This is a genomic window from uncultured Clostridium sp., from assembly GCF_947039605.1.
GTDB lineage: Bacteria > Bacillota > Clostridia > Clostridiales > Clostridiaceae > Sarcina.
In genome coordinates, this window is sequence record NZ_CAMQZG010000003.1 from 1 (window position 1) to 57,671 (window position 57,671).

Consider the following 57,671-nt stretch of genomic DNA (forward strand, 5'->3'; position numbering starts at 1 on the left):
CATCTTTTCTTGCAGTATATTGCTGATCATAGTTTGGTACAACATCCTCATAAAAGTCTTCTGATTTAATACCAACAGTATCAGCTTTTATTCTTTCAAATATATCTTTAGTAATAAGTATTACATCTTCACCTTTATCACTTAACCCTTTACATATTTGAATTATTCTATTATCAGCTTTATTAACATCCCATGATTTTGGTATATCAACATCATAATCTGCGCTTTCAATTCTAATTTCTCCACCAGACTCTGTTAAAACACCGTCACTTAATTTCCCATTTTCTCTTAACCCATCTAACAGTCTTGCAACATGTCTAGCATTTACACCTAGATCATTGTTACCTTTCTTCATATTATCCAATTCTTCTAACACCACATCTGGGATAACTACATAGTTATCATTAAATGAAAATAGTGCTTTAGGTGAGTGTAATAATACATTAGTATCTAGTACATAAGTTTTTTTCAAAGAAATCCACTCCTTTAGGAAACTCTTTCACTTTTACTATTATTATATGCAGTACTTTCAATAACTCTATTAAATACTTCCCCCTATCTTTTTAATTTTTATTTCTTTATAATAGAAATAAAATCCAAAATAAGGAGCTCTTATGAATATAAACTTACTAGAAAATAACATACTTGATAATAAATTTAAAAGTTCTATTATATACTATGAAACAATTGACTCTACAAATACATATTGTAAAAATAATTTTTCTGAATTAGAAGATAAATCTATAATAATTGCTAAAACTCAAACTTTAGGGCGTGGGAAAAATAATAGAACATGGTTTTCTCCAATGGGTGGCATATATCTTTCAATTTTACTAAAAGAGAATCTAACAAATATTGAATTAATGCCCTTACTAACTTCACTTTCAATTGTAAGAGCTTTTAAAAAGCTTAATATGGATATGATGATAAAATGGCCTAATGATATTATTGTTAATAATAAAAAAGCAGGTGGGATTTTAGTTGAATCTAAAATTTCAAAAGGTGCAGTTGCCTGCCTTGTAGTAGGAATAGGATTAAATGTTAGATCATTACTTCCAAGTTATGAAGTTAAAAATAAATTTATAGCTTTAAATGAAATTAACTCCACACTTCCAAGTGATGAACTTATAATATCAACTATAATTAATGAATTTACATCTTTACTTAATAAATCAAATACAGAGCTAATTGAAGAATATAGATTATATTCCATTCTACAAAATAGAAATGTAAATCTTGTATCAGATGATGAGCGTATGCTAAATGTCAAAGTACTAGATATAAATATAGATGGTTCACTTAAACTTTTAAATATACAAACCAATACTGAATTTTCTATACACTCTGGTGAATTTTCAATAACAGGCTTAAAAGACTATATATAAGAAAAAGACCGAGGCTTTAAGCCTCGGTTACTCTTTTACTTTATTCTCTTTAGAGTCCTCTTCTTTAGGACTATTAGTTTCTTTACTCTCTACTTTTTCTTTTTTCTCATCACTTGATGTCTTTTCTGCTTTTTCTATTTTCTCTGCTTCTATCTTAGAATCAGTCTTTTCATCTTTCTTGTCTTTTTCTATCTTTTCACTTGATGTTTTTTTCTCATCTTTTTTCTCAGAAACATCTTTAGAATGAGTTTTCTTATCTTCTACTTTTTTTTCTTTCTTATCAGATTTTCTATCATTTCCGCACTTATCTTCTTTAGTGTTTTTTTCTTCTTTCTCTTCACATTTATCTTTTTCTTTATATTTATCTTTGTTATACTCTTTTTTATTTACATCTATAACTTTTATAACCTTAGTATTTTCAAGTAAAATTTTATTTCCTTTAATTTCTTTAAGAGTTCCGACTACTATAACTTCATCTCCCTCTTTGCATTTTGATGCCTCAGCTTTATTAGTTATACATTTAGCTTTTTTCATTGAACTATCTTTACTCATAATATAACTTTGATCATCACTTACTTTAAGTTTACATACTTTAATTTTTAAAGTTATTTCTTTTCCCATATTAGAATCATATTTTTCTTTATCACTCTTAAATCTTAAAACATCATCAATTGAATGTTCACTAGCAGATGTTTTCTCTGCCTTCTCCTTAGTATCTTCTACTTTCTTCTCTGCTTCAACCCAGATTGTCTCATATCTCTCCTCTACAACTGGTTTTGCATAACATGTTGCACCTATAGGTAGTAATGATATTGCAAGTGTTGCACATATCGTTCTTAAATTTTTGTTCATTCTGTTTCCTCCTAAATGAAATACTACAAATAATATGCCACGTTTTCATCTTTTTTATACATTTGTATTAAATTTTTATTTATTGCAGTTTTTATGTAAAGTGTATTATTATATATATATACTTAGATTTTAAGGAGCATTAAAAATGAAATTATTATTTTTTGATACAGAAACAACAAGCATAAGACCAGGTAGCATATGCCAATTAAGTTATATACTTACTGACACAGACTGCAAACCACAAAAAACAACAGGACATAACTTCTTCTTTACAGTTGAAGAAATGGACCCTGAAGCTCAAAAAGTTCATGGATTCTCACTTGAAAAGTTATATGAACTAAGTAAAGGGCAATATTTTGAAGATCAATTTGAAACATTCATAGAGGATTTTACAAATGCTGATTTTGTAATAGGACACAATGTCCCATTTGACATAAAATTTTTAAAGCATGAACTAGAAGCACTTTATATGGATACAGAATATCAACCTAAAAACATATTCTGTACAATGAAATACTACAAAGATGTATGCAAAATCATGAAGCCATCTGGTGGATATAAAAATCCTAAACTTGCAGAAGCAGTTAATTTCCTTGGAATAACAGATGAAAAAATTGTTGAAACAGCAAATAAACTTTTTGATGGTAGTGGAAATTATCATGATGCTAGATTTGATACAGCTGCTACTTATTTAGTAGTTATAGAAGGAATCAAAAAAGGTCTTATACCTAGAAATTACTTTACCAATATACTTAGTTTTAAGTAAAATCAACTTAAAAAAAGTAGCTACGCATGTGCATAGCTACTTTTTTTAGACATTTAATATATATTTATTTAATATGATAGCTCTTATGCTCTCATATCTAAACTCTCTTGGTAGTTCCTTTTTTAATTTTGCTATATTATCTATACCAAGCTTATCACAAGCAGTCATTATTGCCTGTTCTTCACTATCTGAATAATACTTTTCAAGATTTAGCTCAAATGTATATTCATTTCCATCCATAATATATTCTGTTACGTATCCAAGGATTGTAGAGATAGAAAGTTCTAATATTTTTGAAATATCATCTAATGCTGTTTTGTTTTTTAATTCATCTATTGTAATTTCTTTTGCTGTTCTTGTTTCGCCATCAATTACAACTTTTCTTCTTTTTTTCTCAATCCACTGAGTAGAAATATTATTTTCTAAAATATAAGCATTAACTACATCTAAGAATGCACTAGCATAATTTTCTACCTTTTTAGGACCAACTCCCGAAATATCTGTAAATTCATCTGTATCTTTTGGGAATCTACCACTCATTTCTTTTAAAGAATTTAATGGCAGAATATATGATTTATACGTATTTTCTTTTTTAGCAAGAGTATCTCTAACCTCTAAAAGCTTTTCTAGTAGTTCGTTATTACTAATAACATCTAAAGGCATGCTATCTAATTCTTTTTTTACAGCAGTTTTAGTTCCAATAGTAACCTCAACTTTAATATCATTATCAGAAACATACTCTTTTATGATATCAATAAATCTCTCACCATAATTCTCATATCTTTTCTCACCAACACCCTGAACACTTATAAATTCTTCTTTAGTTCTTGGGTATCTAATAGACATTTCTTTTAAACTTGAATCTCCAAATATTGCATAAGGAGGTATTCCCTTCTCAATCGAGATTTCATATCTAATTTCTTTTAAGATAGTATATAGTTCGTTTTCTTTCTCTATATTACGTCTTATTTTAACTTCTTTAAATACTACAAGTTTATTTCCCTTTAAAATATCCATAGAAGTTTGATTAACAAATATAGTAGGATATTCACTAGGAGTCATGCTTAAATATCCATGAGAGATTAGTGTATTAATAAATTCTTTTAAATCATCCTTTGTATACTCTCTCATAAGCCCATAAGTAGATACTGTATTAAACCCAAGGTCTAATATCTTTTTAACCTTAGAACCTCTTAAAACATCCACTATAACCCCTACGCCGTAAGGTCTTTTCATTCTATAAACACAAGATAAAACTTTTTGTGCCTCAAGTGTTCTATCAATCTCTTCACCCTCAACTAAACAGTTACTACAATTATCACATTTTTCATTAGCCTCTTCACCAAAATGATTTAAAATATATGCTCTATAACAACCATTACTATAAACATAATCTAGCATTTTTTGAAGTTTTTTAAATGATTCTTCTTTTCTATCAAAATTAAGTACTGATATATCTATAAGATATTTTTGTGTTTGAACATCTGCACTTGAAAATAATAAGATAGCTTTACTTTTTTCTCCATCTCTACCTGCTCTACCTATCTCTTGATAGTAAGCCTCTATACTTTGTGGCATAGCATAATGTATAACAAATCTAACGTTAGGTTTATCTATTCCCATACCAAAGGCATTTGTTGCAACCATTATTGAAACTTTATCAAATATAAAGTCCTCTTGATTTTGTCTTCTTTCTTGATCAGACAATCCAGCATGATATTTCAATGTAGGGATATTATTTTTCATTAAAAATGCCCACATCAATTCAACTTCTTTTCTAGTTGAAGCATATATTATTCCACTCTCTGATATATTCTCTTTTATATATTCTAAAACATAAGACTTCTTGTCTACACCTTTTAAAACTTCAATCTCTATATTTTCTCTATCAAACCCTGTTACAAAAACATTTGGTTCTATAAGTCCTAATATATTTAATATATCATCCCTAACAGCACTAGAGGCTGTAGCTGTAAATGCTGTAATAACAGGACGTTCATTTAATTTATATATAAATGGAACTATATTTTTATAGCTCGTTCTAAAATCATGTCCCCATTGTGATACGCAGTGAGCTTCATCTATAGCTACTTGAGCAACTTTAATACTATTCAGTACATTTATAAGCTCCATACTATTTAATCTCTCTGGTGCTATGTATAACAGTTTTAAATCATTATTTCTAATTCTAAATAAAATTTCTTCTTGTTCTATAGCACTAAGTGTACTATTTAAAAATGCAGAATTTATTCCTATCTCATTTAAAGTATCTACCTGATCCTTCATTAAAGATATTAATGGTGAGATAACTATTGTAATTCCATCTAAAACAAGTGCTGGAATTTGATAACAAACAGATTTACCTCCACCAGTAGGCATAACCCCAAGAGTATCTCTTCTATCTAAAACAGATTTTATTATTTCTTCCTGCCCTTTTTTAAAATCTTTATACCCATAAATTTTTTCTAATAAATTTTTAGCTTTTAAAATCAATATATTTACCTCCGAAGTTCCTTTTAACTTTAATTATTAACTAATTTATAGTTTATCATACAAAAGAAAAAGATGCCTAAATTACTTTAGACATCTTTTAGAATTAGAAAGTATAAACTTCCATTTCTTCTATAGCTTTTTCAACTAACTTTTCAACATCAAGAACCTCTTCTGATTTTTTCATATCTTCAAGTCTTGGTTTTGTCTTAGGATGCTTTGGAACGAATATTGTACAACAATCTTCATATGGAAGAATTGAAGTTTCGTATGTTCCTATCTCTCTTGCAACATCCATTATTTCTTCTTTATCCATTGTGATAAGTGGTCTAAATACTGGTCTATCAGCACAGTCACTACTTACAATAAGTCCTTCCATTGTTTGAGATGCAACTTGCCCTATACTTTCTCCTGAAGCAACTGATTGTATTCCTTTTTTCTCTGCAAGAGAACAAGCAACTCTCATCATGAATCTTCTCATAAGTATTGTAAGCTCATCTTCTTTACACTTATCTATTATTTCCATTTGAATTTCTGTAAATGGAACAACATATAAATTGATTTTCTCTGTATATCCTGCAAGTATTTTTGCTAAATCTTTAACTTTATCCTTAGCACGCTCTGATGTATATGGGTGTGAGTGATAATAAACACAGTTTACTTCAACTCCTCTTTTAGCTAACTGATAACCAGCTACCGGTGAATCTATACCACCTGAAAGCATAAGCATTGTACTTCCATTCATACCATAAGGTAATCCTCTTACAGCTTTAACTATATCATGGTTAGTCCATACATAAGCATGTTCTCTAATTTCTATCTTAACTAAACATTCAGGATCTTTTATTTTAACTGAAACTTCGCCGCCCATGCCTTGAAGTACATATCCACCAACTTCTCTTGAAACTTCCATTGAGTTTTTAGGGAATCTTTTATCAGCTCTGTTAGTTTCAACTTTAAAAGTCTTTACTCCTGATTCTTTAACTTTATCTAAAGCTAAATCTTTAATTTGATCATAGTCTCTATCAATTTTAGTGACAATAACAAGTTCTGTTATTCCAAAAACTTTTCTTACTATTTGAATAACTTCTTCAAGATTTTCACTTTCAATGAACCATCTTCCTTGATCTGAGAATATTCTATGTTCTACATTTTTAAGTTTCTTTTGAATATTACTTCTAAGTTTACTTTCAAATTTACCTTTGTTAAGTCCTTTTAAAAATATCTCAGGTGCATATTTAACTAATATTAATTTTTTCATCTTTTAAATCTCCTTAAGAATAATAATGATTTCTTTAAAGCGGCAATAACATAATCGGCTTCATCTTTAGTATTCTCTCCAGAAAAACTAAATCTTATAGCACTTTCTATTTCATTTGGCTTTAATCCTATAGCATTAAGAACATGACTGCCCTTGCTTATAACTTTTTTTGATGAACAAGCTGAACCAGTTGAAATATATATATCACTATCTTCTAATAAATGAAGTAACACTTCTGCTCTTGCACCTATAAATGATACATTTAAAATATAAGGACTCATAAAATCTTCAACCTTACTATTGATTCTTATATTTTCTATTTCACTTAATCTTTCAACAAAATAAGTTTTTAATTCTTTTACAGTTTCAAAACTCTTATCTAAATTTTGCATTGTAATTTCACATGCTTTTTGCATACCAATTATAGCTGGTAAATTTTCAGTTCCTGCTCTATGTCCTGATTCTTGACCCCCACCTGTTATAAGTGATGCAAAATTCAAGTCTTTTTTCATATATAAAAATCCAATACCCTTTGGACCATGTATTTTATGAGCTGATATACTATAAAAATCTATATTTAATTTTTTAACATCAACTTTAAACTTTCCATATCCTTGCACACCATCTACATGATACTTTGCTCTTTGGCTATTTTCTTTTATTATCTTCCCAATTGCCTCAAGGTCACTTATTGAACCAATTTCATTATTAACATGCATTATAGATACTAATACAGTATCTTTAGTAATGCTATTCTTAAGCACATCTAAGTCGATTCTTCCATTTGAATCTAAACCTAAATAAGTAACTCTAACCCCTTTAGCTTCTAATTCTCTGCAAGTATCTAAAACACTTGGGTGTTCAAATGCAGTTGTAATAATATGATTTCCTGGTTTTGCAATCCCTCTAAGGATTGTATTATTACCCTCACTACCACCTGATATAAATAATATCTCTTCCTTAGTAGCATTTATAGTTTTAGCTATACCTTCTCTTGCCTCTATTAATCTTCTTTGGCATTTAAGACCTAATTTATGTAATGATGATGGATTAGCATAATATTCTCTCATAGCTAAAGACATATCAACGCAAACTTCCTCGTATGCTTTAGTAGTTGCACTATTATCAAAATACACTTCCATAACTAGCTCTCCTTTCATTTCTTTTTAAAATAACAAAATATATTTTAAAATCCTATTCTTAACTAATATATTCTAACACATATTTTTTTTAATTTCATTGTTTTTCAACAAAAGTATAGCCATAAAAGGCAGGAGATTACAATCCCCTGCCCAAAATTCTATTCCATTGCAACAAACTCTGTTTTTTCAACGCCATCAATACTACCAATTTGACTTAATATTTCATATATATCAACATCTACAGATGATATATCAATAGTTATACTTACATATGCTGAATTGTTAATAGGTATACTTTGATCTATTGTAAGGATATTAGCACCATATTCTGATAATAGATTTAATACACTTGATAAAACTCCTTTTTTGTGAGTAACAACCATATTAAATATAAACTTTTTACCATATGATGTCTCTGAAAATTCAAAAACATAATCCTTATATTTATAATATACACTTCTACTTATACCTACTTGTTTTGTAGCTTCTGTTATTTCTCTAACAGTACCTTCTTTTAAAAGTCTCTTTGCTTTTATAACTTTCTCAAAAACTTCTGGTAATACTTTTTTATCAATAACTAGCCATTGATTCTTCATATTTTAAAATCACCTTTCTTCTACTATTGCCCCTATGTTGTCTGCCTTTAATTCTGAAATTGACCATTTAGTATCTAAATTTTTAACATCACAAGTTAACTTTTCAAAAATTATCTCTTCTGATTTTATAAGTTCCTTTATTCCCATAATAGTTGGACCTGCCCCACTTAAAAAACTACAGCTTATTTTGTTATCTTTTAATATATTCTTAATATTATCATAATCTGCTATATATTTCTTCCTATATGGTTCATGGAAAGTATCTGAACATGCTACATCTAATAAGTGATATTTTTTAGTGCAAAATGCACTTGTTGCAAGTGCCGCCCTACTAATATTATATACTCCATCACTGACAGAATAACTTTTTGGAAGTGCTTCTCTTGCCTCTTGTGTTGATAACTCAAAACTTGGAATACATGCAAAAAATGACAAATTTCTATCTAAATCAATTTTATTATAATATACCATTCCATTTTCTACAATAGATACTACAAAACCACCAAGTAAAGCAGGCGCTACATTATCAGGATGTCCTTCTATTTCAGTCGCAATTTTTAATATTTCATGATTATCAAAAAGATTATTCAAGATTTTATTTCCTGCAATAAGCCCTGCTATAATGCAACTTGAACTACTTCCTAGCCCTCTTGTTACCGGAATATCTTGTTTTAAAAGTTTAATTCTAAACCCTTTAATATCATAAGATACTCGATTTAATAAATTAATCATAGAAGTATAAACTATATTGTTTTCATTAGAAAAATTTTTTTCAAAACCTTCAAACTCTAACCCCTTAGAAATTTCTTCTATTTCAAATATATTATATAAAGAAACTGCAAGACCCATAGTATCAAAACCTGCTCCGATATTAGCAGATGTTGCTGGAACTTTAATTATATAACTCATAACTATTTACACTCCATTATTTTTTTTATAATAAGTTTCATATCTTCCTTATTACAAGTTAAATTATGAAGTAATTCTTTATGATTTAAATCTTTAAGTCCATCTGGAATCTCTATACCTGTCTTTTTATTTAAAACTTTTAATAATTCAAATTCATCTGTATTTCCATCTACTTTAAGCTCTATAGCCTCTGCAATACTTTTTATAAATTTATATGGTGAAGCTGTTGATGCTATAAGAACTTCTTTTTCATCACCAGTTTTTTTTACATATTGCTTATATGCACTATATGCAACTGCTGTATGTGTATCCATAAGATAATTTTCTTCATTAAATACAGTCTTTATATCTTTATAGATATCTTCCTTATTTGCTGAATATGCATAAAAATCTTGCATATTATCTTTTATAGTATCGCTAATTTCATAATGTCCTTTAATATTCAAAGAATTCATAAGTGCTGCAACTTCTACATCATTTCTATTTGATACTTCAAATAATAGTCTTTCTAAATTTGAACTAACAAGTATATCCATAGAAGGTGAGGCTGTAAGTATTAATTCTCTATTTTTATCATAAACTTTTGTATTTATAAAATCAGTTAATACATTGTTTTCATTAGATGCACAAATAAAGTTATCTATTGGTAATCCCATTTGTTTAGAATAATATGCTGCTAATATATTCCCAAAGTTACCTGTTGGAACAACAACATTTATTTTTTCATCTACCTTAATTTTATTTTCATTTAAAAGTTTAAAGTATCCATAAAAATAATATACAATTTGAGGAACAAGCCTTGCTATATTTATAGAATTAGCTGAACTAAACAATATATTATTTTTTTTCATAGTCTCTTTAAACTCGTCGTCAGAGAAAATTGCCTTAACACCACTTTGAGCATCATCAAAGTTTCCATTTATAGATACTACATCTACATTATTTCCACTTTGTGTAAGCATCTGATATTCTTGTATTTTACTCACTCCATTTTTAGGATAGAAAACTATAACTTTAAGTCCTTCTATATTTTTAAATCCTTCTAATGCAGCTTTTCCAGTATCCCCAGATGTTGCTGTTAAAATAACAATTTCCTCTTCTACTCCAGATAAATCTTTAGCCTTTTTCATTATCTGTGGTAAAAATAATAATGCTGCATCCTTAAAAGCTGATGTTGGTCCATGATAAAGTTCTAAAAACTTATTCTCTACATGAACTTCAAACTTTCCTTTATACGCATTATCTACACACTCTTTGATAGTATCTTCCCCAAGATCACCAAAGAATTCTTTTATTATTTGAAACGCTAATTCTTCATAATTTAAATCTTTTAAACTATAAAGATTCTCTTTCAAATTCGGAAGTTTTTCAGGTACATATAGTCCCCCTGTTTCTGATAACCCCTTGATTATTGCTTCTGCTGAAGACTTTACCTCTTTTACATTTCTTGTACTTATAAAATTCATTTTAAACACCCCAAGTTTAATTAATCTTACCCTGTAAATTTATTACAATTAAAATATAACATGTTACCCATTCAAAGACAAGTGTTTTCTAAGAGAGAACACCTATTTTTAAAAAGTTACTAAATTTAATACATCTATTTTATTAATATTTTTTTTATTAGATACATTAAGCTTATTTATAGATACTAAAATATCCTTTAATCTTGTTTTATTATCAGTCCTACTTTTCATTTGCATCTCAACAAAAAACTCTATTATAAACTCTATTAACTTTTCATTTGTTAGTTCAGAACTTAAATTAATTTCACTCACAACACATTTTACTAATTTATAATAATAGTTTAATTTAATTCCTAATATATAGTTTAACTCTAATGCGACTTCTTTTATAATCTCATCAAACTTATAATCATCAATTTCACTATTTAAAATAACTTCACTATAACTACAATTAACTAAATTAATTCCTATTTTCTCAAAAACATACTCCATATCATTACTTAATTTTGAATTAATAACCGTTGTTACTTTATCACCGGTTAAACAACTTAGTCTACTTAATGAATTTGCAATAGTATTTAAGCTACTTCCTATCTCATTTTGAATTTTTTCTAAAAATATAACTTTTTCTATTTTTTTAAAATCAAAATTAATATCAAATTTCTCAAAATAGTACATAGATGTTAAGTCATAAGATTTTTTCAATTTAGATACCGTATTATAAATTGTTTCTATTAGTTGTTTTCTATTTTTTACATCACTTTTATAAAAATCATCAATTAAAACTTTCATCTTAAAAATATCTGCAAAATAGAATATTTTCAATTCATCAATTATAGTATCATTAAAAATCTCAACTAGCTTATCTTCTTCAAGATTTATATATTTTTTATAGGTTTTAATCTTATAAAGTTCTTTTATAAAGTCTTTAACTGCAGTTCTCATGATAAATATCTTATAAATTTCAGAATTTGTAAGAGTTATTGCTATATTCTCAAAATTTAAATTACCTTCTAATATATTAATGTCAGCTATTTCATTTGAATTTATTTCTCTTAGAGTAAAGTTTTTCCCTTGTTTTAGGATTAGTTTTTCTTTTTCAAACTCTACTTCAAATGGTTGGAATTCACTTGTATATCCTATATATTTATCAGTCTTTATATGATTTTTCATAATTAAATCCAAATCTAAATCTTGTTCCTCTAAATTGATAAGCATCATATTCTCTTCTTGTCTTAAGATTATTACAGTATCATTTTTTGTATATTCAAACTCACTAAACGATACACTAATAAGTTCTTTATCTAATTCTTTATCTATAATTTTAAATTCATCCTCAATTGAAATTTCTGCATTTCTTCCTTTATACATAATTGAGTTTAAATAACCAAATAATTTTCCATATGAACTCGTATCTACTTTTTTTAACTCTATATTGTTTTTTGTAAAAAGATTTTTCGATATCTCTGCCTTAATTGTATTAACGTCAATTTTAGGTTCTATACTTACTTCTTTTTCAACTTTTAAAGTTTCAATTTCTTTTTTATAATAATGCGATATCGTTTTATCAAGCTCTGCTCTAAAGCTTCCATCAGTATCAATAATAGTTGCATCTATTGTTGGTTTATCTAATGTTTTAGTTTGTGTATAGCTCTCTATAACAACTTCTTTTGCACCTAATTGATCTAAATCTTCATAATCATCTTTAAAATAAGTTATATGTTTATTTTCATTAGCTTTTGTATTTCTAAAATCAAAAATTTTCTTTGATATTAAATCTACACTTTTATTAAATCCATATATAAGGGTATTATAAGCTTCCTTATCATTACTTATTATATGAATAGAATCTCCCTTAACCTTAAAATCAATAATATCTTTATAATTAAGATCAACCTTATAATTTAGTGTATTTACACTTATTAACTCCTCTTTTAATGTTATAATTGCACTCTCATATGCACCCTCATCTATTTTTGCCGTATACTTCTTCCATTCAACTTTAAATGGATTTTTAGTAACTTTTTTGCACACATTAACAAAATCATCCATTTTCATATTTATTATAAATCCATCATTTCTATTATCAGTAAACTCCCTTGAATTTATCGCTACTATATTCTCCTTATTTAAAACTTTAAATTTTAGATTTTTTTCTTTATGATCATATTTATTTACCTTTATAGCTTTTAACCTTCTACTTTTATCTGCTATATAAATAACACCTAAATTACTTATACAAAAAAACTTATCCCCTGTTACTAGTGTGTTTTTCTCTCCAAACTTAAAGTTTTTATCTGTTGTAAATATTATTTTTTCCTCTTCATTTAACACCTTTAAAATGCTTTCATATCCTTTATCCATATTTCCCCCTAATATATAAATTATTCTTATTTATATTCTATTGAGGTTAATGTAAAAAAATACATAATTTATTATGTAAAACAAAAAAGAGTTAGTCTTTTTAAAGACTAACTCATATTTCTTATAAAACTCTTCTTGCTCTTCCAATTAAATTCCAAGGTACATTAGCAATTCTTACTGTTTGTCCTGGTTTTGGTGACTCTATCCATTGACCATTCCCAATATACATTCCAACATGTCCTAAATTACTAAAGAATAATAAATCACCTGCTTTTGCAGTACTTGGCGAAACTTCATATCCAGCTTTAACTTGATCATATGTTGTTCTTCCAATATTTACTCCCGCTTGTCTAAATGACCATTGCATAAGACCAGAACAATCAAATGCTCTATATCCTGAATTTATATATTTAGATGCAATATTATATGACCCCTTCGCTGCATGGTCTGGGAATCTTTTCTTTAACACATTTAATGATGAAGTTGTAATCTCCTCACCACTGCCACCATAAATATATGGTGTTCCAACATGAGCTTTCATTATATTTAGTATTTGCTCATATTTATTAGTTACTTGTCCACCATTACCGCCATCAGTACTTGAATCTACTTTTTTTACGTAATCAGAATGAACATAACCAACTTTTCCCTTATGATTTATTTTAAACCAACTTCCACTTTTACCTGTTATGTCAAATACATCTCCAGAAACTAAATATCCAATAATACTTCCAGATGTGCTAGCTGTACTTCTTATTCTTAAATTAGAACTTATATTTACAACTTGACCTTTACCTGATTCTGGCTTAACATCTGGTATTTCTGGAACTACAGGTTTATCAATATCTGTGCTTCCGCCATTTACAACCTTTAAATAATCTTTATGAACAAATCCTGCTTTACCATCATGTTTAATTTTATACCAACTTCCTGATTCCCCTGTTATAGCAACCTTTTCATTTGGATATAGATGACCCACTATACTTGAACTTGTACTAGCCGATGATCTTACTCTTAAACTTGTTGATACATTCGTAACTTGTCCAGTTTTTGATTGTGGTGTAACTTCAGGTACCTCTGGAACTACAGGTTTATCTATATCTGTGCTTCCACCACTAATAACTTTTAAATAATCTTTATGTACAAATCCTATTTTTCCACCTTGTTTGATTTTATACCAACTTCCAGTTGAACTTATTATGTCAACCTTCTCATTCGGGTATAAGTAACCAACAATGCTTGAACTTGTACTAGCCGACGATCTTATTCTTAAACTTGTTGATACATTTATAACTTGCCCTTTTTTACTTGTAACTATATTATCATTATCATTGCCACCTGAAACAACTTGTAGGAAATCACTATGTGAATATCCACTCATTCCATTATATTCTATCTTATACCATGCTCCAGTTTTTCCAGTCACATTAACTACTGAGCTAGGACTTAAACTTCCAATAACTTTTGAATTTGCATCAGCTGATGCTCTTACTCGTAAATTTGTTGATACATTTACAACTTTTGCTTTTTGAGTTGATCTATTTATATTTAAATTACTTTCAGTTTGAGGTATTGCCTTTATACCTTCTAGTTCATCTGCAAAAACTTTTTCAGTTTGGGCATTTGTCATAGCTATACTAGCAGATGCTGCTAAAACTAATGCTGCTATTTTTTTCTTCATTCTTTATTCCCCCAATTAAAACATAAAACTATTAATAATTACGTTTTATACTATTTTTATATATTTTCTATCGTTTTTCATATTATAACGCTAGAATATAGATATTTTAGTATTATTGATTAAACATTTTGTAAATTAATATCAAAAGAAAAGAAAAGGCGAATATATTATCAATATATATCCACCTTTTATTATTAATTTGCCAATTCATGCATTTTATTCAAGGCAACACTAGCTTTCCTAATTAAATCATTTTCTATAAAAATTTCTTCTTTCTCCTCAAGTAAAGCAAGATATAAATCTTCAACTTTAATTTTTTTCATATTACAACAAATCATTCTATCTGTAAATGTATGATATCTATTATTGTTAGGATTATCATTCTTTAAATCTGAAATCATCCCTTCCTCAGTCACAATTAATATATCCTTATTTGTATACTTATTAGCTTCTGCTAATATTCCACTAGTACTACCTACATATGTTGAAATATCTCTTATTTCTTTTTGACACTCAGGGTGTGTTAAAACAATAGAATTAGAATACTTTTCTCTAAATTTAATTACTTCTTCTATAGCAACACTCTCATGAATTGGACAAAACCCTTGCCATAATATCATATTTTTATCTTCTATCTGCTCACCAATATATGATCCTAAGTTTCTATCAGGTGCAAATATAATGTTTTTATTTTTAATTTTAGAAACTATTTTTTGTGCATTAGATGAAGTTACTATAACATCTGATATTGCTTTAACTTCTGTAGATGAATTGATATATGTAACTATCGCTACATCATCATACTTTGATTTAAGTTCTAATAAATCAGTTGAATTTACCATATCAGCCATTATACACCCTGCATCTTTTACTGGTATAAATACTCTTTTATTCGGTGATAATATCTTTGCACTTTCTGCCATAAAATTAACTCCACAGAAAACTATAAATTCACTTAGTGACTCCTTAGCTATTTTTGAAAGATAATAAGAATCTCCAATATAATCCGCTAAAGCTTTTATTTCTTCATTTTGATAATAGTGAGCTAAAATCAAAGCCCCTTTTTCTTTTTTTAATTTTTGTATCCCTTCTATATAATCCATTTTATCCCCTTCCAAATTTTAACATTTAGTTTTATTTTAACAAAATTTTGTCAACAATTCTAATACTTTCTTTTAATTTGGAATTTATATAATTTCCATATTTAAACTCTTGCCTACTAAAATAGCAATTTGACATATCATTATTAATTTTAATAAGTCTATTATAAAGTTTTGGTGTTGTTAAAATCCCTCTACTAGAACCCCTAATACAATCATTTTCTTTCATAAAATCATAAGGAGTTATAACATCTATCTTAATCGGTTTAGTTTTATTTAATTCAGGAATAGAAATTTTAAGTTCCTCTAAAAGTTTTTCTCCTAAAACAAATTTATTCAGCCTAATTTGATTATTGTTATTTTCATAAAGTTGTTCCCAAAAATAATAATTTCCTCTAATGTAAGCTGTTAAAATAGATTTAGATTTATCCCAAATCACTTCATATTTTCTATGAAATGCACCTGTATTATCAATAAATGGTTTTTCTAAAATATATCTATTGATTCTATTATTAAAATTAATATCTTTATCTAAATAAATATTAATAATTAAATAAGAATCAAATAGTTCGCTATCTTTTAATACGCGTTGGAACTCCCTATCAAAAACAGAATCTTTAACAATAGATTTTAGAGAATATAAATTATTCGCTGTACAAATAACATATTTACTTAAATCAAAATCCTCATTTGCTTTAACTCTTAATAGTTGTTTATCATCTATGATTTCAATTTCAGAAATATTTGTATTTAGTTTAATTTCTCCACCAAGTTCTAGAAACTTAGTTTCTAATTTATTAAAAACTTCATGTACTCCACCATCAAATTTATAAATATCATAAAAACACATTATCTTTAACATATCTATAAATACAATTCCAGCTGTTTTTGCATTTGCAATACTTTTTATCATCTCTTTAATATAAACACTATCTATAGTATCAATTATATCTTCAACCCTTATTTTCTTATATTTACTAATAATTACATTTAATCGTTTCTCGTATATATACTTATTGAAACTAAAAAATAAACATTTGTTTTTATTTTCTAAGATATTTTCTATCCTACTAATTTCAGAAATATCTTCAAAAATAATTTTTATTATTTTTTTATCGTTATTCGTTTTAGTAAATTTTATAAAAACTCTTTCTAAATTTTCATATCCAACTTTAATATCTATAGTAGTTTTACATCTAAAATTCAAAGATTTATAAATATTTATTTTTTCTAAATTTAGACTTACTAATTCATCTAACAATTCCATTTCATTTTTATGTACTACAAAATTATTAAATAATTGTGAATTGGTAAGTTCTAGCCCATCAAATGAATTTAATCCGCCACCTAAGTAGCTCCTTTTTTCATATATATTAACTTTATAATTTGATTTCAATAATTTTATTCCACATAATAACCCTAGAAAACTTCCACCAATAATATTTACATTTTCCATACTCCCACCCACTTTCAAAAAAATTCTACCATTAAATATATTACAATTACCCATCAATGATGATATATAATATATTAATTGTAATAAAAGAAGTTTTTGTGTTAAAATATATGGATATTAATTGTTTTAAAAAAGGAGATTTTTATGTTAAGAACTATAGCATTTTATACTAAATTTGCAATAAGTTTAGTCACAACAATGCCATTAACAAAAAGACTTGAAAAAAAAGTTGAAGAATTTGATGCAAACAATCAAATAATTGAAAAATATAAATATATGCATGTAGAAAGTTCAAAATGGGCTGAACCATTTATAAAATTAAGTGGCGCTAAGGTAACTGTATTTGGTGCGGAAAATCTACCACCAGATATCCCAGTACTTTTTGTAAGTAATCATCAAAGTAATTTTGATATCCCTCTACTTATGTACTATATTGATAAACCAAAGGGATTCATAGCAAAAAAAGAACTAAAAAAAGTTCCTATGATTAATCGTTGGATGACTATGATGGGTTGTATTTTTATGGATAGAAGCAATCTTAGAAAATCTGCTGCTGCTATTATCGCAGGAATCAAAATGCTTAAATCAGGTCAATCGCTTGTAATTTGTCCTGAAGGAACAAGAAGTAAGGGTGGCCCTATGGCTAATTTTAAAGCAGGAAGTTTCAAACTTGCAACAAAATCTAAAGTTCCAATAGTTCCAATAACATTAAATGGGTCTTATAAAATTATGGATGGTGTAGATAATAAAGGGAAAATCAAGCCAGCTCAAGTTGAATTATATATACATAAACCTATATATACTAAAGACCTTACAAAAGAAGAAGAATTAGCATTACCAAAACTTGTACAAGATATAGTTGCTAGTAAATTAAGTGAGTAGAGAATTTATATTCTCTACTTTTTTACATTTTGTAACAAATTAACAAAAATTTAAATTGATATTTTAAGAAAATGCTTATAAAATTATAATTGTCGGTATTCTTATGAAACTGAACTTAGTATTTAAAATTTCAGATTTAACCGAATTATATCCCAAAAAGGGAATGAGAACGGAGGTATTCAAATGAACACAAAGACGAGAAGGTCATCTCGCACAAAAACAAGGAAATTAGTTGTAATAGCTATGCTATCAGCAATATCTATCTTCCTTGGAATCTCAGGACTCGGATTTATAACACTCCCCCCTGTAAAGGCTACTATAATGCATATACCAGTAATAATTGGTGCAATTATAGAAGGTCCTATCGTTGGTGCTTTAATTGGTTTAGTATTTGGATTATTTTCAATCTACCAAGCTTTTGCAGCACCTACACCTACAAGTTTTGTATTTTGGAATCCAATAATAGCAATTCTACCAAGAGTATTAATTGGTGTTGCTAGTTATTATATTTATATTGGAGTTTTAAAATCAACAAAGCGAAATATTAAAGTCACAGCTATTATAGGTGGACTTATACTTGGGATTTTAGGATTTCTCTCTGCTACTGGTATTCTAGAAATGTTAGGAGTTACTACTAAAATAGCTCATATAGCTGGAATGATACTTGGGGTTGTCCTTTTTATTGGTGTCATAGTTATTTCACTTAATGTAAAAGGTAAAAACAAACCAGAAGTTTTATCTATTGGAGTTGCTGCTATTCTAGGAACTATGGTAAATACAATTGGGGTTCTTGGGTTAATCTACATTATTTATCTAGATCAATACGCAAGAGAGCTTCATATGTCTTCTGAATTAGCTAGTGCATCAATTTTGGCAGTAGGCGTAACAAATGGAATTCCTGAGGCGTTTATATCTGCAATAATAACTATTCCAGTAGTTCTTGCGGTTAAAAAAATAAGAAAGTAATTAAATTAAAATATATATTTTAGGGGGGATTTCTTTGATAGAAATAAAAATACAAGATATTGAGGGATTCAAATTAGGACATGCATCCAATCATGAAGCTAGTACAGGTTGCACTGTTATTCTTGCTGAAAACGGTGCTAGTGCAGGGGTTGCTGTCAGAGGTGGTGCTCCAGGGACTAGAGAAACTGATTTACTAGACCCAAGTGAATTAATTCAAGAAATTCATGGATTAGTTCTTGCAGGAGGTTCTGCTTTTGGCTTAGATGCTTCATCAGGGGTAATGGAATATCTAGAAAAAAAAGATATTGGTTTTGATGTTACCGTTGCAAAAGTTCCAATAGTTTGTTCAGCTGTATTATTTGACTTAGCTTGTGGTAGTGCTAGTATTAGACCAGATAAAGAAATGGGAATACAATCTTGTATCAATTCAGAAACTTATACTGATAATATAAATGGAAATATTGGTTGTGGCACTGGTGCCACAATAGGTAAGTTTTTTGGTCCCTCATCTGCTATGAAAGGTGGATTTGGAAGTTATGCAGTTCAAGTTGGTGATTTGAAAATTGGTGCTATTGTTGGAGTTAATGCACTTGGTGATATTAAAGATCCTAGTACAGGCAAAATAATAGCTGGTGCTATAAATTTAAATAACGAATTTATAGATACAGAAAAAACTATGTTTACAATGCAATCTGAATCTCAAAATGCTTTTAAAGGTAATACCACAATTGGTGCAATTATTTGCAATGCAAAATTATCTAAAGCAGAAAATAAAAAAATAGCTTCTATGGCACATAATGCTTTTGCTAGAACTATATACCCTGCACATACTATGTTTGATGGAGATACAATATTTTCTCTCTCATCAGGTAAAAAGGAATATGATGTAAGTCTTATAGGTTCACTTGCTACACATGTTATGCAAGAAGCAGTTTTAAATGCTATAAAGAATGCTAAATCAATTTATAATTTTAAATCTTATACTGATTTAATAAAATAATATAAAAATAAAAGAGGAGCAGTTTTGCTCCTCTTTCTCTATTTAGTAACTTCTATTTCTGGTGTTTTAGATAACATTTTTCCATACATACCTTCTTGTCCAACTTCTATAGTTTTAATATTATCATCAAACCCTGTAGCAATTATTCTCTCACCATTATCATAAGTTGTTTTTATAGGCTTTCCATTAACTAAAACTACACTAGCTCGTGTTAAATTCTCCCCTTCAATTGTTAATTGATTACCTTCAATAATAGCTTTTGTTACTTTTATTGGTTCTAGACCCAACTGTATATCAGTCTTTTTATATAGATCTTTATCAAGCAGATAATTTTCTCCATATAACTGATCATATTGTATATCTTTTAAATACTCATCATACTTAGCATTACTTGAATATGCTTTATGAAATGACGGCATCATACCACCTTGTATTCCAGCAACATCAAATATATAAGTTGATAATTGATATGCTTGAATATCCTTTTCTATTGGCTTAATTCCTGTATTGCTCCAAATAAAGTATTCTGTATCATACTTTTGATCTGAAGGATAATTTGCAGGGTCATACACAACATCAAGTGCTGGTAAATGATCTCCATACATAGCTATAACTGTTGGTTCTCCTGATTTTTCAACATAATCAATAAGTGCACCAACATAATCATCTACTTCTTTAGCCTTATCAAGATACTCTTGAATTTGATTTTTTTCTATTTCACTAATATCTCCACTAACTGTATACTTCTGTGCTGCATAATCATCATCATAAGGACCATGGCTCTCCACTGCAACATTAAATATAAATTGTGGGTTATCTGATTTCATAAGATCTTCTATAGGTACTAAATTATTCATATCACTTGGATAATCATATTTCATTTGTAAATCATCCATATACTCTTTAGTTACTAATTTATCAAAACCAAAGTTTGCATATACCTCATCTCTATTATAGAAATTACCAGTATAGTTATGAATTGCAGTAACATCATATCCTTGATTTTTTAAAATATATGCCATACTCTCAACAGGTTGTTTTCTTAATATTGTATTATTAGGAATTTCCCCTGGTCCAAGATTATTAGCTGAATATCCAGTAAGAACTTCAAACTCACTTCGAACTGTACCACCACCAAAAGATGGAACTCTTATAAGTCCATTTGGACCTTTTTCTTGTATTTTTCTTATATTAGGCATTGGATCTTCTGAAAACTCAACACCTTTTAATCTATATGGATCAATAAAAGATTCTAACTGAACAACTATTATATTAGGTTTCTTTGTATTTCCAGAAACAGCCTGTATTTCTTCATCCATCTTCGTTTTAATTTCATCTACCCTAACTTCTGAATAAGTTTCAGGCTTATTTGGTATCAACTCTTTTGCAGAATCTATAAATGATACCAAATAACCATTTACTCCATACGTACTTGTTAAGTCCCATCTATATAGTTTTATATTATCTTTTTCTCTATTATACTTATACGCCACAACTGTACATAAAATAGCTGGTATTATAAGAAATACTATATTTCGTACATAGCTAAAAGTATCATTTTTCTTTTCCTTTTTGAATAAAATAATTATCCCTATGATAAACCCAATCAATATTAAAGCCATTAATATGATTTCTACTAAACCTAGATATTCTCCAGCAATAGCTAGTCCATCTTTTATAGAATATATATCAGCCGCTGTAAATGGACTTCCTCTAAATTTCATAACAACAGCACCAGCTATTCCAAATATTAATACCAGTCCTGCAATTACTGTATATACAGCTTTTGTCTTTTTAAACAAAAATGCTAATGATGTAATACTTAGTACAATCGTTATATTTAATAAAAACATAGTAAAGTGAGCTGTAACAAAAGTTGTAGCTTTTACTAATGATCCTCTTTGCATTATTTCTATTACTAAAGTTATTACTATTGATAATAGTATCAATATACCAGCACTTTTTAAAACACTAAAAATATTCTTTTTATTTAACTTATCCTTTAAATTATTCAAATTCATCATTTTGAATTAATCCTCTCCCCTCAAAATAAATACTCTCATAATTATATCATCTAAACTTTAACTAACTGTTTCAAGATATAAAAGTTAATATAAATATAATAAAAAAACGATATTTTGGAATTTAATTTCCAAAATATCGCTTTAATTTTTTAATTTCTCATAATTATATAAATTGTATAAACTATATAAACAAAAATAAGTACAAATCCTTCTTTTTTTGATATATGCTTACTTTCTTTCTTATTAAGTATAATTGAAAGAACTAAAATTAATGTTATAACTATAAGTAATATCAAGTCAAATGCTAATGCACCACCAACTGCTATTGGTGATATGACTGAAGATAAACCAAGTATTAAGACTATATTAAATATATTAGAGCCTAATACATTTCCAAGTGCAATTCCATTTTCACCTTTTCTAGCAGCCACAACGGATGTAACCAGCTCTGGCAGTGATGTTCCAATAGCTACAATTGTTAATCCTATTAATTTTTCACTCATTCCAAGCGATATTGCTATTGCAGATGCATTTTTCACTACTAAATCTCCACCAAAAACTATTAATATGACACCTAGTATAGAGAATAATACTTTTGGAACTACTTTTACATCTTTATAATTTTCTCTATCATCATTTTCATCTTCATTTGCAGTACTTTTTTTACTACTATAAATTAAGAACCCTATATAAATTACAGCTATTGCAAGAAGAATAACTCCCTCAACTCTTGATAAACTTCCTGTACCACCAAATATAAATATTAAAATATATAAAAGGACTGTAACAGCTAAACTAAGTAATAAATCAAATTTAACTAAATTCTTTTTTATTATAAGTGGACTAACTAAAGCAGTCGCACCTAAAACTATAAGTGTATTGAAAATATTTGATCCTAAAACATTACCTACAGCAAGTCCATTACTTCCATTCATTGCCGATGTTAAGCTTACTGATAATTCTGGCGCACTTGTCCCAATAGAAACTATTGTAAGCCCTACTATTACAGACGGAATTCCAACTTTTTTTGCTATAGATGATGCACCATCAACAAAAAAGTCTGCTCCTTTTATAAGTAAAATAAAACCTACCACTAAAAATATATAATTAACCAAAGGTTAACCCCCCTCTTCTTTAAGTATGTAATTACAAATAGTATAACACAAAATTTAGCCTTATTCCCAAATCTTAAAATCAAAAAGAAGAAATAGCTACCGCCATTCCTTCTTTTTGATTTACATATTATTTTTTATTAATAATGATATTTTCATCTTTAACATCTACAAGTGCAGTATCTCCTGCAATTAAATCTCCGCCTATTATTTTTTTAGCAAGGCTTGTTTCAAGAACATTTCCAATAAATCTTTTTAATGGTCTTGCTCCATAAACAGGATCATACCCTTCTCTTGATAATAATTCTTTAGCTGCATCTGTAAGTTCAAGTTTAATATCTCTCTCCATAAGTCTTTTAGCTGTTGAACCAACAAATATATCAACTATTTTTTTTATTCCTTCATTGCTTAAAGGTTTAAACATTATAATATCATCAACTCTATTTAAGAACTCTGGCTTAAATCTAAGTTTCATTTCATTCATTACAGAGTTTCTTATTCCCTCTTCAATATCTTCTGATTTATTTTCTAGTAAATATTGACTCCCTATATTGGATGTCATTATTATTATTGTATTTTTAAAATCTACAGTCTTACCTTTATTATCAGTAAGTCTTCCATCATCTAATATCTGTAGAAACATATTAAATACATCTGGGTGAGCTTTTTCAATTTCATCAAATAATATAACTGAATATGGATTTCTTCTTACAGCTTCAGTTAATTGTCCACCTTCCTCATATCCAACATAGCCTGGAGGTGGTCCTACAAGTCTAGAAACTGCTTGTTTTTCCATATACTCTGACATATCAACTCTAATAATATTGTCTTCACTATCAAATAAATTTCTAGCAAGAGTTTTAGCAAGTTCAGTTTTACCGACTCCTGTTGGTCCAAGGAATATAAATGAACCTATTGGCTTATTCTCATCTTTAAGCCCTGCTCTCGCTCTAATAACTGCATTTGCAACAGCAGTAGTAGCCTCATCTTGACCAATTACTCTTTCTCTTAATTCATCTTCTAATCTAAGTAGTTTTTCTTTTTCACCCTCAACAAGCTTTGTAACTGGAATACCTGTCCATTTTGAGATTATTTCTGAAATTTCGTTCTCAGTTACTTCCTCTTTAAGAAGTGCCTCTCCATTTCCTTTGTCCATATTTTCTTCTTTTTCTTTAATTGCTTTTGAAAGTTCTGGGATTTTCCCATATTTAAGTTCTGCAACTTTATTTAAATCATACTCTCTCTCTGCTGTTTCTATATCAGCTCTAACATTTTCAAGTTCTTTTTTTAATTCCCTTACTTCTGTTATATGTGATTTTTCTTTTTCGTACTTAGCAGTTAAAGCATCATTTTTCTCTTTAAGATTTGCAAGTTCCTTTTCTAAATCTATTAATCTTTTAACTGATGCATCATCATCTTCTTTAGAAAGTGCTTCCCTTTCTGTTTCAAGCATAAACAATTTTCTTCTTATAATATCTAAGTCAGTAGGAAGAGAATCTATTTCAGTTCTTATCATAGCGCCTGCTTCATCAATTAAATCTATAGCCTTATCAGGCATATATCTATCTTTTATATATCTATCTGAAAGTTTAGCTGCTGCTACAATCGCTGAATCATGAATTCTAATTCCATGATGTATTTCAAACTTTTCTTTAAGCCCTCTTAAAATAGAAATTGTTTCTTCAACATTTGGTTCCTCTACTCTAATAGGTTGGAATCTTCTCTCAAGTGCCTTATCTTTTTCAATATACATTCTGTATTCATCAAAAGTTGTTGCACCAATACAATGAAGTTCTCCTCTAGCAAGCATAGGTTTAATTAAATTCCCAGCATCCATTGAACCTTCTGTTTTACCAGCACCAACAATAGTATGAATCTCATCTATAAATAAGATAACTTTTCCATCAGCTTGTTCAACTTCTTTTAAAACAGCTTTAAGTCTTTCTTCAAATTCACCTCTATATTTTGCCCCCGCAATAAGTGCTCCCATATCAAGTGAAATAATAGTCTTATCTTTTAATCCCTCAGGAATATCACCTCTTACAATTCTTTCAGCAAGACCTTCTACAATCGCAGTTTTACCAACACCTGGCTCACCTATTAAAATAGGATTGTTTTTAGTTCTTCTTGATAGAATTCTAACAGCTCTTCTAATTTCGTCATCTCTACCTATAATTGGATCTAACTTATTTTTTTTAGCAAGATCAATTAAATTTGTACCATATTTAGCTAAGGCCTCATATGTTCCTTCTGGATTGTTAGTATCAACTCTTTGATTTCCCCTAACACCTTGTAACACGCTTAAAAATTCATCTTTTGAGATATTATTTTTTTCTAGTACTCTACCAACAGCACCAACTTTATCAATTTCCATCATAGCAAGCATAACATGCTCTACACTTATATAAGAATCACCAAATTCTTTAGATAACTCTTCAGCTCTAATTAAAACTTCATTAATTCTTCTACTAGCTACAACTCCACCTGATTTAGCAGCTTCACCTAAGATTTTAGGCATCTTATCAAGCTCTATATGAACATCATTTTTCATTATACCTATATTCGTTCCCATTTTTTCGATTATATTAGGAATAAGGCCATCTTCTTGATTTACTAAAGCTGAAAAAAGATGAATAATATCTACTTGCTGATGATTATATTTTACAGCTGTATTATATGCTTCATTTAAACTTTCTTGTACTCTTAATGTCATTTTCTCTGCATTCATTTTTAAATCACCTCTTATATTTTATATTATATTTTTATAGTAATACTAATTTTTTTGAAAGTCAAAATGATTGAAATATCTTTTCATACTACCTTTTGTCAATTTCTTATCATTTTTATACAAATAAAACAGACCTGATGTTGTTATTAATAGCATTAGTTGATATTATAATAATGTATATTAATTTTAAAAAGGGGTGTTTTTATTGCAATTAACAGTATTTGATTTTACGCAAGAAAGTATTTCATTGCTACAAGAATTAAAAGCTGATTTAAATTCAGCTTCAGACATATTAGATGATTTTTTCTTCGCACTTCTTGAAAATAACTGCGATGGTTTTTTTAATATTTCAACAAGAGTTAAATCTAGACTTAGTTTGAAAGAAAAAATTATAAGAAATAACTATTACTTATCTTATACTACTCCAGAAGAGTTGTTTTCAAATCTTTCTGATTTAATAGGTGTGAGAATAGAATGTAGATTTATAGAAGATGAAGGAACTATATTTAAATATCTAAAATCTTCATTCACACATACCAGCAAAGATGGATATAGTTATTCTCCTCTAGCGCCTAACATAAGATTAGACCTTAGAGAAGAACAACCACTTCGTCAAAAAAATGGTTTTGTATTATATCGAATTGATGCTTATATAAAAACAGAAGAACATACATTCAATTTTGAACTTCAAATCAAATCAATGGTTAACTTATTTTGGAGTGAGATAGAACATAAAGTTATATATAAAAATTATAATATGGTACTTGGAGATAAATTCTATAAGAGTATACTAAATTCCATTAAAAGTAACCTTTCAATGATAGATAACCAACTATTAACAATATATAATCATATGAATGAGTTTAATAATTCTGATCATGTACTAAAAAAAGAACGTTTAGAAGATTTACTATCTAAAATGATTTTTGATTTATATGCATCAAAAGTCAAAGAAGACCTTGGGATTTCAGTAGATTTTAGAAATGCTTGTGATATAATGGTCGATTACATATTTACAAAAAATAATTGTAGTACAGCACACGATCAGTATAATACATTTATAAAAACTTCTGTTCGATTAAATGAAATTTTTAAAAATGATATTTGTTTTAGGAGTTCTCTAATAATAGATAGACCAGTTGAATTTACTTCTGATTTTTCTTATGCTGTAGGAAATAAACTTTTAATTTCAATGAACAAAGATTTCCATTGGAATTTATTCTTTAAAATCTTATTTGATATAGAACCTGGTGACCATGTAGAAGATTTTGAAACATTTATGAAATACCTAGAAACTATATTATCAAATAGAGATAGTTACCTTAATTTCTATTTAAAATTTACAAATGAACAAGTTACTACATTTAAACATGAATTTATTACAGCACTTTGCAATGCATTTCTTGCTGTAGATTCAATTGAATTTATCTATCGAGATAAATTATTAGAAATTTTTGAAACACTTGATGACCATTGTAAATTCATATGTGATGAAGTATCCTCATTTGAGCATTATTCACTTTACCGAGAGATATATAATGAATATTTATATCTTAAAATACTTTCTATTTTCAACTGTTCAATAAGTGTACCAAATGCATTTGACTTTGCAGAAGAACTTAGAAAAAGCCAAAGTAAAATACGAATAACAACTAAAGGATTAAATTATATAAATTCTCTTGATAAAGAAAAAGCTGTTATAAGTACTAAGTTTTTAAAGTATATGTACATTAGATAATTAGGGCTTAGAGAAAGGAAAGATAAGAAAGCATATTTCTTATCTTTTTTTGCATATTTTTTGAATTTAAATTTGATAGTTAGATTTTCAATTGTTTTATGATTTAAATAATCATTTACGAGTATTTTATTTAGAAGTAAAATACTCGTAAATTTTATAAAATAAGCTTTAAAATAGCTAAAATTAAAAATTTACAAATAAAAAAAGGACCTAGAAAATCTAGATCCTTTCCTGAATAATACCAAAATAATATTGATATTACATTTTTGCATTCTATACTATTTTGAGTAGAACTCAACGATTAATTGTTCATTAATTGTTATTGGGAACTCTTCTCTAGTTGCAAATCTTACATAAACACCTTTGTATTCTTCAACGTTTTTCTCAACGTATGTTACTGTGCTTAAGTTGTTAGCAAAGTTTTCAGCAAACATTTCTGTTTTTCTTGACTTCTCTCTTAATACAACTTCGTCTCCTGGTTGTAATCTGTATGAAGGGATATCAATTTTTGATCCATTCACTAAGAAGTGTCCGTGGTTAACCATTTGTCTTGCTTGTCTGATTGAGCTAGCAAATCCCATTCTGTATACCATGTTATCTAATCTTGATTCTAAGATTCTTAATAACGCGTCACCAGCTTGCATATTACTATTGAAAGCTTCTTCAACATTTCTTCTGAATTGTTTTTCCATAACTCCATAGTAAGCTCTTAATCTTTGCTTTTCTAATAATTGAGTACCATAGTCTGATAACTTCTTATCAGCTCTGCTTGTTCCTCTTAAAGCTCGCTCCATTGCTTTTGGATGACCAGAAACATTTAATCCTAATCTTCTACACTGTTTGAAACGAGGTCCCATCATTTTTGCCATTTGCAATTACCTCCATTGATAATTAAATTTATTTATTTTTGTACATTTAGTACTTATACAATATATCATTTTATATTCAAGTTAACAAGTCCTAAAATAAGAGTTACATAAATTTATTTTTATATAACTCCCATTTTCTTGTCTTTTCTCGTTTTTTATCTATTTTAATTATAATTCCATCAAAAAATAGTATTATATCAAAAATTTATTCATGTTCTTCTAAAACTCTTAAACTTAATGCACTAAACTCCGTTAATATATTTTTCAACATATCTGTGATATTTTTCTGCATACCCGCTCTATCAGTTTCTAAGTTTATAACAAGAATTGGTTCATGTAATGATACCCTTATTAAAAACCATGATTTTGTGTTTTTCACATATACCTTTATTCCCTCATAGTTAGGACTACATATTACTAACTCTTCTGATTCCTCGGCTTTTTTTCTAAACTTCTCTAATATATTATTTCCATAAGCTCTAAAATCTTCTGTTTTTATATTTAATCTAAATTCATCCTCTTCAAAACTTTCTTTAAAGTTTTCTATTATACTAGATAGCACTTTTCCTTCTTGATTTAATTTTGCAAGTTTTATAAGTATTTTAGAAACTAAATATGCACCATCATCTAAGAAGTAATTTTCCTTAATAGCTGCATGTCCTGATGTTTCTATTGCAAGGTCGCTCTCTTGTCCAATTTTATTTAGTCTTTTTGATTCATTTATAACATTTTTATATCCTCTTTTGAATCTATGATGTTTTCCACCAAGTGATTCTATAAATTCTTTTAAGCCTTCTGATGTTATTGAATCTGTAACTATAGTTGTACCTGGAACTTCCTCTAATATAATAGCTGATATTACTGCTATTAAACTATTTTTATTTATCTCTCTTCCATCTTTATCTACAACTGCTGCTCTATCTACATCTGTATCAAATATAATCCCAAGATCAGCTTTGCTTTTTATAACTGCATCACTTATAGATTTCATTGCTTCTTTATTTTCTGGGTTTGGAATATGATTTGGGAAATTTCCATCCGCATCTAAGAACTGGCTTCCCTTTGTGTCTGCACCTAAAGCTTCTAAGACATCATGTGCAAAAAAGCCTCCTGCACCATTTCCAGCATCAACTATTATTTTAAGCCCCTCTAAAGGTCTTTCTTTAGCTGTTGCTTGTCTTATTTTTTCTACTAAAACATTTGAATAATCACTTATTAAATCTTTATTTTCAACATTTCCAAGTTCATACTCTTTATCTATTCCTGTTGCTAACGCAATGACTTCCTTTAAATCTTCTTTTTCTAGTCCACCTTGATTTGTAAAGAATTTCATTCCATTGTATTGCTTTGGCATATGACTTGCTGTTAGCATTATAGACCCTGTTACTTTATATCCATCTAATATTGTACTCATAAACATAGCTGGTGTTGTTGCCATGTTACAATCTACAACATCTACTCCCATTTTAGTTAATCCACTTATAGCTGATTTTTTTAATAAATCTCCTGTTAATCTTGAGTCTTTCCCAAGTGCTACTGATATTTTAGTTTTATTTTTCTTATATAACCATTTAGAAAAACCAATTGCTATATTTTCAACTGCTTCTTCTGTTAAAGTAAGGTTAAAACCTTCATTATCTAATGCTATACCTCTAATATCTGTACCATTTTGTAGTTTTTCTAAAGTACTCATCTAATCACTCCTAGTTCATCTTTTGTTTGAAATATTTACAATTTTATTATATACTATTTCATTGACAACGTATACTTAGTATGATTTTCTCTCTTTACAATAATTGAGCATAAAGCCCACGAACTTTAGTCGTGGGAGTGTCAAGTTAAATCTCTAATTCTTAGCTATCCTATCTTTAAAGTTATTTTTTAGTACTATTATTGCTTTTTCTAATTCATCCTCATTAGTTCCACTTATAAAATCCCATTGCTCTATTATAAATTCTTTTATGTCATCTAATATTTTCTCTATATCATTAATTTCTAATATTCTATTATTAAAATTTATTTTAGCCTTTTTAACTTTTATATCTATTGTTACTTTTTCAATCCCTTTTATAACACCTGGAACTTCATCTAATAAATAGAAATATTCACTATATTCATCTTTTAACTTTACTGCTGTTTCAAATATAACTTCTACCTGTCCCTCTTCAATTTCTTTAACTTTAAACTTAAAACCTTTTCTAATAAGCATCTCTTTAAATTTATTCATAATATCTACTCCTTTTTTATTTATAGAATATACTATGCTTTTCTTCTTGTATTTTTGCCTAAAGTCATTTTTTATTTGTTTATTCAAAATATTTTATCTTAAAGCAATAAAGAAAGCAGATTACACTTGTTATAAATGTAATCTGCTTTATATATCTATCTATTTACTCACTAGTAAAAGCATTTCTCTTAATACTTTACAAGCAACAGCCGTTGAAACACCACTTTGATCATAATGTGGTGATAGTTCATTTATATCAAATGCTACTATATTCAAATCTTTCATTGCTTTAATCCCAGCTATCATTTCTCTAAATGTAATTCCACCAGCTTCAGGAGTTCCTGTCCCTGGGAATATTGATGGGTCTAATACATCAAGGTCTATTGTTACATAAACATTTTTACCTTTTAAATTTTCTGCAATTTCACTTAATGTTTCTGCATCAAATTTTCTTGTGTAAACATGCTCTTTTCCCCAATAGATTTCTTCTTTTGATCCTGATCTTATACCAAATTGGTAAATTTTATCATCACCAACTATTTCCCAACATCTTTTCATTACGCTTGCATGAGATAATTTCTCTCCCATATAATCGTCTCTTAAATCTGCATGGGCATCAAAGTGTATAATGTGTAGATCCTCATATTTTTTAGCTACACTTCTAATAGCACCTAAAGTTACAAGATGTTCTCCACCTATCATTACAGGCATTTTTCCATCTGCTAATACTTCATCAGAAAAATCTTCTATAATTTTTAAAGTTCTCTGTGCATTACCAAATGGGAATTCTAAATCTCCAGCATCAAAATAACAATAGTCTTCCATATCCTTATCTTGGTATGTGCTATAAGTTTCTAAACCATAAGAATCTGGTCTCATTGCTTGACTTGCAAATCTTGTCCCTGGTTTAAATGATGTTGTTGAATCAAATGGAGCACCATAAATTACAATGCTTGATTCCTCATACTCATTATCACATGACATAAGTGTTGTAAGGTTTCTATTCATTTCTAGCCTCCGCAAGCATTTTTTTAACATAGTTAGGTAATGCAAATGCTCCTGTATGAACTTCTGTATTATAATATTTAGTCTCTAATCCAAGTTTGTTCCAATCTTCTACTGTAGGATTGTTTAATGGATCATATTTTTTTGAAGCAAATCCAAATAACCAATGTCCTGATGGATATGTTGGTATATGAGCTTGGTAAACTCTACATACTGGGAAACACTCTTTTATTCTTTTATGAGCTCTCATCATGTTTTTAGCATACTCCTCATAGTAAGGACTTTCATGTTGGTTAACAAGTATTCCTTCTTCGTTTAATGCTTTAAAACAATTTCCGTAGAACTCTTTTGTAAATAGTCCTTCTCCTGGTCCAAATGGATCTGTTGAGTCAACAATTATTAAATCATACTTGTTTTCAACACCTCTAACAAATTTTAAACCATCTTCATAATAAAGATTTACTCTTGGGTCTGTTAATTTTTCTGCTGTTTGAGGTAAGTATTTAACGCATACATCAACAACTAACTTATCTATTTCAACCATATCTATATTTTCGATATTTTTATATCTTGTAAGTTCTCTTACAGTTCCACCATCTCCTGCACCAATAACTAATACATTTTTGATGTCAGGGTTTGTAGCCATAGGAACGTGAACTATCATATCATGATAGATAAATTCATCTTTTTCTGTTACCATCATAAGTCCATCTAATGTAAAGAATGTTCCAAATTCATTTGACTTAAACACGTCTATAGTTTGAAATTCACTTTTCCCACTATATAACTGTTCCTTAACTTTTATTGAAAATCTTACTTCTGGTGTATGTTCTTCTGTATACCATAATTCCATATCTAAATCGCTCCTCTTATTTTAATACTTTTATTTCTTCTACTCTCATATCTTCAAGCCCAGTCATAAGACTACCTTTATTTTTAGAGTATAGAATAAATTCAATTGCTTCTTTTGTTATTAATTCTCCTGGTGCAAGGATTGGTATCCCTGGAGGATAACACATTACAAACTCTCCTGAAATACGTCCCTCACTCTCTATAATCTTTATTGATTCTCTTTCAGAATAAAAGGCCTCTTTTGGAGTTACTTTTAATATAGGGCTTATATATTCTTGCTCTATTAAATCTCTCTTATCCTCTTTATAGTGAACCCTTTGAATCTCATAAAGTGCTGCTACAAGTCTTTCAATATTGTAATCTGTATCCCCTACTGATATTATCGCTAGTATATTACCAACATCACCAAGTTCTATTTGAATATCATATTCATCTCTTAATATATCATAAACTTCTATGCCTGCAAGACCCACATCAAGTGTATTTACTACAAGTTTTGTAATATCAAAATCAAAAATATTTTTTCCATTAACTATTTCTCTAGAAAAAGCATAATAGTGTTTAATTTTATTTATTTCAGCTCTTGCATAATTTGCTTTTTTAACTATACTCTCAACAATATCTTCACCTTTTAATGCAAGATTTCTTCTTGCTATATCAAGAGATGACATAAGTAGATATGACCCACTAGTTGTCTGTGTTAAGTTTATTATAGTTCTCATATATGATGGAGATATTTTATCTGTATTTAATAATAGTAATGAACTCTGAGTAAGTGATCCACCTGTTTTATGAACACTAACAGCTGACATATGACAGCCTGCTTCCATTGCTGAGATTGGAAGGTCTTTCCCAAAGTATAAGTGTGTACCATGAGCTTCATCTGCTAATACAAGCATATTATTCTCTTCTGCAAGCTTAACTATACTTTTTAAGTCTGAACAAATCCCATAGTATGTTGGGTTATTAACAAATATAGCTTTAGCATCTGGATTTTCTTTAACAACTTTTTTTATTTCATCAAGGTCCATCCCAAGTGAAATACCAAGTTTGCTATGAATACCCGGATTTATATATATAGGTGTTGCACCGGCTAATATAAGTGCATTTATAGCTGATATATGAACATTTCTTGGCAAGATAATTTTGTCACCTTCCCTACAGATACTCATAATCATGGCTTGTACTGCAGATGTAGTTCCATTCACCATAAAAAATGAATGTTTTGCTCCAAATGCTTTTGCTGCAAGTTCTTCTGCCTCTTTTATAACAGATGTAGGATGACAAAGATTATCAAGAGGTTTCATTGAATTAACATCTACTGATAGACATTTTTCTCCAAGAAATTCTTTTAACTCTGGATTTCCTCTTCCCTGTTTGTGTCCTGGAACATCAAAAGGAACAATTTTGTTCTTTCTATATTGTTTTAAAGCTTCATAAATCGGAGCTTTTTCTTGCTCAATCTTACTCACTTGCCTTCCCTCCTAATATAAATTAGTTCCTGAATATATCTCTATCATCTCTTTTGATAATCCATCTCTTATGTTAAGTCTTTGAATTGGTGATAATTCACAACTCTCTGTATTAAATAAGTAATTATCTAATTTAATTTCTTTAATCATCATTTTTGTATGATATATATTTGCTTGATATACATTTATATCAGTTGCATCATAATTTTTCAGCGTATCTTTATCTATAAAGTTTTGTATTGAATTTATATCATGATCTATAAATAATTTCTTACCATCTACATCTCTTGTAAATCCTCTTACTTTATAATCAACAGTGATAACATCTGAATCAAAACTTTCTATAAGATAATTTAAAGCATTAATTGGAGAAATATGTCCACATGTTGAAACATCTATATCAACTCTAAAAGTTGTTATTTCCTTATTAGGATGGCACTCTGGATACGTATGAACAGTTACATGACTTTTATCTAGGTGAGCTACAACAGCATCTCTATACTGAATTTCAAAGTCTTCAAGTCTTCCTTTATTACATGACTTATCAACTAGCTCGTCATCTATCTCTTCCTCACATATAAGTAGAGTTACACTAGCTCCTTGTGGTTCATAATCTTGTTTTGAAATATTTAAAACACTTGCTCCTATTGCTTTTGTCACATCACATAAAATATTAGTTAATCTTTCGGCATTGTACTGCTCATCTATATATTTTATATAATCTTGTTTATCCTTCTCAGTTTTTGTATAACAAACATCATAAATATTAAAACTTAATGTTTTTGTTAAATTGTTAAAACCATAAAGACGAATTTTTTCACTCAATTCCTCACCTCATCAAATTGTATTAATTTTTTACTTACTTATTATATATTAATATTAATCAAATTTGTATATGTTTTTTTCTTTTCCATAAAAAAAACCTGTATAAGATAGATTTTATCCTATACAAGTAGTATCAACAAGCCAAAAATTTTATTAAATTTCCCAGTAATCGTCTAGTATAAGCTTATCTGACTCAATAAAGTTATATTTTTCTAAGTCTTTCTTAGAAATCCATTCCCAACCTACAATACTTGTATGACAAGACACTTTTTCTCTTAAAACACATGTAAATACAATATTTGATTCCTCATCATTTATTTTATATGTGGCAAATTCTTTAATATCAAATCCTATAGTCTTAAGTTCTTCTTTAAGTATTCTATGTACACACTTATCTAGTGTCTCATTAACTTTTTTGTTTTTTCCAACTAGACTCCATAACTTTGGCTCATTCTTTACAACTTTTTTCTGAACAACTAAAATATTTTCAAAATCATCCTTAACAATAACTTCACAATGCGTAATATTACTCATGATAAGTCCCCCTCTTAAAATCATTCTATTAAAAACAGTTTTCTCTTAAATTTATTATACTATATTTTTGCAAAAAACTTTGTTAATTTTACTTTAATAAAAAAAAGATGTCGAAACTTTCGACATCTTTACATTCTATTGCTCTCTAACGCATATTTCTCTAATAACTAATGTTGACCAATTTTCTCCATCATTAGATATCCACTCTGCATCCATATCCATAAATTTAAGCCATGCATTTAAACCAAATGTTTTTCTAGTTACATTTGCAAGTCTTCTTCCATGAACTTGCTTGATTTCCTCTAAAAGGTCACCTTGTTCTTTTTCATTTAACTCCTGATCTAAAAGAGGTCTTATTCTCTCACAACACTCTATGTATGATTTTGCATCTTCAAAATATAATTCATCAGCTACAACTTGTCTTTCTTGATTTAAGTAATCCATAGCCTCGTTTATCTCATCTGCATTTGATAAGTGTTTTTTAGCTATTCTTAATGCCTCTAAATCTCTATCTAATCTTGAAACTTTTTTCTCTAATTCGTAATGTCTCATAATATCTTCCTTATTAAGTAAACTTATCATCTTTATTAATGATAGTGTTTTTATTATATCATTTTAATTGTATTTTTTCATTTAAATTTAACAATAACAAATTTAATTTAATTTTCTCTAGCTCAAATGCAAAGAGTAAATTAAATTAAATTTGCAATAAAGTCCAAGCAATACTATAATTAGGTATTATTTATAGTACGGTGAAATACCCACCACCTATAGAAGTGGGAGAATTCTCTCAAATAAAGTTAAATTTTGAAATCATTTAACAAATTGTCCTAAAACAAATTATTATTTTGTTAACATAGTCATTTTGATATGATTTTGCCATTAAAATAAGGTAAAATACTATTAGTAAGAATGATTTATTTTAAACTAAGGAGAGTATAAATGAATATTTCTAATAAAAAATTAAAAAAAGCTTTAGAGCATTACAAAAATGGGGAATATGATAGTGCTTTAAAAATTTGTGAAAAATTTCTTGAAAAGGAATATAGCAACGAAGAGGCTTTAGCCCTTGAAGGTGATATTTTGTACAAGCTAGGTCGTATAGATGATGCTATTGTTACTTGGAAAATCAACTCTGAATATAACAATAATGAAGAAGCTACACTAAGACTAGCCTCTGTTGATAAAGAAAGAAAAGAACTTGCTTTAAGTTATACTAGTATACAAAACATGAGCAGTGAAGATAGAATTCTTCTTGAAAATGCTTATCGTGAAAATATAGAATTAAAAAAACAAGTTGATAATAGTGATTTACTAAATGCAAATGGCAAATCTCCAAAAGAATCTATTTCTAATAGTAATACAGAAATAGAAACTCTTGTTGAAATTTCAGAGCCTAACATTCAAACAGATATTGACTTTGAATCTCATACAACACCTATTTCAGAACATATTGATGATTTTCAAAATGAAATCAAACCAATTTCAGAGTCTGAAGAACCAGTCTTAAATATAGAAGAGCCAAAAGAATATCATGTTATAGAAACAAATATAGATGATATTATAGAATCTGCTCCTTCTACTTCTAATGAGCCAGAGGCTGTTGATTTAGAAGAATTTAAAGCTAGAATACAACACCTTGAGGATTCTTCAGAACCTAAAGATGGCGTTGATGATGCTAGTAATGCTCAGAATACTATAAAAACTGCAGTTAATGATTTACAACAAAAAAAAGTTTCTAATCATTCTAAGAAAAAAATCATTATTACTACTGCAGCTGCAATTGCAATAATAATTGTAGCAGTATCTTATAGTAAACTTCATTCTAGTAAGATACCTACTGATAATTCTGCTAGTTTAAATCAAACAAAAGCTGTAGCGCCAGCTAAAAAAGATATAACTAAACCAGCAGATACAACTACTGCACCTAAAATGTTAGATGCTACACAAGCAAAGCAATTTGTAAGTGATATGCAATATCTTATTTCAGCAGATAGTATTGATGGTATAAATAATGTACTTATTAGTACACCAAAAAGTAGTATTCCACAAAGTGCTATGGCTGAATATGAAAAAGCTGAAACTTTCATGAAAACAACTGGATTAACTTATTATAATGATAATGGAATGGCTGCCTATAAAAATGGTGATTATTCAACTGCAATAGATTACTTCAAAAAAGCTAAACCATATGCTAAAGATGATTTTAGAGGACCAACTATGTTATTCCTTACAGCTGTATCATATGAGAAAAATGCTGACATGACTAATGCTATTACTACTTATAAAGATTTCTTAGCAACTTACCCAGATGCTCCAAATTATGGACCTGAGTCATTATACTTCTTAGCTAATTATTATTCAAAAAATAATAATCCTACAGAAGCAAAACAGTATGCTAACACTCTTGTAACTAAGTATCCATCATCAATGTATAATAATGATACTATTAAAACAATTTTAAAATAAACAAAAAGCAAGTGAAATTATTTTTCACTTGCTTTTTCTATCTAAATCATCTATTTCATTTTTATATTTGAATTCATCTTTATACTTGAATCCACTGTTGGGAATAATTGATTATAAAAATTATCAAAGCCTGAATCATCAAGTTTAACCTCTAGATCATCATTCATATAAAACTTACTCATAGTTTGTACTATTAAATCAAATTTCTTAATATTGTTTTCTTCTAAAAGAACCTCATAAAGATATGCTAAGTGATTTTGCATATATGTTTGCATTTCCTTTAATTCATCATCACTAACCTTACCTTGTTCATTTAATTCTTTTATTTTACCATTTCTAAAAATAAAATATGTTGAAGCCTTTGCAATTGATGCAATATGCTCTTTAGCTAATTTATTATCCATAAATTTAATTCTCCTATCTATTTTAAAATAACTTTTGTCCTTTTTTATTTAACTATAAAATCCAAATAAAAACAAGTATTCTAACTACTTAAAATAAATAAATTGTTGTCTATTTTATAAATAAAAATTTATTTTCAAACTTATTTTCTGTAATTGTATCCCTAAAACTCAAACATCTTTTTCCTCTATAAGCTAATGGAATAATATCTACATCCTCTTTGAAATCACAATTATCTAATATTACAGTGTCAAACTTTTCTGATTCTAATTCTATTTCTTTAGATATATATTCTTGATTAACTATTTGCAAAGTATTATCTCTAAAAGCTTTTTCTAATATTACATGTACAATCCTCATGCGTTCATCTTGCATATCTTTAATTTTTAAAGAGCTAGAATTTTTATACTCTTTTAATATATCTACATCATACTCTTTAGCTATTTTTGAAATTTCATCTGATATTCTAAATAATATTAGTTTTTCAATTGATCCTTTCAAATTTTTATTTTTATATAAATACTCGACTAGGGCTGATTTTAATAAGTCCCATGAATTTATTGTATTTAGTGTATCTTTATTAACTACAGATAATTCTATACTACTTATTTTGCCTAAAATTTCTTCCTTAAAGGTATCTTTACAAAGGATTGATATTATATCTTTGAAAATATTTTTATCTAACTGTGCTAATATCCTATAAGATTTTTCTAACAGTTTATATAGCTCCATAATAGAATTTATTTCCTGACGTTCTTTCACTTTATATAGTTCTAAATCTTCTCTTCTTTTTTCTTTTTGCTTAGAAGAATTAAATATATTTTTAATACTCCATGTATTTTTATCTTCTATCAAAAGTTCTCTATTTTTTTCTCTTGCTATCTCACTTCCTAATTCTTTAAGCTCATTAAGGTTTAATAGTTCACCTTTTTTCTTAAGTTTAAAAGTTATTTTTTTATAATATCCTTTATTCTCATTACATTGAATTTCTGATACCTTTAATATTTCTTCTATTGATTTTTTTATATTATTTAACTCTTTATATGAATGAGGGTACTCATTAAATGTTATAAATCTATCTTTTAAGTTTCTATAATTTTTATATTTTTCTATATCATCTAATGTTATACTATACAGTGCTTTGATCAGTTCTTCATATCCTACATTATCAATATTTAAAGTTTTTTTATATTTAAAATATTCCTCTTCATCACAAATACTATAGTCTTTAACTATTTCACACATTTCCTTCACACTAAGATTAATATTTCCTTTTACATTCATAATTTTATTTATCTCATTATATTTTTTAATTATATTATCTTTTTCTTTTAGTATGCTAATAGTTTTATTTATATCTAACTTAGAAAGCATATTTGCATTATCATCATCTAAATAAGTATTTTCTTGCCCTAATATTTTTTTTATTCCTAAAGTATCTTGTGTGACTATTAAAACACTATCCCCTGATAATACAGAACTAACTAAAATTTCATATATTTTTTCTTTTTTTTCACTTCCTATAATCAAAAAATCTACTCTTTGCGCAATCATCTTCACAATATCTCTATCTCTTGAGCTAATATATAAATTATTTTTTGAATATATATTCTCGTAATTACATATCCCACCATTTATCAATATATCCATTCTTTTTGTTAGACTACTATTTATATTTTTAATTATTTTTTCAAATTCAGTTATTTCTTTTTTCTCGACTATTGTTTTTTCTACCGGAATATTTTTTTCAACTTCAATATTCAAAGCTACTATAGCTTCTATAGTCTTATTATTAGATTTAAGGGCTTGAAATATTTTTTTGATACTTTGATCATCAATACATCCTATATTACTATTCTCACCCTCTAATCCTTCTAGATTGACCATTGTATCCTCACTAATTATATTCTTTATATACACTCCCTTTTGTTTAATAATTATTTCTACTGGATATACAAAAATAGGATTATTAAAATCATTTTTTTTAATAAATGGATATCCTATATATATCAATTGATTATTAAGTACTTCTAGGCTTCTCTCTACACCTTGAAGTTTCTTTTTATACCCTACAAATTTTAATCCTATATCTTCTAAAATATCTTCTTTTTGATTTTGAAACCTTATCTCTAATGACCTCTTTTTCTGCTCTTTCTCACCTCTTTTCATTCGAGATATCATAAAATCAACTTTTTCTCTAAGTTCCTTTATTTGACTTGCTGCTGCCTCTTCTTTAATAACTTCAAAACTTTTAAATATTAAAAATTCTTCTTCACTCTTTGATTTTAAATAACTTACTATTTCTACCTTCTTAATTTCAGTTATCTCAGTAATACCACTTATATTAAGAATAGTATCTTTATTAAAACTTAAATTTTCAGCTCTCAAAATCCACTCACCTCAAAACATTTATTACTATATAGTTATTCTAATAGGTCCAAAAAATTCACTACTTCACGCAAAAAAAAGACAAGCTAAAATTTAGCTTGCCCTTTTATCTTTTTATCTTTTCTTTTTTATTATTCTTTTTTATAAAATTTGTTATATCTTCAAATAATATATTTTTCTTACCTTTTAGATAATAATATAAAACTGGTACCATTATAAGAGGGCCTGTACTTCCAGCTACTATATCTTCCATTGTATCTTGAAGACTTCCCCCTTGAGAATTAAGACCTAAAAGCTTATCTCCTGTAAACTCCCACATTTCCCAAATAGCTGTCATTGCAACTGCAAATAGCAGTGCATATGTAATTATAAGCATAGGGCTAACATTATCCTTCTCGCAATTATTTTGAAGTAAAAATATCATATATGCTACTAAAAATATTACTATTCCTGAAACTGCATGTAAAAACAAATCCCACCATGAAAATTTCCCATAATAATTATTAAGTTTTCCAAGAAACATTGATACAAATATAAAGAACTGTACTGTTACATTCAAAAAAGGTGATGCCTTAAATTTAAATGCCTTCATAATAACTCTTGGAAGTGCCATTACCCCAGCTGTCATTATCCCATTAATTATATAATTTTGTTCACCTGTGATCGCTCCATAGATTATATAGCCCAATATTGCTATATATAATACAGCCTCAAAAATAATATCATATGTAAAATTTTTTTTCATAATATTCCCCCAATAAGTTTTAATTTATCACTTCTCTTTAGTTGTTTAATTGAATACTCTCTTTTTTGTGCATCCCTTTTATCTTCAAATTCCTCACTATAACTTAATTTAACCGGTAATCTAGCTCTTGTATATTTTGCACCTTTTCCTTTATTGTGCGTATCTAACCTTTTTTCTAGATTGTTTGTCCACCCAGTATATAACGTTCCATCTACACACTCTAAAATATATACATAATTCATCATTTTCTCCTATTCTTTTGTATATCTAAATTATAACTTATTTACCTTAATATTTTTAATAACTTTTTGTTAAATAATTTTTTATTCTGTATTAAAACAAAAAAAGATTATCATCAAACTTAGAAGTTAACTTCTAATTTGTGATAACCCTTTTATATAAACTAAACTACTTTATGACCTTCTTTTTCTTTTGAAACAGATTTTGACTTAGTTTCTTTTGCAATATAATATAGTGGTAAAGCTAAGAATACTGCACCTCCAACAAAATTACCAAGAGAAACCCATAACAAATTATGCATAGCACCGCCAATTGATACTGCAAACTCCCCTGCTGGCATCATAAGTGACATTGAGAATAATGACATATTTGCTATACTATGTTCAAATCCTGATGTTATAAATGTATACAGACACCAGAATATCATAATTAGCTTTCCTGATTCACTTTTTAATTTATAAGTACACCAAGCTGCTAAACAAACTAAAATATTACAAAGAATTCCTTTGAAAAATAAATCCATTGATCCAGTGTTCATTTTAAGTTCAGCTGAATGCATAATGTACTCTTCCACATAACTTGTTGCTGCATGTGACTGCACATAAACAAATGCTCCTATAACTGACCCTATAACATTTCCAATATAACTAGCTATCAAAATTTTAAGCATATCTAGAATAGAAACCTTTTTATATAACGCCCCTATTGTCATAACAAGAGAATTACTTGTAAACAAATCTACCCCTGCCATCATAACAAGACTAAGTGCAACCCCAAAAGATACTCCCATAATGATTTTAGTTCCTCCAAAATCTGCATGGTCTAATATACCACCAACTGAGTATAAAAGCATAACTCCAAGCCCAACAAAAAGACCCCCTAATAAAGATATAATTATGTATTTTAAAATACCTTTATTATATAATCCTATTTTTTTTTCTGCTGAATGACATATCGCATCCATTTCTTCTTTATACATTTTTATCCCCCTAAATTTTAAAACATTTCTTACACATTATAATACTTTATGAAAATTTTAACAATGTATTTCATTTTAAGTTTATAAATATATAAATAAAATTTAACTTTTACAAAAAAATATAGCTACCAAAATGGTAGCTATATTTTAAATATCATTATTTTTTTCTAAATTCATAGAAAGAGTTAAATATTTTAAAGATTCTCGAAGTTCACCAATTATGTGGTACATCTCTGCCATCTCTATATATCTTTCCTTTTTTTCCTCTACCGTTGCAAACTTAATTAAAATATCAGTTGCAAGATTCATATTCATTTCCCACTGTATAAGACTTCTATCAAGTCTATTAAGCCTAGCTTTATAAAGATAACTTTTTTCTATTAAGAAATAATTATTTAACTTTATGGATAGTTCTAATACTTCCTCAGAATAAGGTCTAGTAGCTTCTGCTCTATTCATTTCTAATAAGATTTTAATAATTGATATCATAAGTTCTATATACCCATAAATATCCGTTTTAACAACCTGTTTTTTAACACCTGTTAATATATCAAAAGCTTTTTCTTCATCACCATTTAAATGATATATTCTAGCAATAATAATTGCTACTTTTGAATATTTTAATTCTTCTTTTTTTGAATAAGAATTAAATATTTTTTCAAAAGTTTCAGTTTCTTTTTGAAGTCTCATTTTCACAGCAAATAAAAGTCCATTTACAAGTACTATTTGTTCTTCTGATTTTATTTTATCCTCTAAATATAAAATCTCTTCTAATAAAGATTCAGCCTTTTCATATAATCCACTTGAATAATATGTTAGTCCTAAAAGGATACTATTATCTATATAGCACTCCATCTCTTTTGATATTGTGTAATTAAATATATGATTTCTAGCTCGACTAAAATATGTGATAGCATCACTATAATTTCTTCTTACTAAAAAATATCTTGCTAAATCTTCATAATAAATTTGTTCTTGTTGCTGATTTAAATCATTAAATTCGTTATAAATATTTACAAGTTTTTTCAATTCTTCAAATTTTCTACATTTTGTATATTCAACAAATAATATATGAATAAATTTTAATGCTAATTCTTTATATTCCTTTAATATACAATAATCTATTCTTTCTCTAATTCCAGCAAAATCTGATTCTACCATATTTGATTGTTTATTGTAACTCGCTATACTACTTTCAAGTTCCATAACATCATCATATATAAGATAATTTAAATCTAAATCTAATCTTTCTGCAACCATTTCTAATACCCAAGTCTCTGGTTTTATTTTATCATTTTCTATACAACTCATTTTAGAAATAGAAATATCTTTCTTACATAACTCTTTTAATGTTACACCTTTATAAATTCTAGCTCTTTTTATCTTTTCCCCTGTTGATAAGAAGTTCATATTTACCACCTATTTCACCCAAAATATATTTATTTAATTTTTTATTATTCCAATTTTCTTTAAACTATTTATACCTTTATCTAAATATTTAGCTGACTCATAATCTCTTTTAAGATCTAAATAGAACTTTCCAAGTATTATACAAATTTCTGCATTTCTTTTATCTAACTCATTTTTCTCAGAAATATGTAACATGTCTAAAAGTATAAATTCTGCCTTTTCAACATTTTCCTCTAATAAAGCAACTCTGTAATTCAAGAAATTATAATCCAGAATTTTTTCTACATCATCAGATTCTAGCTTTTCTTTTATAGCTTTTAATGACCCGTAACATTTATCTATCTCTTTAAGTTTTATATAATTTTCACAAATATTAATCAAAGTATCTACTAATTTATCATCATTAGAATCTTCTCTCATCTTTTTAGCCTTTTCATAATGCATAAATGATTCTTCTATGTTATCAAACTCATAGAATAATTTACCTAATGAATTTTCTATCTCTGAGATATTATCCTCTTGATTTAACTCTCTATATATTTCCAAACTTTTTTTAGAATATATAATAGAATTTTCTATTTCACCAGCCTCATTATATTCTTCACTTAATAATGCTAATGTTTGTGCATATTTCTTTTTGTCATATACCTTAACAAACTCTTCTTTTGCTAAAAATGCAAAATTCATAGCCTGTCTAATATCATCTAATAAGAAATAAGTTTTTGATAAATAATAGTGTATCTCTCCAAGTAATGTATCCTCAGTAAGTTTATTTGCAATATATATTTTCTCTGCTTCTTTTAAATATGAATTTGATGAATGATATGCTTTTGACTCTAAACTTAATTTTCCAACTTTTAAATAAGTATTTACCATATCAGCATAACTTGATGTTTTAATAAATAATACATTTGCTGCTAAGAAGAACTGTTGTGCTAATGTATAATCATCTTCATTTAAATAAATTTCTGCTCTTAAATAAAGATTTTTAGCTTTTCTATACTCTAAATTGTATTTTTCAGCATAATATAATGCACTTTCAATATGCTGTTCTGCTTTTATTTGATTTCCTTCTAATATATATCTTTCTGCTGTTTGTTCAAAGAATAAACAGATTTTTTCTGCTTGTGTTTTTTCTGACTCCATCAAATATTCAACTGATGTGTCTAATGTGTTTGCTAAATATTCTAAAAGATCCATCGATGGATTACTTCTACCTGACTCAACAAGACTTATTTGACCTGGTGTAATTCTATCCCCCGCTAAGTCCTTTAATGTCATACTTAATTCTTTTCTTTTACGTTTTATCTTCTCACCCAATGATAATATTTCCATAATTCAATCATCCTTTAACCCGTTATATTCATAAACTTAGTTATATATATATCTTATTATATCACATAATTCTCTATATTTTTACATATATTCTTTAAGTTTTTTTAAATAAATTAGCCGATTTACACACAAAAAAGGAGAAAGTTAACAACTTTCTCCTTTTTTATATATTATTTTAACTTTTCTTTTACATCGTCGCAACAATCTTCTAACATACAACATGTTTTTTTACAAAATCTTTTTATTTTTCTTTGTGTTTTTCTATCCAATGTTGGTAATACCGCAATTCCTATAGCTGCTCCCATAATTGTCCCAGCTGCTATACCTTTAAATAATTTTCCCATACACAAAACACCTCTTTCTTTATTATTACAACCTTAGTATCTGTAATAAAGGTGTTTTTTATTTTAGTATTTTACTGGAATTTTAATATTCCTCTAAAGCTGCTTTAGCTAGTCTATCAGCCATATCATTAAATTTATTTCCACTATGTCCTTTTATCTTCATAAAATTAACTTTAATTTTCTTCATATTCTGAGCCATAAACTCATTATACTTCTGTGTTAAAATTTTATTTCTTTTCCAAGTTCCAAGAGCCCAGCATTCTATTCCTTGATAATCGAAACAAATGGTGACTTCCTCATACTTATTCTTTAGAGCATACTCTACCGCTTTCATCGCGCCCATAACTTCTCCTGATACGTTTCTAAGTGCAATTGCATCTTCATCTTCTCCAACACCCTTATCCGTATGCAAAATCTCCCCATCTTTAATAGCTACAAGTCCAAAAGAAAAATTCCCTTTATGTAACATAAAACTACCATCTACATAAATTCTTAATCCATCAAAAACTTCAGAATCTGAATCTCCTATAATTTCTTCCCCTGAAGCTGTTCCACCTGCTTGTAATCTTATAAATTCTTTAGCCTCATCAATATTCTCAAAACTTTTGTATATAGCACCCTTTGCACCTATTACTTCTTTTTGACATGCTGGCCATGACTCTAAAATCATCGCAACTCCTGATTTACCTTTTGCAACAGCATAATACTTCTTCTTTGCCATGCCTGTTCCACCTTTCTACGCAAGTGCATTTATTACATCATACACTCTGTTTAAATTTTTAGCACCTGTAAAATTAGATAAATATTCAACTGCACTTGTAAGCATAATTACAAGTTCTCTATTTCCTTGCCAATTCTCAATTATTATCTCCATAGGGATATCTTCTATCATTCTAGTTAGCGCAAATAAAATAATTGCTACATCATCAATTTTACCTATTATAGGTATCTTATCCGGTAGTATATCAATTGGAATAATTGTATATCCTAAACTTACAGCTAGTATTGCCTTAGTTTTAGTTGGTACTCTTTTATCCTTGAACAATCTTGCAACTAGAGCAACTATATCTGGTAAAAACATTATTATATCTGAATATTCTTTTGCCTTTTCCGGAATTTTCTCAACTGCTTTTTCTCTTCCATGAGTATACATATCTTCAATCTTATTAACCTCAAGATTTAAAATATAATCCTCTTTTTCTTCTTGTGTTAAAACATCTTCATCAATTTCAACTTTCTCTTCAACTAAAATAACTGGTTTCTTTGAAATCATATCACCAAGTAATAAATCTATTTCTTGGACTTTTACTTCTAAAAAATCATTTGCAACTATTGCACTTGCTAAATTAAACTTAATTATTTTAACTTCCTCTAATATTTTACTTATATCTATAGTTATTTTATCACTAGCTAAAAGTATTCCTCGCTCCTTAAATCCTTTTAATGCAAGTTTTAAACCTATTTTTCTAAAAGCTTTCATAACCCCTATTTTCATTAGAGACACTTTTTTAAGCCTTATAGTTAGATTATTATCATCAACACCTACTATATCTACTGTTGCACTAAACCCAAGAGAAAGTATTTTTTTAAAAGCTCCAACTACTTTTATATTATTACCTTCTATTACTATATCCTTTATAGTTAAGCCTTCTACCTTTACAAAATCATTTATTATACTTTTAATATCTTTACCGCTGAGTTTTGTATTTACCTCCGATATATACATTGAAACTGCCTCCTAATTTTAATTAACCATTTTTTCTTCTTTTTTCTTACCCATTTTTGAATTTAATAACTTTATACAATCCACATCAATATAATCAAATTTAACATCTAGTCCATCCCTTATTAATTCAATATTATTTAATTCAAAATCTATATCTTTAAACTTACATTTTATAACATCTAAATTTATACTTATAATATTTTTATCAATACTTACAAATCGACCTAATGATATTTTATTATTTTTACTTGTAATTATTTTTTCTATCACAGAGAATAAATTGATTTTAAGCGCTTTTACATCATTTATTTTTATAGAAATTTTTTCTTTTTTAACATCAACTATTGAAATACTACAAATAAAATCTAAGGTGAACATTTTTTTAATGCTACCTCTAATTTCAACATCAGATTTTTTGAATTTAATTTCATTAATTGATATACCTTCTGATTTTATCCCAAAATTTAAAAGTTCTTTTATATCTTTTTCACTAAAAAATAAAACTGCATTTTTCACTTTCATAATTTTAAACTCCCCCCAAAACTTTAAACAACACTTTTCACTAAATATTTTTTCAAAATAAAATATCCAATAGAAACTCCTGCAACCAATCCCCCGATATGACCTGCATTATCAATTCCTGTACTACTTAGTCCAATAACTAAATTCATAAAAATTAAAAATACTATATCTCTCAAATAATTTTTACTTATACTATTTTTATTCCTATTTAAATATGCAAATATAAACATAACTCCTAAAAGTCCAAATATTGCACCTGATGCACCTACTGAAAGTCCTTGTGAAAATTTAATACTAAAAATACACCCAACAACTCCAGAGATTAGATATATAACTATAAACTTTGTTTTCCCAAGTAAGTTTTCAACATTACGTCCTAAGAAATGCAATGCATACATATTAAACGCTAAATGAATTATACCTGAATGTAAAAACATATGGGCTATTACTCTCCATAGTTCTCCCTCTTGTAATATTAAATAATTCACCTTAGCACCAATTATATATAAAACCCTACTATCAACCTCAATAAGATTTTGTATAAATCCACCACTTATCATAGTTCCAACAAATATACTAACTAAAAAGACCCAAATATTAATTCCTAAAAGGCACTTAGTTACTATAGGAGTTTCTTTATTAACTTCTAAAAACTTTTCTTTCAAAGATTTCTTTTTTATCACCGGTCTACTTAAAATTCCTTGTAAAATTATAACTATTGGTTTTGAAATTTCATTATAATCAATAATTTCTCTTTTACTTATATTAATTCTTATTGGATTTTTAATAATACTTTTTTTGTTTTCTTCATTAGTTTTTAATAAAATTATATTGTTTATTGTTGGAATTAATTCTTTTTCTAGAAAGTATTTTTCTAGAAATTCATTAATCGTACTAGCTGTATCTTCCTCACTTATAACTGTGATATATACATTTTTCTCATCTAATTTTTTCATAGCAAACCAAACAGTTTGTCCTTCTAAAATTATTTCATCTACCAAAAACGAATACTTATTTATTAATTCATTAAAAACATCTTTTTGAAATTTACTTATTTTATCTTTTTTCATTTGTCCCCCTAAATTTTAGATAAAATTTACAATTCTTTGCATTATAATTTTAACATTTTTTAAAATAAACTGCACCTGTCATTTTTATAAAAAAAAGTGCCATTTTCCAAATGAAAAAATGACACTTTATAATTTTTATATTAAAGTTTCTAATATTTCTAGTAATTCTTTAAATCTTGACATTGTATCTTCCATTGGCTTTGGTGTTATCATATCCACACCTGCATCTTTTATTGCATCTATTGGATATTTACTACCTCCATCTTTTAGGAACCCTTTATACTTATCAACAGCACTCTGCCCCTCTTCTAAAATAGATTTAGCAAAAGCTGATGCAGCACAGTATCCTGTTGCATACTGATAAACATAAAAATCAGAATAGAAATGTGGAATTCTTGCCCACTCTATTTCTATTTCCTTATCAACTATCATTTCATCACCAAAATACTTTTTATTTAAATCAAACCATATTGAATTAAGTTCTGTAGCAGTAAGTGCTTCACCTGATTCTATAGACTCATGTATTGTAAGTTCAAAACTTGCAAACATAATTTGTCTAAATACAGTTGTTCTAATTTGCTCTAACTCTTGATTTACTAAATATAATTTTTTCTCTTTATCTCTCTCATTATTTATTAAATCATTAATTAGTAGTATTTCATTTGTAGTAGATGCAATCTCTGCACTAAATAATGTATATGAAGAATACATATAAGGTTGAGTTTTTCTTGAATAATATGAATGTATTGAATGTCCCATTTCATGAGCAAGCGTACTAACATCATTTAAATCATGATTATAATTTAATAAAACATATGGCATTGTATCAAATGATCCACTTGAATATGCGCCTGTTCTTTTCCCTTTGTTCTCAAAAACATCTACCCATCCATTATTAACACCTTCATCAAATATACCTATATACTCACTACCTAATGGTTTTAAACCTTTTTTAACAAGTTCTATTGCCTCTTCATAGCTTATTGAAGCTTTAGGAGTATCTACTACTGGTACATACAAATCATACATATGAATATCAGAAAGCCCAAGTAATTTCTTTTTTATACCTACATATTTATGTAGTAAATCTAAATTACTCTCTACACTCTTAACTGCATTATAATAAACATCTAAGGGAATATTATTAGGCTTTAATGAACACTCTAATGAATTCTTATACTTTCTTGTCTTTGCATTAAATATATAAGCTTTTAGTGAACTTGTAAGACTTGTCGCTATTGTATTCTCATACTTTTTATATGCAGCAAATAATGATTCAAATGATTGCTTTCTTACTTCTCTATCATTACTTCTTATAAAGTTTCCATAGCTACCTTCTGTAAGTGCTACTTCATTTCCATTCTCATCTTTTATACTATCAAAAGTTAATTCTGCATTAGTTAAGATTTCATATATATTCTCAGGTGCACTCAAGCAATCTGAAACACTTGCTAATATCTCTTCTATCTCTTTTGTTAGAATATGAGCTTTTTCTTTAAATATATCCTTTATAAGAAAATCATATATTTTAAGTTCATCATTTTCTGCAACTAAAGATAATACCTCGCCCTCATCATATGATAAAAGCTCTGGTTCAAAAAATGATGTATAGCTAGAAAATTCTGCATAAAAACTTTCTATTTTTGATGATAAAGCTTGAAATTCAGTATTTGCTGTATCCTCATCACTTTTCATACTTGCATAAACATATAGTTTTTTTAATTTTCTAGCCTCAATTTCATAAAGTTTTAAATATCCTAAAAGTCCCTCTACTGAAAGTAATTTACCTTCAAACTTCTTCAGCTCTACAGAATCTTTTTTCAAAGCTTCAAAATCATAATTCCATGCATCTACGCTTATATATATTTTTTCAACTGCCCATTTATAATCCTTAGCTATCTCTTCTCTTTTTTTAGTCCCACTCATAAATTCCCCTCCTCTTTATAATTTCACGTAAGTATATTATTTATATTCTTCTTCTTTACCTTCTATATCTAAAAATACTTTTTTCATATTTACATCTATGAGATTACAAATCTCATTTATTATTGCTCTCATTTTTTCATGATCTATTTCTTCTTCATATTTAAATTTTATTAACCATGTAGGATTATATTCTTCCTCATCATCCTCTATGTTATATCCAAGCGCTGTAAAAGCTTCAACATTAAACAAATCAAATATAGCAGAAAACTCCCATTCTTCAACATCTCTTTTAGTGTTAAATACTACATTTACTTCCTCTTTATATACAAATAATCTTCTTACATACTCCGCACCTTCCTCAACTGAAAAGCTACCTAAGTTCTTTCCTAAAAATCCTGTTTCATTATCCTTTTCCATTAATACTAATGATGAAAAATCCATTTATATCTTCCTCTCTTTTCTATAATTTAATAGTAAATTACCTTTTAAATTAAAATTTACCTTTATCTTAACATATTAACAACATAAAGTTTATTTTTCAATTAAAACAATTATTTTAACTAATTATAAAGTATGTTAAAATTATATTTGTAAATATTTTACAAAAGGAGGTAAATAATGTCTAAAAACAACAAAAAACTATTACTATTATTATTAACCATAATCATATCTTATATTTCACTAAATAAGCTTTACATAACTATTAAATGTAATACTTCTGAAAAAGCTTTAATTTATCATTCAAAAAATAACAAAAGTTATAATATTCAAGAAGTTCTTGATTCAGCATTAACTTTTTCTAGTGATGATTTAGTTATCTATAATATTAAAACTATCACAAAAGATAATTTTGAATATGAAGAATGTTATAATATAAAATTAAAAAAAGGAACTCTCTTTTGGAGTTTAGATTCTATTTCAATAAACAATTAACCCTTTTGATATTTATTTGCAAACTCTTTGCATTTGATTGTATAATATAACTTGCACTAATAATATAACTTAAGTAGGGAGTTGATTATATTGATTCAAATTAAAGATTTGTATTTTTCATATAATGGTTCTAAACCATATAATTTAGAAGATATTAATATAAATTTACCAAAAGAAAATTATATTTCAATAGTTGGTGAAAATGGAAGTTGTAAAACTACTCTTTTAAAGCTTATCCTTGGATACTTAAAACCTCAAAAAGGATTTATAAAAAAAGATTTTAAAAGAATCGGCTATGTTCCTCAAAGAATGGAAAACTTCAATTCAGAATTTGCTATTACAGTAAATGAAATTTTAAAATGTCATTTAAAAGCTTTGAAAATTAAAGATAAATCTGAAATAGATAAAGTTCTTTCATTTGTAAATATGAATGAATTTAAGAATAGATTAATAGGAAGCCTTTCAGGTGGCCAACAGCAAAGAATCTTTATCGCTAGAGCATTAATTGGATCTCCTGATCTATTAGTTTTAGATGAACTTTCAACTGGTGTTGATGAAAAAACTCAAAATGAGATTTATTCATTAATCGCAACACTTACAAAAGAAAACAAAATAACAGTGGTATCAGTTGAACACAATAAAGAAAAAGCAATAAAATACTCTTCATTAATACTAGAACTAAAATTTGGAAGCGCTACTTTATACACTAAAGAAGACTACCTTTTGTATTATGATGAAAACTTAAGGAAGGTTAATTAAATTATGTTAGATATTTTTCAAATTGAATTTATGAGGCATGCTTTTATGGCAGGTATTATTATATCTGTTTTATGCCCTTGTATAGGATTATTTTTAGTACTTAAACGTTATTCAATGATAGGGGATACTCTTTCTCACTCATCATTTGCAGGAGTTGCAATAGGACTTACTGCTGGTTTAAATCCACTATTAACAGCTTTTATATTTACAACTCTATGTGCTGTTGTTATAGAAGTTCTTAGGACTTACTTTAAAAAATATTCAGAACTTGTTATGTCTATTATACTAACACTTAGTCTTGGTATAGCAATAGTTTTAGTTAGTTCTGGAAAAACCTCAGCTAAAGTTGACTCCTACCTATTTGGTAGTATTCTTACTGTATCACAGGGTGATTTAATCATAATAGGACTTGTAGCAATTGCATGTTTTATTGGTATATTCCTTATCTATGATAAGCTTGTATATACTACTTTTGATGAAGAAGGTGCTAAAGTTTCTGGAATAAATACAAAATTAATAAATTACATCTTTACAATAATGGTAGGTGCTACTATTTCTGTTTCTATAAGAGTAATGGGGATTTTAGTTATATCTTCTATTATAGTATTGCCAGTTGCTACAGCTATGCAATTTAAGCAAGGCTTTACTAAAACATTATTTATGTCTATGTTTGTAGGATTTATAGATATTGTTATTGGACTTTTTGGCTCATACTATTATGATAGTGCCCCTGGTGGAACTATTGCGTTAACAAGTGTAGCTATTCTTGTAATTGCACTTATTATAAATAGGAAAAAACTCTAGCTTTTAATAGCTAGAGTTTTTTTATTCCTCTGAACAATCTTTACATAAACCTTTTAATTGAAGTTTGTGCTCTGTTAGTTTAAATCCAGTTTGATCCTTCAACAATTTTTCTATCTGATTCATAGGACATGCAACTTCTATTTCTTTATGACACAAACTACATTCAACTGTATGATTATGTTTATGCCTTTTTATAGTATATGTACCTGTTCCATCAGCTGTAAATACTTTATCAACCATTTCATGTTTTTCAAATAATTCTAAAGTTCTATAGACTGTTGATAAATTCAAATCTTCTTCTTTTTTACACTCTTTGTATATTTCATCTACTGTAAGATTCTCTTCTGTATTTAATAATAAGTCATAAATAAGAACTCTGCCTTTTGTGACTTTTATATTTTTAACCTTTAAAACTTTCTTTATTTCCATATTATTAACTCCTAAAATCAATACTATTTACACTATTATATCATAAATAAAATTATTTTTTCAAATTTAAACTATAACTTAATAAATCTCCATTCTATTAGCATAGTCTATTTAAAGGTTTTCATGTTAAAAATATTTTATTTTTGGATAATATATTCATTTTCCCTTTGATTTTCTAATAAATATGTTGTATATTAGTATATGTGCTATTCATTTTTTATATAGTGTAGCACATATAAGTGTAATTTAAAGGAGAGTATTTTGTATGAATTGTATTATTGCTCAATCAGGTGGTCCAACATCTGTTATAAATTCAAGTGTTTATGGGGTTGTTAAAGAAAACTTCAATTTAAAAATATATGATAATGTTTATGGTGGATTAAATGGTATAGAAGGTATTCTTGAGAAGAAAATAATAAACTTATCCTCAATGGACCAAGATAGACTTGAGACATTCAAAAACTCACCTTCTTCTGGACTTGGGTCTTGTAGATATAAACTTAAAGATTTTAATAATACAGAGGAAGAATATATTAAATTAATGGAAATTTTGGAAAACTTAAAAGTTTCTACTTTCTTTTATGTTGGTGGAAATGATTCAATGGATACAACTGCTAAGCTTAGCGCATATGCTAAACTTAAAGATATAGATATAAAATTCATAGGAATTCCTAAAACAATTGATAATGATTTGAAATATACAGACCACACACCTGGTTTTGGTAGTGCTGGTAGATTTATTTCTACTTCTGTTTTAGAAAGTTATCTTGATTCAAAAGTTTATAGTAATAATGGTATTTTTATTCTAGAAGCAATGGGCAGAGATACTGGTTGGCTTGCATCTACTGCTGCACTTGCACATATCAATGGCAAGCCTTGTGCTGATCTTATATACTTACCAGAAATTTCTTTTTGCAAAGAAAAATTTTTAAAAGATGTAAAAGCTTTATTTAAGGAAAATAATCATGTTTATATAGTTGCCTCTGAAGGAATTAGAGATGCTATGGGAACTTTTGTTGCTGAAACTGAAAGTCCTTGTCATGATAATTTTGGACATGCACAGCTTGGTGGAGTCGGTGCTACCCTTAGAAGTTTAATTATAAATGCTGGAATTACAGATAGAGTAAAATCTTTAGAACTTGGTGTTCTACAAAGATGTGCAATGCATTGTTCATCTAAAGTAGATTTATTTGAAGCTGAAATGGTTGGTAGAGCTGCTTTAAGTTACTCTGATGACTGTGAATCTGGTCTTATGGTTGGAATAAAAAGACTTAATCACCCAATCTATAAATCAGAATCATTTTTAATAGATGCTAAAAAGGTTGCTAATAATGTAAAGTACTTCCCTAGCCACTGGATTAATGAAGAGGGTAATGGAATAACATCTGATGCTATAGCCTATCTCTCACCGCTTATTAATGACTCTAACATGGCGAGTGATGAAACTCACCTTCCAATTTACGATAGCTTTGCTATATAACTCTAAGAGGCAAGTAGATACAAATTTCTACTTGCCTCTTTTTAGTATATAATTTTATTTGTAGCTATATATTCTAAAGAATTTAAAAATTCATCTATTTCATAAATATCATTATATAATCCAAGACTTATTCTAACAAGCCCTGGTCTTTGTAGTTCTTCATCGTATAAATATTTTTTAGTTTCCTCATCACTTAAACCAAGTAACCTTTTAACATATGAATGAGCACAAAAACAACCATCTCGAACTGCAATTTCTCTAATATATGATAATTCTTTTGCAACCGTTGCATGATCTTTATTCTTCAAGTTAATACTTAATAACGAAAGTCTATTTTCACACTCTGCACATCCATATTCTATTATATTAGGTATTCTTCTAACGCCATTAAATAAATAATCTCGCATTTTATTCTCATGAGCCTCAATATTATCAAGCCCTAATTCTTTTAATTTAGCCATTGAACTAATTATTCCTATTACACCAAAATAATTTGGTGTCCCAGCTTCATAAGAATGTGGAACATGGCCCCAATATTCTTCTTTATCAAAAACAATATTTACAGCACCACCACCTCGCAGGAATGGTCTTTTATCTTTTATTAGATCTTTTTTACCAACTATTACTCCTGACCCAAAAGGTGCATACATTTTATGCCCTGAAAATACTATAAAATCCAAATATTCTCCATCTGCTTTCCCTAAAATATCAATGTATTTATGTGCAACAATCTGTGCTGCATCTACTACTATAACTGCTCCATATTTGTGTGCTAATTTTGCTATTCTATTAACTGGGTTAGTATATCCTGTTACATTTGATGCCCCAGTAATAGTAACTACTTTTATATTATTACCTCTTAGTAACTCTTCTAAATTATCAATTATCAGCTTTCCATCTTTATCTGTTTCAAGATATAAGACTTCTGCCTTCGCTCTCCAAGGAAGGTCATTTGCATGGTGCTCCATCCTTGTACACAAGACTTCATCTTTTTTGCTATCTAAAAGTGTATCTGCTAAAAGATTTATTCCCTCTGTTGTATTTTTTACATATATGACAGTATAATTATCTGATTCTTCTAAATCAAAAAAATCAAGAACGGCATCTCTAGAAAACTCATAGACCTCAGTAGTTTCCAAACTTTTCATTCCTGCCCCTCTACCTATCGACCCATACGTTTCCATATAGGCATTAATATTCTCTTTAACTATTTTAAGGGGTGGTGTTGTTGCTGCATTATCAAAGTTTATTGGTATTATTTTACTACCATCACTCCTCTTAACCTCATAATCCACTCCTACAAAAAGTTCTCTATATCCTTTATTATCATCCTTCATAGTATTACCTCCACTATATTCTATTCTAACTAGCAATATTTAGTTCACTTAATATTATTAAAAATAACCTTTTAAATTTGTATTTAATGCTAGTTGTTAGTATAATTATTTTATTATTTATATTAGTCTTATATCTAATATAGAAAAGGAGTTATTAAAATATGATTGTTTTAAGTTGTAAAAATATTAAAAAAAGTTTTGGAATAGATGAAGTTTTAAGAGATATTACTTTTGGTATAAACGAAGGTGATAAAGTTGGTCTTATTGGTGGTAATGGTGAGGGTAAATCTACCCTATTTAAAATATTAACTAAACAGTCATCATCTGATTCTGGTGAATTATTTATAGATAGAAGTAAAACTATTGGTTATCTTTCTCAAAATTTAGCCCTTAACGAATCTATTACTATATATGATGAAATGTTATCTATTTTTTCAAAAATTACAGACCTTGAAAAAAGACTTATAATACTTGAAGAAAAAATGAATGAACCTTATGACATCGCTAAAGAAGAATATCACAATAAACTTATAAAAGAATATACTACATCTCAAGAAATTCTAGAAAATATAGGTGGATATACTTATAAAGGAGAAATCTCAAGAGTTTTAAAAGGACTTGGATTTTTTGAAAATGATTATGCTACACAAATATCAACTTTAAGTGGTGGA

General features: G+C 27.7%; 52 protein-coding genes (1 of these 52 running past the window's edge). 12 read left to right on the forward strand and 40 right to left on the reverse strand.

Annotation, left to right across the window (positions count from 1 at the left end; translation table 11 throughout):
- The coding region (locus tag Q0V24_RS02005; RefSeq protein WP_297518207.1) for a PIN domain-containing protein at positions 1 to 472 on the reverse strand (472 nt) is incomplete at its 3' end.
- Between the two features lie 142 nt (positions 473 to 614).
- Between Q0V24_RS02005 and Q0V24_RS02010 the strand changes: the two genes are divergently transcribed.
- Complete coding sequence (locus tag Q0V24_RS02010; protein ID WP_297518210.1) at positions 615 to 1,385, forward strand: biotin--[acetyl-CoA-carboxylase] ligase; 771 nt, start codon at positions 615 to 617, stop codon at positions 1,383 to 1,385.
- Between the two features lie 27 nt (positions 1,386 to 1,412).
- Here the strand turns inward: Q0V24_RS02010 and Q0V24_RS02015 are convergent, their stop codons facing one another.
- Positions 1,413 to 2,237: a hypothetical protein gene (locus Q0V24_RS02015; protein WP_297518212.1), complete on the reverse strand. Its 825-nt coding sequence runs from the start codon at positions 2,235 to 2,237 to the stop codon at positions 1,413 to 1,415.
- Positions 2,238 to 2,382: 145 nt separating this feature from the next.
- Here Q0V24_RS02015 and Q0V24_RS02020 point away from each other — a divergent pair, with 145 nt between their 5' ends.
- Entirely contained in the window at positions 2,383 to 3,003 is a 621-nt protein-coding gene (locus tag Q0V24_RS02020; RefSeq protein ID WP_297518215.1) for a 3'-5' exonuclease, read from the forward strand.
- Positions 3,004 to 3,048: 45 nt separating this feature from the next.
- On the opposite strand, the gene recQ is transcribed toward Q0V24_RS02020, so the two are convergent.
- The 10 genes from recQ to Q0V24_RS02070 all read right to left on the reverse strand — a co-directional run bounded on the left by recQ (position 3,049) and on the right by Q0V24_RS02070 (position 17,468).
- On the reverse strand, positions 3,049 to 5,496 hold the full coding sequence (gene recQ, locus Q0V24_RS02025; RefSeq protein WP_297518217.1) for a DNA helicase RecQ: 2,448 nt from the start codon (positions 5,494 to 5,496) through the stop codon (positions 3,049 to 3,051).
- A gap of 103 nt (positions 5,497 to 5,599) precedes the next feature.
- Positions 5,600 to 6,754 (reverse strand): tRNA uracil 4-sulfurtransferase ThiI, encoded by a 1,155-nt coding sequence (gene thiI / locus Q0V24_RS02030; RefSeq protein WP_297518220.1) that lies wholly within the window; start codon positions 6,752 to 6,754, stop codon positions 5,600 to 5,602.
- Entirely contained in the window at positions 6,751 to 7,896 is a 1,146-nt protein-coding gene (locus tag Q0V24_RS02035) for a cysteine desulfurase family protein (RefSeq protein WP_297518223.1), read from the reverse strand. Before Q0V24_RS02035 ends, thiI begins: the two co-directional genes overlap by 4 nt.
- Before the next feature lie 158 nt (positions 7,897 to 8,054).
- Positions 8,055 to 8,492: an ACT domain-containing protein gene (locus tag Q0V24_RS02040; protein WP_297518225.1), complete on the reverse strand. Its 438-nt coding sequence runs from the start codon at positions 8,490 to 8,492 to the stop codon at positions 8,055 to 8,057.
- Between the two features lie 9 nt (positions 8,493 to 8,501).
- Entirely contained in the window at positions 8,502 to 9,401 is a 900-nt protein-coding gene (thrB, locus tag Q0V24_RS02045; protein ID WP_297518228.1) for a homoserine kinase, read from the reverse strand.
- Between the two features lie 2 nt (positions 9,402 to 9,403).
- The gene (thrC, locus tag Q0V24_RS02050; protein WP_297518231.1) at positions 9,404 to 10,867 is read right to left on the reverse strand and encodes a threonine synthase; all 1,464 of its coding nucleotides are present in this window, start codon (positions 10,865 to 10,867) and stop codon (positions 9,404 to 9,406) included.
- Positions 10,868 to 10,975: 108 nt separating this feature from the next.
- Positions 10,976 to 13,231: a hypothetical protein gene (locus Q0V24_RS02055; protein WP_297518233.1), complete on the reverse strand. Its 2,256-nt coding sequence runs from the start codon at positions 13,229 to 13,231 to the stop codon at positions 10,976 to 10,978.
- 121 nt (positions 13,232 to 13,352) lie between these two features.
- Positions 13,353 to 14,912 (reverse strand): SH3 domain-containing C40 family peptidase, encoded by a 1,560-nt coding sequence (locus Q0V24_RS02060; RefSeq protein WP_297518236.1) that lies wholly within the window; start codon positions 14,910 to 14,912, stop codon positions 13,353 to 13,355.
- A gap of 194 nt (positions 14,913 to 15,106) precedes the next feature.
- Complete coding sequence (gene nadA / locus Q0V24_RS02065) at positions 15,107 to 16,015, reverse strand: quinolinate synthase NadA (protein WP_297518239.1); 909 nt, start codon at positions 16,013 to 16,015, stop codon at positions 15,107 to 15,109.
- Positions 16,016 to 16,046: 31 nt separating this feature from the next.
- Positions 16,047 to 17,468: an NAD(P)-binding protein gene (locus tag Q0V24_RS02070; RefSeq protein WP_297518242.1), complete on the reverse strand. Its 1,422-nt coding sequence runs from the start codon at positions 17,466 to 17,468 to the stop codon at positions 16,047 to 16,049.
- 144 nt (positions 17,469 to 17,612) lie between these two features.
- Between Q0V24_RS02070 and Q0V24_RS02075 the strand changes: the two genes are divergently transcribed.
- The 3 genes from Q0V24_RS02075 to Q0V24_RS02085 all read left to right on the forward strand — a co-directional run bounded on the left by Q0V24_RS02075 (position 17,613) and on the right by Q0V24_RS02085 (position 20,316).
- Positions 17,613 to 18,350 (forward strand): 1-acyl-sn-glycerol-3-phosphate acyltransferase, encoded by a 738-nt coding sequence (locus tag Q0V24_RS02075; RefSeq protein WP_297518245.1) that lies wholly within the window; start codon positions 17,613 to 17,615, stop codon positions 18,348 to 18,350.
- Between the two features lie 183 nt (positions 18,351 to 18,533).
- A complete protein-coding gene (locus Q0V24_RS02080) occupies positions 18,534 to 19,316 on the forward strand; it encodes an ECF transporter S component (RefSeq protein WP_297518248.1) in 783 nt (260 codons plus the stop codon).
- A 34-nt stretch (positions 19,317 to 19,350) separates the two neighbouring features.
- Complete coding sequence (locus Q0V24_RS02085; protein WP_297518250.1) at positions 19,351 to 20,316, forward strand: P1 family peptidase; 966 nt, start codon at positions 19,351 to 19,353, stop codon at positions 20,314 to 20,316.
- 38 nt (positions 20,317 to 20,354) lie between these two features.
- On the opposite strand, the gene Q0V24_RS02090 is transcribed toward Q0V24_RS02085, so the two are convergent.
- From Q0V24_RS02090 to clpB, 3 genes are all read right to left on the reverse strand, one after another.
- Positions 20,355 to 22,340 (reverse strand): LTA synthase family protein, encoded by a 1,986-nt coding sequence (locus Q0V24_RS02090; RefSeq protein ID WP_297518253.1) that lies wholly within the window; start codon positions 22,338 to 22,340, stop codon positions 20,355 to 20,357.
- 149 nt (positions 22,341 to 22,489) lie between these two features.
- Entirely contained in the window at positions 22,490 to 23,455 is a 966-nt protein-coding gene (locus tag Q0V24_RS02095; RefSeq protein WP_297518256.1) for a calcium/sodium antiporter, read from the reverse strand.
- Between the two features lie 127 nt (positions 23,456 to 23,582).
- A complete protein-coding gene (gene clpB, locus Q0V24_RS02100; protein WP_297518259.1) occupies positions 23,583 to 26,180 on the reverse strand; it encodes an ATP-dependent chaperone ClpB in 2,598 nt (865 codons plus the stop codon).
- A 205-nt stretch (positions 26,181 to 26,385) separates the two neighbouring features.
- Here clpB and Q0V24_RS02105 point away from each other — a divergent pair, with 205 nt between their 5' ends.
- Positions 26,386 to 27,918, forward strand: a complete 1,533-nt coding sequence (locus Q0V24_RS02105; protein ID WP_297518262.1) for a relA/spoT family protein — start codon at positions 26,386 to 26,388, stop codon at positions 27,916 to 27,918.
- 278 nt (positions 27,919 to 28,196) lie between these two features.
- On the opposite strand, the gene rpsD is transcribed toward Q0V24_RS02105, so the two are convergent.
- The 9 genes from rpsD to Q0V24_RS02150 form a co-directional block, all read right to left on the reverse strand.
- Positions 28,197 to 28,787, reverse strand: coding sequence for a 30S ribosomal protein S4 (gene rpsD, locus Q0V24_RS02110; RefSeq protein WP_297518264.1), 591 nt, complete (start codon positions 28,785 to 28,787; stop codon positions 28,197 to 28,199).
- Positions 28,788 to 28,992: 205 nt separating this feature from the next.
- Entirely contained in the window at positions 28,993 to 30,480 is a 1,488-nt protein-coding gene (locus Q0V24_RS02115) for a phosphomannomutase/phosphoglucomutase (protein ID WP_297518267.1), read from the reverse strand.
- 153 nt (positions 30,481 to 30,633) lie between these two features.
- Complete coding sequence (locus Q0V24_RS02120) at positions 30,634 to 31,014, reverse strand: hypothetical protein (RefSeq protein WP_297518269.1); 381 nt, start codon at positions 31,012 to 31,014, stop codon at positions 30,634 to 30,636.
- A 159-nt stretch (positions 31,015 to 31,173) separates the two neighbouring features.
- Positions 31,174 to 32,022, reverse strand: coding sequence for an agmatinase (gene speB / locus Q0V24_RS02125; protein ID WP_297518272.1), 849 nt, complete (start codon positions 32,020 to 32,022; stop codon positions 31,174 to 31,176).
- On the reverse strand, positions 32,015 to 32,872 hold the full coding sequence (speE, locus tag Q0V24_RS02130) for a polyamine aminopropyltransferase (protein WP_297518276.1): 858 nt from the start codon (positions 32,870 to 32,872) through the stop codon (positions 32,015 to 32,017). The genes speB and speE overlap by 8 nt, the downstream gene beginning before the upstream one ends.
- 16 nt (positions 32,873 to 32,888) lie before the next feature.
- Complete coding sequence (locus Q0V24_RS02135) at positions 32,889 to 34,343, reverse strand: aminotransferase class I/II-fold pyridoxal phosphate-dependent enzyme (RefSeq protein ID WP_297518278.1); 1,455 nt, start codon at positions 34,341 to 34,343, stop codon at positions 32,889 to 32,891.
- Between the two features lie 12 nt (positions 34,344 to 34,355).
- Positions 34,356 to 35,168: an adenosylmethionine decarboxylase gene (gene speD, locus Q0V24_RS02140; RefSeq protein WP_297518281.1), complete on the reverse strand. Its 813-nt coding sequence runs from the start codon at positions 35,166 to 35,168 to the stop codon at positions 34,356 to 34,358.
- A gap of 153 nt (positions 35,169 to 35,321) precedes the next feature.
- Complete coding sequence (locus tag Q0V24_RS02145; protein WP_297518284.1) at positions 35,322 to 35,702, reverse strand: NUDIX hydrolase; 381 nt, start codon at positions 35,700 to 35,702, stop codon at positions 35,322 to 35,324.
- A 135-nt stretch (positions 35,703 to 35,837) separates the two neighbouring features.
- The gene (locus Q0V24_RS02150) at positions 35,838 to 36,254 is read right to left on the reverse strand and encodes a hypothetical protein (protein ID WP_297518287.1); all 417 of its coding nucleotides are present in this window, start codon (positions 36,252 to 36,254) and stop codon (positions 35,838 to 35,840) included.
- Positions 36,255 to 36,644: 390 nt separating this feature from the next.
- Between Q0V24_RS02150 and Q0V24_RS02155 the strand changes: the two genes are divergently transcribed.
- Positions 36,645 to 38,171 (forward strand): tetratricopeptide repeat protein, encoded by a 1,527-nt coding sequence (locus Q0V24_RS02155; RefSeq protein WP_297518290.1) that lies wholly within the window; start codon positions 36,645 to 36,647, stop codon positions 38,169 to 38,171.
- A gap of 50 nt (positions 38,172 to 38,221) precedes the next feature.
- Here Q0V24_RS02155 and Q0V24_RS02160 read toward each other — a convergent pair whose 3' ends face one another.
- From Q0V24_RS02160 to Q0V24_RS02225, 14 genes are all read right to left on the reverse strand, one after another.
- Positions 38,222 to 38,575 (reverse strand): hypothetical protein, encoded by a 354-nt coding sequence (locus Q0V24_RS02160; RefSeq protein ID WP_297518293.1) that lies wholly within the window; start codon positions 38,573 to 38,575, stop codon positions 38,222 to 38,224.
- Positions 38,576 to 38,684: 109 nt separating this feature from the next.
- Positions 38,685 to 40,961 carry a hypothetical protein gene (locus Q0V24_RS02165; protein ID WP_297518296.1) on the reverse strand — a complete coding sequence of 759 codons (2,277 nt, stop codon included), beginning with the start codon at positions 40,959 to 40,961 and terminating at the stop codon, positions 38,685 to 38,687.
- A 106-nt stretch (positions 40,962 to 41,067) separates the two neighbouring features.
- Positions 41,068 to 41,706: a hypothetical protein gene (locus Q0V24_RS02170; RefSeq protein ID WP_297518298.1), complete on the reverse strand. Its 639-nt coding sequence runs from the start codon at positions 41,704 to 41,706 to the stop codon at positions 41,068 to 41,070.
- Positions 41,703 to 41,948 carry a GIY-YIG nuclease family protein gene (locus tag Q0V24_RS02175; RefSeq protein ID WP_297518301.1) on the reverse strand — a complete coding sequence of 82 codons (246 nt, stop codon included), beginning with the start codon at positions 41,946 to 41,948 and terminating at the stop codon, positions 41,703 to 41,705. The genes Q0V24_RS02170 and Q0V24_RS02175 overlap by 4 nt, the downstream gene beginning before the upstream one ends.
- A 161-nt stretch (positions 41,949 to 42,109) precedes the next feature.
- On the reverse strand, positions 42,110 to 42,925 hold the full coding sequence (locus Q0V24_RS02180) for a formate/nitrite transporter family protein (RefSeq protein WP_297518304.1): 816 nt from the start codon (positions 42,923 to 42,925) through the stop codon (positions 42,110 to 42,112).
- 147 nt (positions 42,926 to 43,072) lie between these two features.
- Positions 43,073 to 44,335, reverse strand: a complete 1,263-nt coding sequence (locus tag Q0V24_RS02185) for a helix-turn-helix transcriptional regulator (protein ID WP_297518307.1) — start codon at positions 44,333 to 44,335, stop codon at positions 43,073 to 43,075.
- A 33-nt stretch (positions 44,336 to 44,368) separates the two neighbouring features.
- Entirely contained in the window at positions 44,369 to 45,670 is a 1,302-nt protein-coding gene (locus Q0V24_RS02190; RefSeq protein WP_297518310.1) for a helix-turn-helix domain-containing protein, read from the reverse strand.
- Positions 45,671 to 45,840: 170 nt separating this feature from the next.
- Positions 45,841 to 46,014, reverse strand: a complete 174-nt coding sequence (locus Q0V24_RS02195) for a YtxH domain-containing protein (protein WP_297518312.1) — start codon at positions 46,012 to 46,014, stop codon at positions 45,841 to 45,843.
- A gap of 82 nt (positions 46,015 to 46,096) precedes the next feature.
- Positions 46,097 to 46,735 carry a ribonuclease H family protein gene (locus Q0V24_RS02200; protein WP_297518315.1) on the reverse strand — a complete coding sequence of 213 codons (639 nt, stop codon included), beginning with the start codon at positions 46,733 to 46,735 and terminating at the stop codon, positions 46,097 to 46,099.
- A 15-nt stretch (positions 46,736 to 46,750) separates the two neighbouring features.
- Complete coding sequence (locus tag Q0V24_RS02205) at positions 46,751 to 47,740, reverse strand: DUF1232 domain-containing protein (protein WP_297518318.1); 990 nt, start codon at positions 47,738 to 47,740, stop codon at positions 46,751 to 46,753.
- An 18-nt stretch (positions 47,741 to 47,758) separates the two neighbouring features.
- Positions 47,759 to 48,262: a hypothetical protein gene (locus Q0V24_RS02210; protein ID WP_297518320.1), complete on the reverse strand. Its 504-nt coding sequence runs from the start codon at positions 48,260 to 48,262 to the stop codon at positions 47,759 to 47,761.
- Between the two features lie 23 nt (positions 48,263 to 48,285).
- Entirely contained in the window at positions 48,286 to 49,332 is a 1,047-nt protein-coding gene (locus tag Q0V24_RS02215) for a rhomboid family intramembrane serine protease (protein WP_297518323.1), read from the reverse strand.
- Positions 49,333 to 49,467: 135 nt separating this feature from the next.
- Positions 49,468 to 51,258 (reverse strand): oligoendopeptidase F, encoded by a 1,791-nt coding sequence (gene pepF / locus Q0V24_RS02220; RefSeq protein WP_297518325.1) that lies wholly within the window; start codon positions 51,256 to 51,258, stop codon positions 49,468 to 49,470.
- A gap of 36 nt (positions 51,259 to 51,294) precedes the next feature.
- Positions 51,295 to 51,699, reverse strand: a complete 405-nt coding sequence (locus Q0V24_RS02225; RefSeq protein WP_297518328.1) for a DUF6762 family protein — start codon at positions 51,697 to 51,699, stop codon at positions 51,295 to 51,297.
- Positions 51,700 to 51,876: 177 nt separating this feature from the next.
- Here Q0V24_RS02225 and Q0V24_RS02230 point away from each other — a divergent pair, with 177 nt between their 5' ends.
- From Q0V24_RS02230 to Q0V24_RS02240, 3 genes are all read left to right on the forward strand, one after another.
- Positions 51,877 to 52,191: a hypothetical protein gene (locus tag Q0V24_RS02230; RefSeq protein WP_297518329.1), complete on the forward strand. Its 315-nt coding sequence runs from the start codon at positions 51,877 to 51,879 to the stop codon at positions 52,189 to 52,191.
- 90 nt (positions 52,192 to 52,281) lie between these two features.
- Positions 52,282 to 52,950, forward strand: a complete 669-nt coding sequence (locus Q0V24_RS02235) for a metal ABC transporter ATP-binding protein (protein WP_297518332.1) — start codon at positions 52,282 to 52,284, stop codon at positions 52,948 to 52,950.
- Between the two features lie 12 nt (positions 52,951 to 52,962).
- Positions 52,963 to 53,754, forward strand: a complete 792-nt coding sequence (locus Q0V24_RS02240) for a metal ABC transporter permease (RefSeq protein WP_297518452.1) — start codon at positions 52,963 to 52,965, stop codon at positions 53,752 to 53,754.
- Between the two features lie 21 nt (positions 53,755 to 53,775).
- On the opposite strand, the gene Q0V24_RS02245 is transcribed toward Q0V24_RS02240, so the two are convergent.
- The gene (locus Q0V24_RS02245; RefSeq protein WP_297518335.1) at positions 53,776 to 54,183 is read right to left on the reverse strand and encodes a Fur family transcriptional regulator; all 408 of its coding nucleotides are present in this window, start codon (positions 54,181 to 54,183) and stop codon (positions 53,776 to 53,778) included.
- Between the two features lie 265 nt (positions 54,184 to 54,448).
- On the opposite strand from Q0V24_RS02245, the gene Q0V24_RS02250 reads away from it, so the two are divergent.
- Positions 54,449 to 55,663 (forward strand): 6-phosphofructokinase, encoded by a 1,215-nt coding sequence (locus Q0V24_RS02250; protein WP_297518338.1) that lies wholly within the window; start codon positions 54,449 to 54,451, stop codon positions 55,661 to 55,663.
- 41 nt (positions 55,664 to 55,704) lie between these two features.
- Here Q0V24_RS02250 and Q0V24_RS02255 read toward each other — a convergent pair whose 3' ends face one another.
- The gene (locus Q0V24_RS02255) at positions 55,705 to 57,000 is read right to left on the reverse strand and encodes an aminotransferase class V-fold PLP-dependent enzyme (RefSeq protein ID WP_297518341.1); all 1,296 of its coding nucleotides are present in this window, start codon (positions 56,998 to 57,000) and stop codon (positions 55,705 to 55,707) included.
- Between the two features lie 161 nt (positions 57,001 to 57,161).
- Here Q0V24_RS02255 and abc-f point away from each other — a divergent pair, with 161 nt between their 5' ends.
- Positions 57,162 to 57,671, forward strand: the start of a protein-coding gene (abc-f, locus tag Q0V24_RS02260) for a ribosomal protection-like ABC-F family protein (RefSeq protein WP_297518344.1). Its footprint extends 1,416 nt past the window's final position; the window shows 510 of its 1,926 coding nt (coding positions 1-510); it begins with the start codon at positions 57,162 to 57,164; the stop codon falls past the right edge of the window.

Coding starts and splice junctions, on each gene's coding strand:
- Q0V24_RS02060 (WP_297518236.1), bottom strand. CDS start 14,912: ATGAAGAAAAAAATAGCAGCATTAGTTTTAGCAGCATCTGCTAGTATA.
- Q0V24_RS02070 (WP_297518242.1), bottom strand. CDS start 17,468: ATGGAAAATGTAAATATTATTGGTGGAAGTTTTCTAGGGTTATTATGT.
- Q0V24_RS02175 (WP_297518301.1), bottom strand. CDS start 41,948: ATGAATTATGTATATATTTTAGAGTGTGTAGATGGAACGTTATATACT.
- Q0V24_RS02120 (WP_297518269.1), bottom strand. CDS start 31,014: ATGAATAAATTTAAAGAGATGCTTATTAGAAAAGGTTTTAAGTTTAAA.
- rpsD (WP_297518264.1), bottom strand. CDS start 28,787: ATGGCAAAAATGATGGGACCTCGTTTCAAACAGTGTAGAAGATTAGGA.
- Q0V24_RS02040 (WP_297518225.1), bottom strand. CDS start 8,492: ATGAAGAATCAATGGCTAGTTATTGATAAAAAAGTATTACCAGAAGTT.
- speE (WP_297518276.1), bottom strand. CDS start 32,872: ATGGAATTATGGTATACAGAAGAACATACACCAGAAGTAAGATTTTCA.
- Q0V24_RS02115 (WP_297518267.1), bottom strand. CDS start 30,480: ATGAGTACTTTAGAAAAACTACAAAATGGTACAGATATTAGAGGTATA.
- Q0V24_RS02215 (WP_297518323.1), bottom strand. CDS start 49,332: ATGAAAAAAGATAAAATAAGTAAATTTCAAAAAGATGTTTTTAATGAA.
- Q0V24_RS02035 (WP_297518223.1), bottom strand. CDS start 7,896: ATGGAAGTGTATTTTGATAATAGTGCAACTACTAAAGCATACGAGGAA.
- nadA (WP_297518239.1), bottom strand. CDS start 16,015: ATGGATTATATAGAAGGGATACAAAAATTAAAAAAAGAAAAAGGGGCT.
- Q0V24_RS02075 (WP_297518245.1), top strand. CDS start 17,613: ATGTTAAGAACTATAGCATTTTATACTAAATTTGCAATAAGTTTAGTC.
- thrB (WP_297518228.1), bottom strand. CDS start 9,401: ATGAGTTATATAATTAAAGTTCCAGCAACATCTGCTAATATCGGAGCA.
- Q0V24_RS02010 (WP_297518210.1), top strand. CDS start 615: ATGAATATAAACTTACTAGAAAATAACATACTTGATAATAAATTTAAA.
- Q0V24_RS02250 (WP_297518338.1), top strand. CDS start 54,449: ATGAATTGTATTATTGCTCAATCAGGTGGTCCAACATCTGTTATAAAT.
- speB (WP_297518272.1), bottom strand. CDS start 32,022: ATGAATAGAAACCTTACAACACTTATGTCATGTGATAATGAGTATGAG.
- Q0V24_RS02180 (WP_297518304.1), bottom strand. CDS start 42,925: ATGTATAAAGAAGAAATGGATGCGATATGTCATTCAGCAGAAAAAAAA.
- Q0V24_RS02195 (WP_297518312.1), bottom strand. CDS start 46,014: ATGGGAAAATTATTTAAAGGTATAGCAGCTGGGACAATTATGGGAGCA.
- Q0V24_RS02225 (WP_297518328.1), bottom strand. CDS start 51,699: ATGGATTTTTCATCATTAGTATTAATGGAAAAGGATAATGAAACAGGA.
- Q0V24_RS02090 (WP_297518253.1), bottom strand. CDS start 22,340: ATGATGAATTTGAATAATTTAAAGGATAAGTTAAATAAAAAGAATATT.
- thrC (WP_297518231.1), bottom strand. CDS start 10,867: ATGAATTTTATAAGTACAAGAAATGTAAAAGAGGTAAAGTCTTCAGCA.
- Q0V24_RS02230 (WP_297518329.1), top strand. CDS start 51,877: ATGTCTAAAAACAACAAAAAACTATTACTATTATTATTAACCATAATC.
- Q0V24_RS02200 (WP_297518315.1), bottom strand. CDS start 46,735: ATGGCAAAGAAGAAGTATTATGCTGTTGCAAAAGGTAAATCAGGAGTT.
- Q0V24_RS02205 (WP_297518318.1), bottom strand. CDS start 47,740: ATGTATATATCGGAGGTAAATACAAAACTCAGCGGTAAAGATATTAAA.
- Q0V24_RS02245 (WP_297518335.1), bottom strand. CDS start 54,183: ATGGAAATAAAGAAAGTTTTAAAGGTTAAAAATATAAAAGTCACAAAA.
- Q0V24_RS02150 (WP_297518287.1), bottom strand. CDS start 36,254: ATGAGACATTACGAATTAGAGAAAAAAGTTTCAAGATTAGATAGAGAT.
- Q0V24_RS02190 (WP_297518310.1), bottom strand. CDS start 45,670: ATGGAAATATTATCATTGGGTGAGAAGATAAAACGTAAAAGAAAAGAA.
- Q0V24_RS02160 (WP_297518293.1), bottom strand. CDS start 38,575: ATGGATAATAAATTAGCTAAAGAGCATATTGCATCAATTGCAAAGGCT.
- Q0V24_RS02155 (WP_297518290.1), top strand. CDS start 36,645: ATGAATATTTCTAATAAAAAATTAAAAAAAGCTTTAGAGCATTACAAA.
- Q0V24_RS02020 (WP_297518215.1), top strand. CDS start 2,383: ATGAAATTATTATTTTTTGATACAGAAACAACAAGCATAAGACCAGGT.
- thiI (WP_297518220.1), bottom strand. CDS start 6,754: ATGAAAAAATTAATATTAGTTAAATATGCACCTGAGATATTTTTAAAA.
- Q0V24_RS02210 (WP_297518320.1), bottom strand. CDS start 48,262: ATGAAAGTGAAAAATGCAGTTTTATTTTTTAGTGAAAAAGATATAAAA.
- Q0V24_RS02080 (WP_297518248.1), top strand. CDS start 18,534: ATGAACACAAAGACGAGAAGGTCATCTCGCACAAAAACAAGGAAATTA.
- pepF (WP_297518325.1), bottom strand. CDS start 51,258: ATGAGTGGGACTAAAAAAAGAGAAGAGATAGCTAAGGATTATAAATGG.
- Q0V24_RS02170 (WP_297518298.1), bottom strand. CDS start 41,706: ATGAAAAAAAATTTTACATATGATATTATTTTTGAGGCTGTATTATAT.
- clpB (WP_297518259.1), bottom strand. CDS start 26,180: ATGAATGCAGAGAAAATGACATTAAGAGTACAAGAAAGTTTAAATGAA.
- Q0V24_RS02015 (WP_297518212.1), bottom strand. CDS start 2,237: ATGAACAAAAATTTAAGAACGATATGTGCAACACTTGCAATATCATTA.
- Q0V24_RS02145 (WP_297518284.1), bottom strand. CDS start 35,702: ATGAGTAATATTACGCATTGTGAAGTTATTGTTAAGGATGATTTTGAA.
- Q0V24_RS02055 (WP_297518233.1), bottom strand. CDS start 13,231: ATGGATAAAGGATATGAAAGCATTTTAAAGGTGTTAAATGAAGAGGAA.
- Q0V24_RS02185 (WP_297518307.1), bottom strand. CDS start 44,335: ATGAACTTCTTATCAACAGGGGAAAAGATAAAAAGAGCTAGAATTTAT.
- Q0V24_RS02255 (WP_297518341.1), bottom strand. CDS start 57,000: ATGAAGGATGATAATAAAGGATATAGAGAACTTTTTGTAGGAGTGGAT.